Annotated in this window: 45 protein-coding genes and 2 pseudogenes (2 of these 47 cut by a window edge); 40 read left to right on the top strand and 7 right to left on the bottom strand. The window is 40.6% G+C overall.

Annotation, left to right across the window (positions count from 1 at the left end; translation table 11 throughout):
• Positions 1-1,014, top strand: the 3' portion of a protein-coding gene (locus M3210_RS07125) for a phosphodiester glycosidase family protein (RefSeq protein WP_251512768.1). Its footprint begins 2,382 nt before the window's first position; only the last 1,014 of its 3,396 coding nucleotides appear in the window; its start codon lies off the left edge, out of view; it ends in the stop codon at positions 1,012-1,014.
• Between the two features lie 71 nt (positions 1,015-1,085).
• On the opposite strand, the gene M3210_RS07120 is transcribed toward M3210_RS07125, so the two are convergent.
• From M3210_RS07120 to M3210_RS07110, 3 genes are all read right to left on the bottom strand, one after another.
• Positions 1,086-2,102, bottom strand: a complete 1,017-nt coding sequence (locus tag M3210_RS07120) for an AI-2E family transporter (protein ID WP_251512766.1) — start codon at positions 2,100-2,102, stop codon at positions 1,086-1,088.
• A gap of 232 nt (positions 2,103-2,334) precedes the next feature.
• A complete protein-coding gene (locus M3210_RS07115) occupies positions 2,335-3,123 on the bottom strand; it encodes an enoyl-CoA hydratase/isomerase family protein (protein ID WP_251512764.1) in 789 nt (262 codons plus the stop codon).
• A gap of 193 nt (positions 3,124-3,316) precedes the next feature.
• Positions 3,317-3,871 carry a TetR/AcrR family transcriptional regulator gene (locus M3210_RS07110; protein WP_251512762.1) on the bottom strand — a complete coding sequence of 185 codons (555 nt, stop codon included), beginning with the start codon at positions 3,869-3,871 and terminating at the stop codon, positions 3,317-3,319.
• Between the two features lie 736 nt (positions 3,872-4,607).
• On the opposite strand from M3210_RS07110, the gene M3210_RS07105 reads away from it, so the two are divergent.
• The 21 genes and pseudogenes from M3210_RS07105 to M3210_RS07000 all read left to right on the top strand — a co-directional run bounded on the left by M3210_RS07105 (position 4,608) and on the right by M3210_RS07000 (position 32,775).
• The gene (locus M3210_RS07105) at positions 4,608-5,774 is read left to right on the top strand and encodes an acyl-CoA dehydrogenase family protein (RefSeq protein ID WP_251512761.1); all 1,167 of its coding nucleotides are present in this window, start codon (positions 4,608-4,610) and stop codon (positions 5,772-5,774) included.
• Between the two features lie 92 nt (positions 5,775-5,866).
• Positions 5,867-7,006: an acetyl-CoA acetyltransferase gene (locus M3210_RS07100; protein ID WP_251512760.1), complete on the top strand. Its 1,140-nt coding sequence runs from the start codon at positions 5,867-5,869 to the stop codon at positions 7,004-7,006.
• Positions 7,007-7,009: 3 nt separating this feature from the next.
• Positions 7,010-7,417 (top strand): Zn-ribbon domain-containing OB-fold protein, encoded by a 408-nt coding sequence (locus tag M3210_RS07095; RefSeq protein ID WP_251512759.1) that lies wholly within the window; start codon positions 7,010-7,012, stop codon positions 7,415-7,417.
• 124 nt (positions 7,418-7,541) lie between these two features.
• The gene (locus M3210_RS07090; RefSeq protein WP_251512758.1) at positions 7,542-8,735 is read left to right on the top strand and encodes an MFS transporter; all 1,194 of its coding nucleotides are present in this window, start codon (positions 7,542-7,544) and stop codon (positions 8,733-8,735) included.
• A gap of 118 nt (positions 8,736-8,853) precedes the next feature.
• Entirely contained in the window at positions 8,854-10,410 is a 1,557-nt protein-coding gene (locus M3210_RS07085; RefSeq protein WP_251512757.1) for a class I adenylate-forming enzyme family protein, read from the top strand.
• Positions 10,411-10,485: 75 nt separating this feature from the next.
• Complete coding sequence (locus M3210_RS20395) at positions 10,486-12,510, top strand: ABC transporter ATP-binding protein (protein ID WP_432806978.1); 2,025 nt, start codon at positions 10,486-10,488, stop codon at positions 12,508-12,510.
• Positions 12,492-13,439, top strand: coding sequence for a nickel ABC transporter permease (nikB, locus tag M3210_RS07070; protein ID WP_251512756.1), 948 nt, complete (start codon positions 12,492-12,494; stop codon positions 13,437-13,439). The genes M3210_RS20395 and nikB overlap by 19 nt, the downstream gene beginning before the upstream one ends.
• Positions 13,440-13,478: 39 nt before the next feature.
• Positions 13,479-14,384 carry an ABC transporter permease gene (locus tag M3210_RS07065; protein WP_251512755.1) on the top strand — a complete coding sequence of 302 codons (906 nt, stop codon included), beginning with the start codon at positions 13,479-13,481 and terminating at the stop codon, positions 14,382-14,384.
• Positions 14,385-14,425: 41 nt separating this feature from the next.
• Complete coding sequence (locus M3210_RS07060) at positions 14,426-16,066, top strand: ABC transporter substrate-binding protein (RefSeq protein WP_251512754.1); 1,641 nt, start codon at positions 14,426-14,428, stop codon at positions 16,064-16,066.
• A gap of 102 nt (positions 16,067-16,168) precedes the next feature.
• Positions 16,169-17,122: an MBL fold metallo-hydrolase gene (locus tag M3210_RS07055; RefSeq protein WP_251512753.1), complete on the top strand. Its 954-nt coding sequence runs from the start codon at positions 16,169-16,171 to the stop codon at positions 17,120-17,122.
• Between the two features lie 80 nt (positions 17,123-17,202).
• Complete coding sequence (locus M3210_RS07050) at positions 17,203-17,967, top strand: SDR family oxidoreductase (RefSeq protein WP_251512752.1); 765 nt, start codon at positions 17,203-17,205, stop codon at positions 17,965-17,967.
• A gap of 19 nt (positions 17,968-17,986) precedes the next feature.
• Entirely contained in the window at positions 17,987-18,436 is a 450-nt protein-coding gene (locus M3210_RS07045) for a MaoC family dehydratase N-terminal domain-containing protein (RefSeq protein ID WP_251512751.1), read from the top strand.
• Complete coding sequence (locus M3210_RS07040; RefSeq protein ID WP_251512750.1) at positions 18,433-18,834, top strand: MaoC/PaaZ C-terminal domain-containing protein; 402 nt, start codon at positions 18,433-18,435, stop codon at positions 18,832-18,834. Before M3210_RS07045 ends, M3210_RS07040 begins: the two co-directional genes overlap by 4 nt.
• Positions 18,835-18,886: 52 nt before the next feature.
• Complete coding sequence (locus tag M3210_RS07035; RefSeq protein WP_251512749.1) at positions 18,887-20,056, top strand: thiolase family protein; 1,170 nt, start codon at positions 18,887-18,889, stop codon at positions 20,054-20,056.
• A gap of 112 nt (positions 20,057-20,168) precedes the next feature.
• Positions 20,169-20,744 (top strand): TetR/AcrR family transcriptional regulator, encoded by a 576-nt coding sequence (locus tag M3210_RS07030; RefSeq protein WP_251512748.1) that lies wholly within the window; start codon positions 20,169-20,171, stop codon positions 20,742-20,744.
• A 25-nt stretch (positions 20,745-20,769) separates the two neighbouring features.
• On the top strand, positions 20,770-21,780 hold the full coding sequence (locus tag M3210_RS07025; protein WP_285853614.1) for an NADPH-dependent curcumin/dihydrocurcumin reductase: 1,011 nt from the start codon (positions 20,770-20,772) through the stop codon (positions 21,778-21,780).
• Between the two features lie 290 nt (positions 21,781-22,070).
• Positions 22,071-28,073: a lamin tail domain-containing protein gene (locus M3210_RS07020; protein ID WP_251512747.1), complete on the top strand. Its 6,003-nt coding sequence runs from the start codon at positions 22,071-22,073 to the stop codon at positions 28,071-28,073.
• A 389-nt stretch (positions 28,074-28,462) separates the two neighbouring features.
• Positions 28,463-29,746 (top strand): annotated as a pseudogene (locus M3210_RS07015) (ABC transporter substrate-binding protein).
• A gap of 89 nt (positions 29,747-29,835) precedes the next feature.
• Entirely contained in the window at positions 29,836-30,708 is an 873-nt protein-coding gene (locus tag M3210_RS07010; protein WP_251512746.1) for a carbohydrate ABC transporter permease, read from the top strand.
• Complete coding sequence (locus M3210_RS07005) at positions 30,705-31,532, top strand: carbohydrate ABC transporter permease (protein WP_251512745.1); 828 nt, start codon at positions 30,705-30,707, stop codon at positions 31,530-31,532. The genes M3210_RS07010 and M3210_RS07005 overlap by 4 nt, the downstream gene beginning before the upstream one ends.
• 79 nt (positions 31,533-31,611) lie before the next feature.
• Positions 31,612-32,775 carry an ROK family transcriptional regulator gene (locus M3210_RS07000; RefSeq protein ID WP_251512744.1) on the top strand — a complete coding sequence of 388 codons (1,164 nt, stop codon included), beginning with the start codon at positions 31,612-31,614 and terminating at the stop codon, positions 32,773-32,775.
• 51 nt (positions 32,776-32,826) lie between these two features.
• On the opposite strand, the gene M3210_RS06995 is transcribed toward M3210_RS07000, so the two are convergent.
• Genes M3210_RS06995 through M3210_RS06980 form a run of 4 tightly spaced genes read right to left on the bottom strand, consistent with a single transcriptional unit; the run spans position 32,827 to position 37,510 of the window.
• Entirely contained in the window at positions 32,827-33,846 is a 1,020-nt protein-coding gene (locus tag M3210_RS06995) for an aldose epimerase family protein (protein WP_251512743.1), read from the bottom strand.
• Positions 33,847-33,856: 10 nt separating this feature from the next.
• Positions 33,857-35,332: a UDP-glucose--hexose-1-phosphate uridylyltransferase gene (gene galT, locus M3210_RS06990; RefSeq protein WP_251512742.1), complete on the bottom strand. Its 1,476-nt coding sequence runs from the start codon at positions 35,330-35,332 to the stop codon at positions 33,857-33,859.
• Complete coding sequence (gene galE, locus M3210_RS06985) at positions 35,329-36,330, bottom strand: UDP-glucose 4-epimerase GalE (RefSeq protein WP_251512741.1); 1,002 nt, start codon at positions 36,328-36,330, stop codon at positions 35,329-35,331. The genes galT and galE overlap by 4 nt, the downstream gene beginning before the upstream one ends.
• Before the next feature lies 1 nt (position 36,331).
• Positions 36,332-37,510, bottom strand: coding sequence for a galactokinase (locus M3210_RS06980; protein WP_251512740.1), 1,179 nt, complete (start codon positions 37,508-37,510; stop codon positions 36,332-36,334).
• A 216-nt stretch (positions 37,511-37,726) separates the two neighbouring features.
• On the opposite strand from M3210_RS06980, the pseudogene M3210_RS06975 reads away from it, so the two are divergent.
• The 18 genes and pseudogenes from M3210_RS06975 to M3210_RS06890 all read left to right on the top strand — a co-directional run.
• Positions 37,727-38,301 (top strand): annotated as a pseudogene (locus M3210_RS06975) (sugar-binding domain-containing protein); the annotation flags it as partial.
• Positions 38,302-38,310: 9 nt separating this feature from the next.
• The gene (locus M3210_RS06970; RefSeq protein WP_251512738.1) at positions 38,311-40,038 is read left to right on the top strand and encodes a glycoside hydrolase family 2 TIM barrel-domain containing protein; all 1,728 of its coding nucleotides are present in this window, start codon (positions 38,311-38,313) and stop codon (positions 40,036-40,038) included.
• Positions 40,039-40,705: 667 nt separating this feature from the next.
• The gene (locus M3210_RS06965; RefSeq protein ID WP_251512737.1) at positions 40,706-41,905 is read left to right on the top strand and encodes a sensor histidine kinase; all 1,200 of its coding nucleotides are present in this window, start codon (positions 40,706-40,708) and stop codon (positions 41,903-41,905) included.
• Positions 41,841-42,473 carry a response regulator transcription factor gene (locus M3210_RS06960; protein ID WP_251512736.1) on the top strand — a complete coding sequence of 211 codons (633 nt, stop codon included), beginning with the start codon at positions 41,841-41,843 and terminating at the stop codon, positions 42,471-42,473. The genes M3210_RS06965 and M3210_RS06960 overlap by 65 nt, the downstream gene beginning before the upstream one ends.
• Before the next feature lie 150 nt (positions 42,474-42,623).
• Positions 42,624-43,556 carry an ABC transporter ATP-binding protein gene (locus tag M3210_RS06955; RefSeq protein ID WP_251512734.1) on the top strand — a complete coding sequence of 311 codons (933 nt, stop codon included), beginning with the start codon at positions 42,624-42,626 and terminating at the stop codon, positions 43,554-43,556.
• Positions 43,557-43,572: 16 nt separating this feature from the next.
• On the top strand, positions 43,573-44,835 hold the full coding sequence (locus tag M3210_RS06950; RefSeq protein ID WP_251512733.1) for an ABC transporter permease: 1,263 nt from the start codon (positions 43,573-43,575) through the stop codon (positions 44,833-44,835).
• Positions 44,832-45,923 carry an ABC transporter permease gene (locus tag M3210_RS06945; RefSeq protein ID WP_251512732.1) on the top strand — a complete coding sequence of 364 codons (1,092 nt, stop codon included), beginning with the start codon at positions 44,832-44,834 and terminating at the stop codon, positions 45,921-45,923. The genes M3210_RS06950 and M3210_RS06945 overlap by 4 nt, the downstream gene beginning before the upstream one ends.
• Positions 45,924-46,424: 501 nt before the next feature.
• Positions 46,425-47,093 carry an aspartate/glutamate racemase family protein gene (locus M3210_RS06940; protein WP_251512731.1) on the top strand — a complete coding sequence of 223 codons (669 nt, stop codon included), beginning with the start codon at positions 46,425-46,427 and terminating at the stop codon, positions 47,091-47,093.
• Positions 47,094-47,129: 36 nt separating this feature from the next.
• Complete coding sequence (locus M3210_RS06935) at positions 47,130-48,482, top strand: TRAP transporter large permease subunit (RefSeq protein WP_251512730.1); 1,353 nt, start codon at positions 47,130-47,132, stop codon at positions 48,480-48,482.
• A gap of 42 nt (positions 48,483-48,524) precedes the next feature.
• Positions 48,525-49,676 carry an NAD(P)/FAD-dependent oxidoreductase gene (locus tag M3210_RS06930; protein ID WP_251512729.1) on the top strand — a complete coding sequence of 384 codons (1,152 nt, stop codon included), beginning with the start codon at positions 48,525-48,527 and terminating at the stop codon, positions 49,674-49,676.
• A gap of 64 nt (positions 49,677-49,740) precedes the next feature.
• On the top strand, positions 49,741-49,998 hold the full coding sequence (locus M3210_RS06925; protein ID WP_251512728.1) for a (2Fe-2S)-binding protein: 258 nt from the start codon (positions 49,741-49,743) through the stop codon (positions 49,996-49,998).
• Positions 49,999-50,118: 120 nt separating this feature from the next.
• Positions 50,119-50,982, top strand: a complete 864-nt coding sequence (gene dpaA / locus M3210_RS06920) for a dipicolinic acid synthetase subunit A (protein ID WP_251512727.1) — start codon at positions 50,119-50,121, stop codon at positions 50,980-50,982.
• A 213-nt stretch (positions 50,983-51,195) separates the two neighbouring features.
• A complete protein-coding gene (gene purU / locus M3210_RS06915) occupies positions 51,196-52,095 on the top strand; it encodes a formyltetrahydrofolate deformylase (RefSeq protein ID WP_251512726.1) in 900 nt (299 codons plus the stop codon).
• 300 nt (positions 52,096-52,395) lie between these two features.
• Complete coding sequence (locus tag M3210_RS06910) at positions 52,396-53,103, top strand: L-2-amino-thiazoline-4-carboxylic acid hydrolase (RefSeq protein ID WP_251512725.1); 708 nt, start codon at positions 52,396-52,398, stop codon at positions 53,101-53,103.
• Positions 53,096-54,316: a Zn-dependent hydrolase gene (locus M3210_RS06905; protein WP_251512724.1), complete on the top strand. Its 1,221-nt coding sequence runs from the start codon at positions 53,096-53,098 to the stop codon at positions 54,314-54,316. Before M3210_RS06910 ends, M3210_RS06905 begins: the two co-directional genes overlap by 8 nt.
• Before the next feature lie 604 nt (positions 54,317-54,920).
• On the top strand, positions 54,921-56,264 hold the full coding sequence (locus M3210_RS06900) for an ABC transporter substrate-binding protein (protein ID WP_251512723.1): 1,344 nt from the start codon (positions 54,921-54,923) through the stop codon (positions 56,262-56,264).
• A gap of 65 nt (positions 56,265-56,329) precedes the next feature.
• Complete coding sequence (locus M3210_RS06895) at positions 56,330-57,307, top strand: carbohydrate ABC transporter permease (RefSeq protein WP_251512722.1); 978 nt, start codon at positions 56,330-56,332, stop codon at positions 57,305-57,307.
• A protein-coding gene (locus M3210_RS06890; RefSeq protein ID WP_251512721.1) for a carbohydrate ABC transporter permease crosses the window boundary here: on the top strand, positions 57,308-57,671 show its 5' end (the start). 476 nt of this gene lie beyond the right edge of the window; 364 of the gene's 840 nt are visible here — the first part of the coding sequence; its start codon is at positions 57,308-57,310; its stop codon lies beyond the right edge, outside the window.

Raw genomic sequence — 57,671 nt, 5'->3', positions numbered from 1 at the left:
GACCCAGAATTCCTTGTAATTAATGGAGATTTAGTCGATACAGCTTGGGAAGAAGACTTCACTTTTGCTAAGCAAATATTGGAAGAGGAAGTCGGAGATGCTTTCCCAATATATTATATTCCTGGAAACCATGAAATTACTGGCAGTGGTTCATTAGACAACTTTTTAAAGGAATTTGGAGAGAATCGATATGACTTTGACCATAACGGAACGCGATTTATTTTATTAGATTCTTCAACTGGAAGTTTCCGGACAAGTGATTTTGATCAGTTGATTGAATTGAGAGAATCATTGATTGAGGCAGCAAGCAATCCTCAAATTAATAATGTTGTCGTCGTTGGGCACCATCCGACACGAGATCCTTTACCGACGAAAAATAGTCAGTTAGCAGATGTAAAAGAAGCGGAATTGATTGAGAATTGGTTAACAGAATTCCGTGAGACTTCAAAAGGCAAAGGTGCTATGTATATTAGTGGACATGCACATACCGTTCATATGGAACGGGTAGAAGGTGTACCGTATATGGTGACTGGCTCAGCTGGGAAGGCTCCATATGGTTCGCCTCAGGATGGTGGATTCTATTCATGGACCATGTTTGGCATCGATCCAACTCCTATACCTGACCGGGCATTTGGACCGGAACGTGCAGCTGAAAATAGTAAGGTAGCAGGGAAAGAGTGGGTTCAAGCTGAAGTTAGACCAATTTTAGAATCGATTACTGTCCATGCTCCTGAAACGGTTACGATTGGTGAAACTGTCGAAGTTTCTGCCGAAGGACACCAAGCAGGAAATCTAAACTTCCCACTACGTTACCCGGCATCCGCTAAATGGGAAGGCAGTGACAATGTATTCATCGGAACCGGTGACGCATTGGAACGTGCGAAAAAATCCAATAAGTATGCAGCAGTATTCAATCCAGAGACTGGTGAATTGACAGCAATTCATAGTGGCAAGATTTCACTGAAAGTGATATCTAACTTTGAGGAGGCTGTGGCAGAAGTGGTTGTTCAATAGTGGCTTATTGCTGTAGAATATGTAAGAAGCCCTACAGGCTAAAGGTCTGCAGGGCTTTTATTTTATATGTGTTAAGATTTCGTTGCGGTCTGCTTATCCGACACACCAAGCACATCAAGCAAGAAAACAAACACCGGGATCCCGATGATCAAGCCCCAAACGCCGAAGAAATGCTGGGAAAAGATCAGGACGATGAATGTATAAAAGACTGGTAAATTTGTTTTCGATGACATCAGTTTAGGATTGAGGATGTATGCCTCCACCGCATGAATTACCATGATTCCGACAAGCAAGTAAAATACCGTCAGGAAACCGCCGATTGTAAAGGCGATCAATGATAAAGGAATCAGTGAAATAATAACCCCAGCGACTGGAATCAGTCCCAGGAAAAACACCATAAATGACAATGCGAAAATTTGCGGAAAACCGAGCAACAGCAAAATAATCGCTGTCAAGAATGTATTGATAAGTGCAATCATGAATTGTGCTTCAATAACTTTACCGAATGTGCGTGAGAACTTACTGCCAAAATATTCGATTTCATAATAAAACGGAGCAACTTTACTACTCTTGAATTGATTCGTGAATTGAATCAAGCGTGGTTTTTCGATTAGGAAAAACAAGCTTAGTATGAGAGCAATCAATACTTGCACGCTGAAGTTGCTGATATCGCTTAATGATTTAAGCAAGAAGGTAAAGCCATCTTGCAAGTAAGTCGTAACCTCGTTGCTGGTAATGATCGTTTCAATGTAACGGAAGATTGGATGATCATAAGAATCGGTGGAGAAGTTTGAAATATGCTTGATAAGCTGGCTGATCTCCATTGTTATAATTGGTAAGTATCTGACAACCCCAACCGTCAACAAGCTGACGATAAGCGTGTACAGCAGTAAGATAAGCAACGTACGATGAATTTTGACGCGTTTCAGGGTAAACTTGACGAGCCCATTCATTAAAAATGAAAAAATAAAGGTTAAGAGTATGATATTCATCATGCTCCTCATACTGAAAAGAATCAGGATGATCAAGGCAAAAATAATGACTCGTCTAACCTCTCTTTTCCTAAAAAAGTCGATAATTGATTCCATATGCAAGTTCCCCTCGTATTCCGATTAAAAGAATGATTTTTATTTTTTTATCTTATATTCTAGTATCCACTTTTATGGATGAAAATACAAGAAAGGAATCCGGGGTTTGATGCTTGGGGGATCTATTTTTTAAAAAAAATCTAACCGGATAAGTAGTAACCGACCCACATTTCTACTAGATTCCTCAGTATAATGATTTCCAGCCAATAGGAGGAATATCTTATAGACTGGCCTATTCCCCGCGGAATACAGGCTTTCTTTTCTCAGTAAAGGCCCGAACCCCTTCTTGAGCATCTTTTGTTCCAAAACATTGTTTAATAAAAGCATACTCCTGCTTTAGAATCGTGGTCAGATCCAAGTCAGGGCTTGCAGCTAGCAATCTTTTGGATAACGTTATTGCTATCGGTGGTCCTGCTGCTATTTCCTTGGCAACATTCATCACCTGTTCGAGGAACTCATGATGGGGGAATATTTCGTTGACCAATCCGACTCGTTCTGCTTCATCCGGATATATGTCCCGACCGGTTAGAATTAATTCCGCAGCCTTAGCTTGTCCAACCAATCGTGGCAAGAAATAAGTTGTCCCCGCATCAGGACTGAGACCGCGACGGATGTATCCAGTTGTTATCTTTGTATCAGCGGACATGAAGCGAAGATCACAAGCTAAGGCTAGCGCGAGGCCCGCACCGGCAGCAATGCCATTTATTGCAGCAATCACTGGCTTATCACAGTGAACGATTCCTAATGCTTGATGGCCAACCCAGCCTAAATCATCCAATTTTTGATAACGAGATGAAGTGTCTGCTTTCCTTTTCGCATAATCGTTCAAATCAAGACCCGCACAAAATCCTCGTCCGCTACCGGTAATGACAATGACACGGACTTCATCATCTGCAGAAGCCTCGGAAATGGCCTGGATAATTTCATTACTAAGTGTTTCATTTATAGCGTTTAAACGTTCAGGTCTGTTCAGTGTTAATGTACGGACGCCATCTTTTGTCTCAACCATAATATGTTCCATTCATCATTCCTCCTAATAGTTCAGAAATAGTTTGTTGTTAACCTGAAGAATATTCATTCACGTTTCTTTAAAGCTTTTTCTATGGATAAAATCTAATTTGATGTAGATTGTTCTCTCTAAGGTGGAATTTATAATAGAGGTCATTTAAGGGTGTATCGTATTCCAGGTGACTAGTAGATTTAGGTGAGAGTCATTATTCCTGTAATTTTTCAATACCTAGATATACAGAATTCAACAGTTTTAAATAATCTGTAGATAAATCTTTCGCTGGGGTTTCAAAGTCTTCATTAATCCAACTTACAATCAAGCCAAACGTGCCGTAAGCCCAAAGAATGACGGCAGAATCCGTGTAGTTCGTACATAAGTTATTAAAGAGAGGATGTTCATTCTTCTTTAATTCATTAATTATCGTATCGACAAATTTGTTCATAAAGCCTGGAATGGATTCAGGTTTATTCCAAAGTTTATACAAGTTTTTATGTCTTAAAATGTGTTCAAAGATTGTAATTTCTTGTAGTTGCAACTCTTGAGGTGGCTTTAATATAAAGGATATCGTCCGAGAAAAATCTAATAAGGTCTCCCTAATAATCTCATCTACTAATTCTTCCTTATAATTGTAGTAATTGTAAAAAGTAGTTCTGTTAAAATCTGCATGATCTACGATATCTTTTACGGTAACTTTTTCATATGGCTTTTCTTCAAGCAACTCGATAAAAGAATTCTTTAAGCTATTTTTAGTTCGTCTCACCCTTCGACTTTCAATACTGTGGACCATTACCATGGAAAATCACCTTTCTTTTTGTTTTTTTCAACAGTTTTGGGAGAACTGTTGTATCTGGCAACAAAACATAGAAAATTAATGATTGATGTATCATCCAATGGGGTCTAAGATTAGTATTTAATAAAGCCTTTCTGAGTTGACTTCATCATTTCTTTGTTTCTATTTTACATCAAACCACAAATGAAAGCGATTACATTCAATCGACAATTTTCTCGTCTAGTAAACTCAGAAATTAGAACACTAAGGTAAAAAGATCAATGATGTTTGATAGAAAGGCCTCTCAATAAATGAAAAGGAGTGAGCTGTAAGCGCGAGAAAGTATCGTTACAAACCGTTCCATCAAGGGAAATTTATTGTTTCCCTATATGAGAAGAGTTGAAAAGGAAGTTCTATAGGAGACAGCTGTGAATATACTAATTTTAACCTTTCACTAAGACATAAAGATACTGATTGGTCAGTATGTAGCTGATTCATGTAACGAAAATACTAGTTAGTCAGTATGTACGCTGGATGATGTATTGAGGATACTGATTAGTTAGTATGCAAAGAAAGATCGCGTTTAATAAATACTGATTGGTTAGTATGTACAGCGGGTTCATTTCTAAAAGATACTAATCAGTCAGTATGTATCGGGGTAGTACTAATTTTTCTAATAGGTTAGTTCAATTTATTAAAAATATATAAGTCTAAGGAGATGAGAGGTATGGATTTCAGCTTATCAGATGAGCAACGGATGGTGCAAAAAACAGTAAGGGATTTTGTTAATAAGGAATTAATTCCACTTGAACAGGAAGTATTGAAAAATGAAAGGGAAGGAAGACCCGGAATTGCAAGGGAAAAAATTAGAGAGTTACAAAATAAAGCGAAAGATATTGGTTTCTGGGGAATAAATACGCCTGAAGAATATGGTGGAGCCAATTTAGGTCCGATGATGGCTGCATTAATTGCAATGGAGATGGGACGTACTTTTGTGCCGTTCAATTTTGGCGGATCAGCAGATAACATTTTATATGAGGGCACGGAAGAGCAAAAGGAGAAATATTTACTCCCAGTGATTAATGGTGAAAAGCGGTCCTGCTTTGCAATTACTGAACCTGATGCGGGGTCGGATGCTCGAGCGATTAAAATGCCAGCTGTGAAAGATGGGGACCACTGGGTGCTTAATGGAGAAAAGGTGTTTATCACGGGTGGAAATGAAGCAGATTTTGCAATGGTCTTTGCAGTAACGGATAAAGAAAAGGGTGCGAACGGCGGTGTAACCTGTTTCTTGGTTGATCGTGATATGGGCTGGCGCTCTGAATATATCCATACGATGGGAGAATGGGGACCGGCGACATTAGTTTTTGAAAATGTACGTGTACCGGAGGAAAATGTATTAGGTGAAGTTGGACATGGATTTAGATTGGGAATGAAATGGATTGGTCAAGGAAGATATATGATTCCAGCAGGAGCAATTGGTGCAGCGGAAAGATTGCTTCAAATGGCGATTGAGTATGCCAAAACAAGACAGACTTTCGGAAAGCCTATCGCTGAAAGGCAAGCTATCCAGTGGATGATCGCAGATTCAGCGGTGGAAATAGAGGCAGCAAAATGGATTGTTTTACGTGCTGCATGGATGGCGGAAAATGGGATGGATGCTCGACACCAGTCTTCGATGGCGAAGCTGCATGGGGCAGTTATGGCGAATGAAGTAGTGGATCGTGTGTTACAAATTCATGGTGGAATGGGCTATACAAAGGAATTACCGATTGAACGTTGGTACCGGGAATTACGACTTACTCGTATTTTTGAGGGAACCGATGAGATTCAGCGTCGTACGATTGCTAGAAACCTATTAAAAGGACATGTAAAAGTAGGGGAATTACTGTAGGCTTCTTAGTCTTGAATGGTAGTGATTACTAGTTTAATAAGTTCTCATAGCTTCGGGATACTGAATACTCAGTATGAAGGTGGGGTGTTTGAATGAAAACAGAAAGAATTGCAGCAATCGTAGGAGTTGCAGAATCAGATCTCGGTAAAGTTCCTAATAAAAATGTTTTGCAGCTTCAAGCTCAAGCGGCAAAGGCTGCTTTGGATGAAGCGGGTTTAACTAAAGATGATGTCGATGCATTGTTTACTGCAGGAAATTGGGCTTGGGCTCCTAATTTAATGTTAGCAGAGTATCTCGGCATCGAGACGAAATATTCGGATTCCACGAACATAGGTGGTTCATCATTTGAAGCTCATGTAGGACATGCGATGGCAGGGATTCAAGCAGGATTATTCGAAGTTGCATTGATTACTTATGGGAGTACGAACCGCACGAATCCTACGAGAAACACATATAGTGCTCCTTTAACTGGCCAGTATGAGCAACCATATGGTTTACCGGGAACGGTTGGATCCTATGCTTTAGCAGCGATGCGTCACATGCATCAGTATGGCACGACTTCAGAACAATTGGCTGAAGTCGCGGTTGCTACTAGAAAATGGGCGACATTAAATGAGAGGGCTTACAAGAGGGAGCCTATCGATATCTCAGATGTCCTAAACTCTCGGATGATTGCTGAGCCTCTCCATTTATTGGATTGTTGTTTAGTGACTGATGGAGGTGGTGCAGTAGTTGTCGCATCAAAAGAGGTGGCAATGAGGACGAAAAAGCGTCCGGTTTGGATATTGGGACATGGAGAGGCGCACTCGCATAACACGATCACGAACATGCCTGATTTAACTGTGACGAGCGCCCGTGAATCGGGAGAACGAGCATTTCAAATGGCGGGAATTTCTCGGGATGAGATTGATGTCGCAGAAATTTATGATTCATTTACGATAACGGTCTTGTTGACTTTGGAAGCATTAGGTTTTTGTGAACCTGGTGAAGGTGGGCTGTTTGTAAGTGGTCAGCGGACAGCACCTGGAGGAGATTTTCCCATGAATACAAACGGTGGTGGATTGTCTTACTGCCATCCAGGTATGTATGGTATCTTCCTTCTCATTGAAGCGGTGCGGCAACTCAGACAGGAAAGTGAAGCACGACAAGTGAATGATGCAAAAATTGCTTTAGTACACGGTACTGGTGGAGTATTATCCTCAAGTTCCACGGTTATTTTAGGGAGGGATTAACATATGAATCTCCATATTCCCAAGCCCGTATACGATGAAGAATCGAAGCCTTTTTGGGAAGGTCTAAATAATGATGAATTACTCATACAGCAATGCCGTTCTTGCCATAAGAACATATTTTATCCGCGGTCCTTTTGCCCAAACTGCTTCTCTGAAGAAATCCAGTGGAAAAAAGCTAGTGGAAAGGGGAAAATCTATAGTTATACGGTTGTGCATCATGCATTCGGCCCATTTAAAGAAGAAACTCCATTTATCGTTGGAATAGTGGAGCTCGATGAGGGTGTAAGAATGCTGACACGGATTATTGGTGAGCGTAATCAAGTTCAGATTGATAAAGAAGTGACGGTCGTTTTCCAAAGAATAAGTGAAGACTTCACACTGCCGTATTTTATGTTAAGTAATGCAAATTGAATAATAAAATCTAATCCGATCATTCATAGATATGGTTTTGTCATTTAGATAGAACGGAGGAAGCTGTCGTTCTTTCGTTCTATCCCTCAAATTATTGGGCAGCGAAAGTAGATGAAGTGTAATGATGGATAAAAAGGTTTTTTTTTTACTAGGATTCATTATGTTTTTGACCATGACTGGTTATGGGATTGTTCTCCCTACATTACCTTTTATCGCCGATGATATAGGATTAACCTCTTTTGAAATGGGGTCCCTCATAACCGGCTGGGCAGTTTCTCAATTAATTACTGCCCCAATATGGGGGCGCTTTGCAGATAAATTGGGCAGGAAGCCTGTTTTGATTTTTGGATTGTTTGGTTTTGGGGTGGCTTTTCTTATTTTAATACTAGCCCAAAGCTATTGGCAATTGCTGGTTGCCCGGATTATTGGGGCTGCTTTAAGTTCTGGAACACACCCAGCTGTGTTTTCTATGGTAGCTGATTTTTCAACTCCGAAGAACCGAAATCTTTCCATGGCACAGATGGGCGCATTAAATGGCCTGGGGTTCCTATGTGGTCCGGCTATCGGTGGTCTATTTACGCCATTTGGGATTATGGTCCCCTTTATCGTTGCGGGCAGCTTAGCGTTAATCACGATACCTCTAGCGTGGATTTTTATTAGAGAGCCGATGGAGAAAGAAACTCAACTGGACGAAGAGGAACATCCATCGTTTTGGCGTTCGATCTCCATGGTGGCAAGAACCGGTTATTGGGATTTATATACGATTACGCTTGGTTTATCTATCGCTGCATCTAGTTTTTACGGATTACTAGGATATTTTATGATAGCACGGTACGATGCGAGTGCATTATATGTGAGTTTGGCTTTTAGTGCACAGGCAGGAACATCCGTTACCGTTCAACTATTTCTTCTAAAAAAACTGTATGCAGTCTTCGATGAAGAGAAATTAACCAAGATTGGCTTAAGCATTGTAACGATTGGATTTATCGCGATTGCTACAGCACCTGTTCCTTGGATGGTTATTTTTGGTTGTATTCTGACTGGATTCGGGCAGTCGTGTGTGAGACCAACAGTGATTTCACTCCTATCCAAGCGGGGGGAAATGGGGCAAGGAATCACCATGGGGCTGCAGCAGTCTATGGATAGTCTAGGGAGAATCATAGGTCCACTCTGGGGTGGGTGGATTTTTGTGTATCTTGTACCAGGACCGTTTATGACATCCGCTTTAATCACTTTCTTATTATTGGTCATGGTGTTGGTGAATTCAGGAAGACAAGTCCATTTACCAAGTGTGGGAAAAGAAAGATCTCGCATGTAGGGTGAGCGAGCCACTTAGATAATTACCAACTAAATAGACGGAAAATATAAATTATTCAATGTGTTGATTGTTGAAGAATTAGAAGTCGTTCGGTAATAAAGTTTTGTGGAGGGATACCATGCTTCTTACACAGTTATTAGAAGAGAATATTAAATCTTTCGGTGAGTACTCACTTCTCTATTATGGGGATAAATCGTATACGAATATCGAAACGAGGAATATCTCAAAAAAATTTTCGGCTTTAATTAGTGGGTTGGGGATAGCTGAAGGGGATCGAGTACTCGTTTGTATGCCAAACTGTCCAGAAGTAATCTTTTCCTATCAAGGTATTTTACGATCTGGATCAGTAGTTGTACCTGTCATGTATCTATTACATGAAAAGGAAATCAATTTTATTCTAGAAAACTCAGAAGCAAAAGCAGTAATCACTTCCTCACATCATCTTAGCAAAATACTAAGGGCCACGGATGGATTAAAAGAAAAGCCAAAAGTGATTTGCGTAGATAGTCCGAAAGTAGAAGATTTGATTCACAACCATGATGTAGAAATTATTGAATGTGAAAAAGTCCTTTCAAAAATAGATGTAACGAAAGAGCGGAGTCCTTTATTGGAAGAAGAGGATATGGCAGTTATTTTATATACTTCTGGGACGACTGGACAACCAAAAGGAGTAATCCTCACACACAAAAACTTATACTCGAACACTTCCAACGGTTTATCGCTCAGAGATAAGGATGAAGAACGAGGAACCACATTAGGTGTTTTGCCGTTGGCCCATATCTACGGATTCGGGGTCATGAATGGTATCTTGATGCAAGGTAACTCTGTCGTTATTTTTTCTAAATTTGATGCGGAGGAAGTATTTCAGGCGATTGAGAAATACAAGGTTAAATCTTTTGCGGGTGTACCGGCTATGGTCTATGCGATGGTGTATGACCCGAACGCTGATAAATATGATTTATCTTCTCTAGAGACGGTCGGTTCTGGCTCAGCGGCACTGCCGGTAAGTTTACGGAAGAAATTCATTGAAAAGTTTAATGCTGAAGTGCGTGATGCCTATGGTTTATCAGAAGCATCACCAGGGGTTGCCACACAACGGAATGATATGCCGATCAAGGAAGGGTCTGTAGGTCTTCCGATGCCAGGTGTCAAGATTAAAATAGCTGACGAAAATGGCGACGAGTTACCTGTAGGAGAAGTTGGAGAGTTATTAATCCAAGGTGACAATGTTACTCAAGGTTATTTTCGTAATGAAGAAGCTACAAGGGAAGCGTTTAAAGATGGCTGGCTATGTACTGGAGATATGGCCAGGGTGGATGAAGATGGATATTTATACATCGTCGACCGCAAAAAGGATTTAATCATTCGTGGGGGGTTCAATATCTATCCTCGAGACTTGGAAGAACTGCTTGCAAAACATGAAGCGGTCCTAGAAGTGGCTGTCATTGGCGTTCCATCTGAGAGAATGGGCGAGGAAATCCTAGCTTGCGTCGTTAAGAAGGAAGATGTCGAAGTAACGGAACAAGAATTATTAGAGTATTGTCAAATACACGTGGCTAAATACAAATCTCCAAGACAAATTGTCTTCATCAAAGAACTGCCAAGGAATGGTGTTGGGAAGATACTAAAGATGCGACTAAAGGATATGTACCGGGATCATCAATTTCAAAATTGACAAAAGCAACGGTTCTATTTGAAGGAGGAAGAGAATTTGGTAAACACTAAAACTCCATTGTTGCAGGTTGAAAAAATGACGACAGTCTTTCAAACAAGAAAAGGGACTGTTGAGGCAGTGAATGATATTTCCTTCAGTATAACTAAAGGGGAAACAGTTGCTATTGTTGGCGAATCTGGTTCTGGAAAAAGTGTTTCTGCCTTATCCATACTAAAATTATTGGAAAGTAACGGAAAGGTTTCATCAGGAGCAATCCTGTTTAATGATTTGAACCTTGCTGAGTTAAGTAATGAGGAAATAAGAAAAATCCGTGGGAAGGACATTGCAATGGTCTTCCAAGATCCAATGTCCTGTTTGGACCCGGTATATACCATAGGAGATCAAATTATCGAGACCATTAAGATTCATGAAGATTTATCGAAAAAAGAATATGTGGAGCGAGCAATAGAGCTTTTACGACTTGTGGGTCTGCCAGATCCTGAAAACAGAATACACACATACCCTCATCAATTATCAGGAGGGCAGAGACAAAGGGTAATGATTGCCATTGCACTCGCTTGTAGACCCTCATTAATTATCGCGGATGAACCGACGACGGCTTTAGATGTAACGGTTCAAGCGCAAATCATGGAACTATTAAAAGATCTACAATCAAAATTTGAAACTTCCATTCTGTTGGTGACACATGACTTAGGCGTCGTCGCTGAAATGGCAGATAGGGTTGTTGTTGTTTATGCTGGCCAGGTTGTAGAACAATCGAGTGTGATTGAATTATTTGAGAATCCGCAGCATCCTTATACGGAAGCTCTCATGAGGAGTATTCCGAGGATCGAAACTGACCGTAATCAGCGACTGCAGACAATCAAAGGTAATGTCCCAAGTTTAGATGATACTCCGACCGGATGCAGATTCCATCCCCGTTGCCAGTTCGCGACAGAAAAGTGTCGTGTGGAGGAACCTCCATTATTTCAGGTTGCTGATAATCGGATCAGTAAGTGTTGGCTTGTCGACCCTGATTCTGACATAGAAATATCATACCCTAGCGCTACCAAGGAAAAAATAGATGAAGATGTTTATATCGATGTATCTAATCGATTAGAAGAAAAGGAATTATTATTGGATGTCAAAGGACTCAAAAAGCACTTCCCGATTACAAAGGGCATATTATCCAGAACGGTTGGCCATGTCCAAGCTGTGGACGGTGTCTCCTTTCATATCCGTCAGGGTGAAACGTTAGGGCTAGTAGGAGAATCTGGATGTGGGAAATCTACGGTCGGAAGATTAATTACAGGTCTGATTGATTCCACCGACGGAGAAGTCAGCTTTGATGGCAATGATTTAATAAGCAGTAATCGTAAAACCATGAAAGATTTAAGGAAACGAATGCAATTTGTATTCCAAGACCCTTATAGTTCATTAAATCCTCGCATGACTGTACTTGATATTATCGGAGAGCCCTTAGAAGTGCATGGACTGGCCAAGGGATTAGATAAGCAAGAAAGAGTAGGGGAATTATTGGAAACGGTTGGATTATCCAAAAATGATATGAATAAATTTCCACACCAATTCTCAGGTGGACAGCTACAACGGATCGGAATAGCTCGTGCCTTAGCTACAGAACCAGATCTGCTTATCTGTGATGAAGCGGTTTCCGCATTAGATGTGTCGGTGCAGGCGCAGATTCTAAATCTGCTGAAAGATTTACAGAAGAAAATGGGGCTTTCCTATTTGTTTATTTCTCACGACTTAAATGTAGTGAAATATATTTCTGACCGGATAGCGGTTATGTATATGGGAGAAATAGTGGAAGTCACAGATTCCGAGACGCTTTTTGAGAATCCAATGCACCCTTATTCCAAAGCTCTGATTTCTGCAGTGCCGATACCAAATCCTACGATAGTGCCTGAAAGAATTATATTGGAAGGTGAAGTACCGAGCCCATCCAATCCGCCTAGTGGCTGCAAATTCCATACACGTTGCCCAATGGCGACGGAATTTTGTAAGCAACAGAAACCTGTACTTAGAGAACTATCATCAGGTCATATCGTATCATGCCATCTGTTCGGAGAGGGGGAAGAGAAGTGGGGGAATATATTGTAAGGAGATTAATATACGGTGTTCTCGTTCTATTCATCATGGTAACCTTTGTTTTTGTTGTGATGCGAGCAGTTCCAGGTGATGTAGTCACACTCCAATTGGCAGATTCAGGTGCAACAGAGGAACAAATCCAAGCTTTAGAGACTGAGTTAGGTCTGGATAAAAGTATGATAGCCCAGCTGGGTGACTGGTTGACAGGAGCATTTCAGGGAGACCTGGGAAATTCCTTATGGTCGGGGTTGCCAGTAACAGAAATCATTGGTGATAGACTCCCTGTTACTTTACAGTTATCGCTCATGTCAATCGTACTAGCGATTTTAATCGGGATACCTGTTGGTGTTATCTCTGCTGTGAAGCATAATACGTTTATTGACCATCTGTTACGCATTACTTCCGTTGGTGGTTTATCGATTCCAAACTTTTGGTTAGGGTTGATCTTGCTGACTGGCTTTGCTTTGGTCTTCAATTGGATTCCTCCTTTGGGTTATCAATCATTTATTGAGAATCCGGTTGTGAATGTACAACAAATGATACTACCAGCGATTTGTCTAGCGATCACGCTGAGTGCCAGTATTGTTCGAATGACCCGCTCTGCAGTACTGGAAGTTTTACATTCTGATTTTATCAGAACCATCCGCTCAAAAGGCGCAAAAGAGCGGGTCGTGATTTATAAGCATGCACTTAGAAATTCCCTAGTCTCTGTCATTACATTAATTGGCCTTCAGGTAGGTTATCTACTTGGAGGAACAGTTGTATTAGAGTCGATATTTTCCCTTCCAGGTTTAGGCAGTCTTATCTTTGAAACGGTCTCCGCAAGAGACTATCCTGTTGTTCAGGCTTCTGTACTCATCTTTGGAGCGATGTTCTTGCTAGTTAACTTGTTTGTGGATGTGATGTATGGCTGGGTGGACCCGAGAATAAGAAACAGTTGACGGAGGTTGATTGACCAACCATAGAAAGGAAGTGATTCAATGTCCCAAGTACAAATAGAATCTGAGATTCCGATAAAAAAGCATCTTGCAACAAGAACAAGACTTTTAAGAGTTAAAAATCAATGTATCCGATTTATTTCCATGCAAAAGATAGGAGTGATCTCCGCTTTATTTATATTGCTCGTTATTGCTGTTGCTATTTTAGCTCCTGTCATTGCGCCTTATGATCCGGTTGCTCAAAATAGAGAAGCTTTTTTGTCAGCTCCTACGATGCAGCACTTGATGGGAACGGATGATTTAGGGAGAGATGTATTTAGTCGAATTATCTATGGAGCTAGAATTTCTTTACTGGTTGGTTTTGCTACGGTTATCATTTCCATCATCTTAGGAACAATCATTGGGATGATTTCCGGTTTCTTTGGTGGAATTGTAGATATGGTTATTCAAAGGATTATGGATTCCATCATGGCAATTCCAGCATTAATATTAGCTCTGTTTATTGCAGCTTTACTTGGGCCGGCAGTTCAGAATGTGATTATTGCTCTAGTTATTATTGAGATCCCGCGTTTTGCTCGGATTGTCCGTGGGGAAATGATGCGGATTAGGGAAACGAATTATGTAGAGGCTTCACGCTCGGTAGGTGCAAATTCATTACGAATTATCATGAAGCATGGTTTACCAAATATGATGGCGCCAATTATCGTTATGGCAAGTTTGGCATTTGGGCAAACAATCATTGCGGAAGCATCCCTTAGCTTTCTTGGGATAGGGACGCCACCACCAAATTCATCTTGGGGATTGATGCTTAGCAACGCTAGTAGATATATGGAAAGTGCCCCTTGGCTTGTATTTTTTCCTGGTTTAGCTCTAAGTCTATTAGTATTAGCGTTTAATTTGTTGGGCGATGCATTGCGAGACTTCTTAGATCCAAAACTATCCTCATAGTCTTCGAATAAAAAAAATTAAAAATAAGGGGAGGGTATTGCATGTTTAAAATCAGAAATTTATCCGCTGTGGTTTTATTTGGATTTCTGTTGTTCTTCGTAAGTGCTTGTTCTTCTTCTGATTCTAGTACCGATAGTAATGCCAATTCTGAAGCAGAGTCAGCGAATGGGGAAGCAAACACTTCAGAGCCAAAATACGGCGGGACGTTTACAATGGTTACTCCAGCTGATCCCGATACATTGGATCCCCATCGTCAATCGTCCATTTATACACATCAAATGGCTGGATTTGTTTATAACAAATTAGTGACGTATGAAACAGGGCCTGACGTTGATTTCACGGATTATAATGTCGTTCCAGACCTTGCAGAAGACTGGGAGATATCTGAGGATGGAACAGTATATACCTTTTATCTGCGAGAAGCATATTGGCATGATAAGGAACCTGTAAACGGCCGCCAAGTGAATGCAGAAGATGTCGTTGCCACGATGGAGAGGATTATTGAACTGCCTGGGCATCAAGCCGCTCTTTTATCAGAGGTAGAGAGTATTGAAGCAGCAGATGACACTACCGTAGTTTTTACATTAAAACAGCCATTTGCTCCATTTCTAAATTTTATGGCCAATCATTTTATGTGGATTTTACCTAAAGAGGCGATAGATGGCGAAGTAGACTTGACAACAGATGCGATTGGGACGGGGCCATTTGTTTTGGAGAAGTGGGATGACAATGTTCAAGCGACGTATTCACGTAATCCGAATTTCTTTGAAGAAGGAAAACCTTATCTGGATGAATTGATATATAAAGTTGTACCTGACCAGGGTGCACGTATTGCAGCATTCCGGACGGAGCAAGCGGAAGTAATAGGTGGAATATCACCAGAAGAACTAGATACCTTGGTTAAAAGTAACCCAGACATAACCGTAAGAGAAGTATTGTTTCCTACGCAAGAACAAGTATATGTAAATATGGAAAGAGAGCCGTTCAATGATTTGCGGGTTCGTAAGGCGATTAGTATGGCAATTGATCGTCAATCGATGGTAGATAGCATCTATGGTGGTGGAGAAGTGAGTGGACCAGTAAATCCATCTTTAGGCAGCTGGGCATTACCATTAGAAGAAAGGGAAGCACTTCTACCATATGATCCAGAAGGGGCGAAAGAATTACTGGCAGAGGCTGGATTCCCTAATGGATTTGATACGACCTTAATTGTAACAGATGGATATGGTGAACAACTGGTTCGTGTTGCCCAATGGATTACCGAGGATTTGAGAAATGTCGGCATTAACGCAGAAATGGAAGTTGTCGAATATGCTACTTACTTTTCTGAGAGATGGCCAAAGGTTGATTATGATATCGGTGTAGGCTATCAAACGTATTTCCAAGAGCCTGATGAATGGTTGCGTACTCAAATGCATTCTCAAGGTGCACGTAATTGGTATAATACGAAAGATTCAGATCTAGATGAAATGCTGGATGACCAACGGATGATCTTAGATGAGAACGAGAGACTGGAAAAAGTACACGAGATTCAACGATATATACTAGAGAATGTCCTGAATCCAATTCCGGTATCGACTTACTATGTGATGACTCCGCACCAGCAGTATGTGAAAAATTACGAGCCTCATGCATCTTATGGTCATATTCATATGAAAAATGTATGGCTGGATAAGGAATAGTAGGTGATGTTTATCATTAATTTTCCATCTATTCAGTTTTCTTATGGTGACAGTTGGTTTTCTAACCTATAAAATAACTTCAAAAAAGGATTTGAATGAAACATGGTGCAGAGAATAGAGAAAATAGAGCTATCCACCAATTTTCCGATAGGTCCTGTAAATGTATATCTAGTATTTGGGGAAAAATTGACACTTATAGACGCAGGGATCCAAACAGAACAGGCATGGAATGAATTAATAGCTGGCCTTCGTTTGTTTGGCCTAACCGTACAAGATATTGAGCAGATTGTACTGACCCATCATCATAATGATCATATGGGACTTTTACAATGGATTTTAGAGAAGAATCCAGTTCCGGTTTATGCGCACAAAGATACGGAGACATACCTGGCAGACGAAGCCTATATGAAATGGAGTGGAGAGTTCTTTGACCGACTTTTTGTTGAGTTTGGTCTGACTGAAGAAGTGGCAGAGAAATGGGCTTATCGTAAACGCGACCGGGATGTATTGGCAGGTTTGAAGATAGAAAAGGGACTTCAAGAAGGGGATGGCATACCCGGTTTACCTGGCTGGGAAGTAATTGAAACAAAAGGCCATTCCCAAGACCATATCTCTTTGTACCATGCTGGAGAACAAATTTTCATATGCGGAGATCATGTCATTGATGATATCCATGTTGGAATTTTTCTAGATGCACCACTTCCTGGAGAACAGCGTGCTAAACCACTGATACAGTATATAGCGAATTTGAAAAAATGCCTTAAGCTTCCTATCAAGATAACCTACTCTGGTCATGGTCCTGACATTTATGACATCAGTCGCTTTATCCATGCTCAGTTTGAACGGACGGAACATCGTGTACAACGAGTGAAAAACGTATTGGAAAAAGGGAATGCAACCGGGCTCGATATTGTGAAGAAGATGTACCCAGAACGTTATAAAAAAGGATTGATTACATTTGTTTTTGAAATCATCAGTGTTCTGGACTTATTAATGGAACGTAATGAAATTTTTGCAGAGAAGCAGAACGGGGTATACGTATACAGTCTAATTTGATAGGTACAAATGTTTTCTCAAAACAATAAATCTATGAAGGGCTATAAGGTTATAGCGCATTCATTGAAGGAGGAAGTAGGATGGCGGATCGATTTAATGGAAGGGTAGCTTTTATTACAGGAGGAAGTCGTGGTATAGGAAAAGCAATTACTGAACAATTTGCAGAAGAGGGTGCGAAAGTAGCAATCATCGATATTAATGAAGAGGCATTGCAGGAAACGGAAAGGGAATTCAAGGAAAAGGGCTATGACATTCTCGCTTTAAAGGCAAATGTGGTAGAAGCGGAAGAAGTGGAATCTGCAATCAGTGAGGTCGTGAATCAATTTGGTTCATTGGATATTTTGGTGAATAATGCTGGGATTATCCGAGACAATCTTCTATTTAAGATGACGGACAGTGACTGGCAACAAGTAATAGATGTGCACTTGAAGGGTGCATTTAATGCTAGTCGAGCAGCACAAAAATATATGGTGAAGAATAACTATGGAAGAATTATCAATATATCCTCGACGTCAGCTCTAGGTAATCGAGGGCAGGCTAATTATTCTACAGTGAAAGCAGGACTACAAGGCTTTACGAAAACACTGTCTATTGAACTTGGAAAATATGGGATTACAGCAAATGCCGTTGCCCCAGGCTTTATAGAGACGGAAATGACGAGGGCTACGGCAGAAAGGATTGGTGTCCCTTTTGATGACTTTGTAAAGGCCGGTGCAAGCAAAATCCCTGTTGGTCGGAGTGGAAAGCCAGCCGATATTGCGAATGCCGTTGCCTTTTTTGCCGATGAAAAATCATCCTTTGTCAGCGGGCAAGTGATTTTTGTAGCTGGAGGACCTAAAACATAAGGAAGGGAGAAGGAATTAGATGTACAAAGATTTAATTGGTAAAAGATCGGAAAGAGTGAAAAGTACGGTTGAAAGAGGGATGGTCAGACGTTTTGCTGAAGCTGTCGGCGATTTGAATCCTATTTATATAGATGAAGAGGTTGGTAGAAGGTCAAGATACGGAAGGAATATTGCGCCACCGACTTTCCCGCGTGTCCTAAGTTCCGGTGTTGTGGAAGGGTTGAACCTTCCTAAAAAAGGACTGATACATGGAGAGCAAAATTATCATTATAAACGTCCACTGTTCGTAGGGGAAGATATCTATTCCTATTCTGTAATTGAAGATTATTACGAAAAACAAGGAAGTAGTGGGTTAATGGGTTTCTTATCAACAAAACGATATGGTGAAAATGACAAGGGAGAAGTTATATTTACGGAAGAATCCGTCATTATCATCACGGAAACTGTGAGAAAGGCGATGAAAGTATGAGTCATATTTTAGAATTAAAGAAGAATGATACGCTTGCTGTCACGCTTGATCCTGTCTCCAGAATGGACTTAATTAAGTATGCCGGGGCTTCCGGTGATTTCAATCCGATTCATACGATTGATGAAGAGGCAAAAAAAGCAGGTTTACCAGGTATCATTGCACATGGAATGTGGACAATGGGCAATTTAGCAAAATTGTTTACACCGTATTACGAGGAAGGGTTTATTCAAGATTACCAAATTCGCTTTTCAGGGATGGTCTTCCTGCATGATGTTGTTACGCTTCAAGCAGAATTGAAAGACAAAGCAGCAGACTATATGGACTTTGATGTGAAAGCAATGAATCAAAAAGGCAGAGAGATCATTAAAGGGAAAGTTCGTTTTGCGACATATCAATAGAACTGGTCCGTTGGGAAAGGCATAAGTAAAAAACGATTAGGAGTTGTAAAATATGAATAGAGATGCCGTAATTGTATCGGCGGTACGAACTGCTATCGCTAAACAGGGAGGAGCCCTGGCTAGTCTCCCCGCTCATGTTTATGGGGGAGAAGTGCTGAAAGAGGCGGTAAGACGAGCGAAAGTTGATCCAGAAACAATTGATGATGTTATTATGGGAAATGTACTGAGTGGTGGAGGAAACATTGCTAGATTAACAGCATTACAAGCAGGATTACCGATCAGTACTCCAGGACTCACGATCGACAGACAGTGTGGGTCTGGGATTAACGCAGTTGTCCTGGCTGCTCAAGCCATCCGGTCAGGAGCAGGGGATATCTATGTAGCGGGTGGAGTGGAGAGTATGACACGTGCCCCGTATTTAATGGAACGACCTGAGCGGCCTTATAGCTCTGCACCACCAAAATGGCATCGGATGCAACATGCACCAAAAGAAATTGGAAGCCCTCCAATGGGAGTCACCGCAGAGAATCTAGCAAATCAATATCAAATCTCCCGAGAGGAACAAGATGCTTTTGCTTATAGTAGTCAGCAAAAGATGGCAACAGCAATGGAAAAAGGATTATTTGATGAACAAATTGTCCCGATAAAGGTTCCGGTGAGAAAGGGAGAACCGATTGTGTTTGACAAAGATGAACACCCACGACCAAACACGAATTTGGAGGCGCTCTCAAAGTTGCCGCCGGTATTTGCTAAAGAGGGAACAGTAACAGCGGGGAGCAGCTCGGGTTTGAATGATGCAGCATCTGCCCTAGTCGTAATGTCAAGAGAAAAAGCAGAAGAACTGGGTCTTACCCCGCTAGCCGTCGTTCGGGAGTCTGCTGTTGCAGGGGTCGATCCAAACATTATGGGAATTGGACCGGTCCCAGCCACGAAAAAAGTAATGGAGAAATCAGGACTCACTCTCGACGATATGGATCTGATTGAACTTAATGAAGCTTTCGCTGCTCAAGCCCTAGCTTGTGTCAAGGAATTATCTATCAATCTTGAAAAACTGAATGTAAATGGTGGGGCGATTTCACATGGGCACCCATTAGGTGCTACTGGTGGTATACTTGTTGGTAAAGCAGTGTACGAATTAAATCGTTCAGGTGGAAGGTATGGTCTTGTAACAGCATGTATCGGTGGGGGGCAGGGTATTGCAGTTATTTTAGAGAGAGAGTGATTATTAATTGTCCTCCCTTGTATGGATAAAACTGGAAATATATTGTTTCGATGTAATATTAGTGTGCTAATATTATATTATAGAAGTAACAGTTGGGGAAAGGGCGTCTGTGATGAAGGACAAATTAATACAAGCAGCTATTGACCTATTTGATGAAAAAGGATTCAAGGGGACCTCGATTGAAGATATTACCGATAGTATTGGTGCGACTAAAGGAACATTCTATTATTATTTCAAAAGCAAACAAGAAATGCTGAAAGATATTCATCTAACCTATATTTTAGATTTACTGGAGAAACAAAAAGCAATTATTCAAGACCCGAACAAAAGCAACTATCAAAAGCTGTATGACATCATCTATTTAATCATAAGTAATATTAGAACAAAAGGAAAAAATGCTAGAATCATCTTCAGGGAAATGAGACATCTCGAAGGAGTGTATTTAGAACAAATTAAAGGGAAGAGAAAAGATTTTAGATTGAATGTCCAAGCATTATTAGAAGATGGCATTGCAAAGAACGAATTTAATCAAAATGTAAGGGCTGACATTTCTGCGTTCAGCATACTCGATATGGTCAATCGAACCTATTATTGGTACAACCCTGATGGAGAATTGACAGAGGAAGAATTGGCTGATTATTATTTAGGGTTCATCCTAAATGGAATAAAATCTAAGGAGCCTTTGTAACACATAAATTAATGGGGGTATCCATTTGTCTACTTTAAATCGGAGTATTAAATTAGTAAGCAGGCCACAAGGAATGCCAACGAATGAAAATTTTGAGCTAGTTACCAATTCATTACCTACTATAAATGAAGGCGAATTATTGATTCGGACGATTTATTTATCAGTAGACCCATATATGCGCGGAAGGATGAATGGAGTAAAAACGTATGTTGATCCATTTCAATTAAATGAAGTACTTATTGGTGGCGTAGTTGGGGAAGTTGTAGAATCAAAGAATAATGATTTCAAAACTGGTGAGATTGTGGAAGGTCGCCTGGGATGGTCAGATTTTTCTGTATCAAATGGCAGTAATATTAGGAAAATAGATCCAACTCTCGCACCGATTTCAACCTCATTAGGAGTAGTTGGAATGCCAGGGCTCACCGCATATTTCGGATTACTTGATATAGGAAAAGCAAAAGAAGGGGAAACCGTCGTCATCTCTGGAGCGGCAGGTGCCGTTGGCATGGTCGCAGGACAAATCGCAAAAATCAAAGGTTGTCGCGTAATCGGTATCGCAGGTTCTGAGGAAAAGGTGAATTATTTAAGTAATCAACTCGGTTTTGATCAAACGATAAATTATAAAACAGAAAATGTATTAGACGCTCTAAAAGCAGCATGTCCTTCTGGAGTAGATATATATTTTGATAATGTTGGTGGAGAAATCTCTGATGCGGTTATAAAATTGATCAATTACAAGGCGCGTATCATTGTCTGTGGGCAAATATCTCAATATAACAATGAACAAATTGAGACAGGGCCTCGTATTCAAGGTCAATTAATCCAACGAAGTGCACTCATGCAAGGTTTCATCGTTTCCGATTATGCTGATCGTTTTGGAGAGGGGTACCGACAGTTAGGAAAGTGGGTAAAAGAAGGTAGATTACAGTATCGAGAAAATGTCGTCGACGGCTTAGAAAATGCCCCGGATGCATTCATTGGATTATTCCGGGGAGATAATATAGGGAAACAACTAGTTAGGGTATCGGAAGAGTAACCTATAGGTTTGGATAAAATTCAAATGTAATTGAATTTTGATGAATGAAAAGTTCACAGAACATGGTAAATGAGCTACCAATATGCGCTTCATAGCCAAATTGGTAGCTTTTATGTTTTTTACAAGTCTCCTATAAATAAGGTTATACCGCTATAATTAGGGTCCAATAAAATTCTATTAGATGGTAGCCTTGACTTTAATTAACATAATATTTACTCCCTTTTAATATCTTATTAACATCTACTTTCTATACTATAAGTTGACATAATAGGAGAGATGGAGGGAGTATATTGAAACGAAGGAGAAAGGCACTTCAGAAACTCTTTACTGCATACCTAGCTTTGCTGGTACTAGTAAGTCCGATGTTGCCGATAGCACAGCAGCAGGTGTATGCGGAAAGTGTTTCTGGAAGTGAAGTAGAAAAAGAAGGGGAAGCTTCGATTCAACATGAGCAACCCCAAGCAGTAAATGCTAATGAAGATTTACAGCTGTCTGTCCAAGCTGAAGGTGCTATTGCGGTGGATGTGAACTACATGGTACATAATGAAACAAAAACAATCGCAATGACTGAAAATGAAAATGGTCAATTTACTGCAGTGATTCCAGCTGGTGATTTAGAACAAGAGAAATTCGAATATTGGTTTCTAGGAAAATATGAAAATGATGTACAACAAGCAACGAAGCCTTACATCATACCTTTAAATGAAGAAAATGAAACATCTACAAAGGACGAACCTCAACAAACTGATTCAGAACCACAGCAAGAAGAACATCAAGAAGAATCCTTTCAATTACAACATGATCCAATTACACAAATAAACGGGAGCAATGATTTGAAGGTAACCGCTCATGCACCTGGTGCAGAGCGTGTGAAAATGATCTTTAAATCTGCGAAAGAGTTAGAGGCGGAAGAACTGCTTTTAACAAAGGAAAACGATCAATTCAACCTTTCCATTCCGAACGAGAAACTTTGGTCGACTGTATTCCAGTATGAACTGATTGCCGAAGATGCGGAAGGTAATACGAAATCCACAGATGTGATTGAAGCGTCTGTAACGAAAGATGAGCATACAAAAGACATTCCGGAGCTGCTTATTACAGAAGTCGCACCTCAAACGGAGCAGGCTTATGGCTTTATCGAAATCTATAATAATAGTAATCAACCGGTTCATTTGAATGATTATCAGTTTGTCTATCAGTCTGAGTTGGCTGGAAAAGTAGACTGGGATATAGCGGATGATATAGAAGTAGGACCGCAAGAAACGGTTGTCATTTGGATACATAACAGTGAGAAGACCCTGACAGCCGATGATTTTAATACTTTCTATGGAACAAATGTCGCCGAAAGCAACCTCGTATTTGTTAAAAGTGAAGCAATGGCTGCTGAGAGTGGTACGATAACCATGAACGACAAGTCAGGACATACGATAGTACAAGCATCCTTTGATGGTGAGGATGTCTCCCAAAATAAAGGGATAATCTATCTCTATCCAAGCGAAGGCACTTCCATGCAAAAAGCAGGTATCAGTACGGAAGCTGACCCGGAAAACTTGATTCCTGGTCAAGTGCCGTCAACTCCAGTTGAAGTAGTAGAGACGGAGCAGGTAGAAGAGAGCTTGGAATCCGATTTACAGAATGATGGACAAGCAGAAACAGAGGAAGATTACGATCCTCAAGCTGTACCGCGTCTGCTTATCACTGAAATCACGCCAGATACAGCCAATATGAATGGCTCGGATGCGTATGAGTTTATCGAAATCTACAACAATAGTGACCAGTCCATCAATATGAAAGACTATCAACTGATTTATCGTTATCCAACGAATACAGCAGACCAAATCTGGAATATTACCGAGGATAAAGTGATTGGTCCACAAGAAACATTCATCGTTTGGATTAAAAATGCAGGAAATAAAGATGCTACATTAGAGGATTTTGAAGCTGCCTATGGTATTGAGTTGTCAGAGAGCCATGTAACAACAATAGGAAGTGGCGGAATGGCAAACGGCAGCGAACGTACAATTATCATTAGTGATATGGTTGGCAACACGATTGCTGAAGCGACTTATAATGACGGGTCCAAAGATGTTTACCCTGACAGAGGGATTATGTATCAATTCCCGACAGAAGGACATGTAATGGATAAAATCGGAGTCGATGAAACGGTCACTCCACTTCACGTTTATCCGGAACAAGTGCCGTCGATCCCGGTGAAGGTAGATACAGAAGCAAGTGCACCAACAATTGGTGAAGCAGCAATTCATCTTGAGGATGGACTCATCCAAGTCGAGGTGCAAGTGGATTCGGAACTACCTGTCACAGGTGTTCAAGTATTCTTCCGTCAAACCACGGCGATGGAATTCCAGTCTCTAACGCTGACTAGTCAAGATGGAGAGAACTTCACCGTCGCGATTCCGGTCGAAGAGATCTGGAGTGAGGGAATAGAATATTATTTCGTTGCCACTAATGACGCAAGACAGGCAACTTCCGATATCGGTGTAGTGGAACTTCCAAAAGCGGATATCGACTATCAACAGATTCCACCACTTCTCATTACAGAAATTGTACCGGACACAGCGAATGTGAACGGCGCGGATGCTTATGAGTTTATTGAGGTTTATAACAATACAACGGAAGACATTCGCTTTAATGATTATGTTTTACGTTACCGTTATCCGAATACGGGAGCGGAAGGGGATCTGTTATGGGGACCGCCGCTGGACCATGAGGATATTATTGTTCCTTCAGGAGAAACCGTCGTTTTATGGATCATTAATGGTGGGAATCCACATTTGACTGGCGAGGATTTTAATAACCATTTTGGAACGGATTTAACAGAAGGACAGAACCTCATCAAGATTTATAACAATGGAATGGCAAATGGTACGGAAAGGACATTGGTCATTGCCACGCAAACAGGGGATGAGTTATCTTACGCAGCTTACAATGATGTAACTGGGGTTGATGATACGCAGCCGGATAAAGGAATTTTTTATCGTTTCCCACAAGACGGCAGTATGCAATCTCAAAAAATCAGTGCGGGAGAGTTGGATGCAACTCCTGGTGCTGTGATGATCGAGCAAGTCCCATCGGAAAAAGTGCAGTTGCCGACTGATGTGACTCAACCGGAAATACAAGATAATACAAGAGAAACACTTACTTCAGGAGAAGATTTTCATATCACGGCGACCATCACCGATGATGTTCAAGTGAAATCTGTATTCTTGTACTACCGCACGATGGAGGACACGGATTTTATCAAAGTGAGTCTGCCGCGTGGTGACAATGATGAATTTCTATATACGGTGTACACTCCTGAATTAATCGGACAGAAGCAACTTGAATACTATTTGGTTGCGAGTGATGGAAAAAATGAAAGTCGTACGAACTTGAAAACTCTATCCATTGAACATCCACATGTTCAAACTGGTCTTCGCTTAAATGTAGCGGACGAAGAAGTGATAGCAGGAGAAAAGATCATTAAAGCAACTGCCGATGAATATACGAATGACATCGTCTTATCGGTGGATGATGAAGAAGTTCAAGATACATTCCGTGCTATGGAAAATGAAGCATATTTTGCTTTTGACGTGACGGAAACGAATATTTATTTCCAAAATGGTGTCACGATGGGTGATGAAATTTTAACCATTTTTGATGACACGTATAATGACTTTGTGACATTAACCGTGCCGATTCCGGCAGATAAATTAGAGATTGGCGACAATACGATCTCCATCCGGGCGGGTAATAAAGTCAGCCCATTTGATGAAGGATCGACAGAGAACCGTGACGACTTCACCATCAAAAATATCCGTCTTGTTTTATCAGATGGAACCGTCATTTATGACCCGGACTACAGTGATCCAAACGTCAATTACCCTGTAGGCGACAGTGCTGGGAAACAGGAAGTGTTTGATTTTACGTTTACGTTAGAAGATGAAATGTTTACTTCGCTTGCTTACGTCTTCGATACGCCGACGGTAGAAGATGGGGAATACAAGATTCAAGCGGAGTTTGAAGAAGAAACAGTTGCAGCAAATGTCATTGCGGATAATACAGCCCCGACCATCGTACCGACGATAGAAAATGGTCAGGAATATAAAGGGGAGTTCCTAATTGATGCAGAAGTTTCCGATGCAAACGGAGTACAAGATGTAACAGTTCAGTTAGGCGGAAATTATATTTCCTTGCCGCATGAAACATCATCTGCCCTACTTGAACCAGGTGAGCATGAAGCAATTTTCCGTGCAACGGACATCGTAGGGAATGTAGAGGAAAAAACAGTAACATTTACTGTCACCGAAGAACATCCTTGGCTGCCTGACTGGTTGAAGGGTACTCCTGAAGATACGAGCGCTAATTTATCGGTTCGAGTGACAGACCCGACAAATGATGCGATGGATGTAACGTTTTATGAGGCATACCAGTACACAGCAGAAGATACGGATCATCTGACGATCAAGCAGTTTGCTTCGACAACAGAACCGCCTGAATCGTTCCAGCCAGAAGGGGAAAAAACGTTAACTGAAGATGAGCTTCAGGAACTTAGCGCATTAGATGGTAATGGAGTTTCAACTGAATCGATGACAGAGTTCCCATATCATCGTTTTGATGTAACTGTCGATGAGAACGTTGATGATGACGATGAAATTGAAATCGTCTGGAATGGTTCATCGTTGGAAGGCAGAAAAGTGACGATGTATGCCTGGAACTATCATACGGAGAACTGGGACGAACTGACGTCTACAGTCGCTAGTGAAGAAGCTTTTGAACTCGTTGGTTCTGTAAAAGGTCCAGAATATCTCAATGACCAAAAGGTGAGCGTCATAGTTCAAGACCAGATTGCAGAATATGGAGAGGATTTCAGTTTTGTTTGGTTTACCGATACTCAATATTATTCTGCACGTTATCCATGGATCTATGAAGACCAGGTCAATTGGATGGTTGAAAATAGAGATGCGTTAAATATTGAATATATTTTCCATACCGGAGACTTGGTTGATGTTTATGATGACTTTGACCAGTGGAAAGTTGCAGATGACAACATGCGCGTGTTGGATGAAGCCGGAATTCCTTATGGTGTATTGGCAGGAAACCATGATGTCGACAACAAGAGCCATAACTACGAAAATTATTATCAGTATTTTGGAGCGGACCGCTTCGAGGATCGTTCATATTATGGCGGTTCCTATGAAAATAACCGTGGCCACTATGATTTGATCAGTGTGAACGGCATTGATTTCATTATGGTTTATATGGGATGGGGTGTTGACCAAGAAGGAATCGACTGGATCAACGAAGTTCTTGCTGCGCATCCAGATCGAGTCGCTATACTTAATTTCCATGAGTACTTGCTTGCTACAGGTACGAGAAGTCCAATTGGGGATGAGTTGTTTGAAAAGGTAGTTGTGCCGAATGAACAAGTTAAAGCCGTTCTCTCTGGACATTACCATAATGCACAGACATGGATTGATGAAATTGATGATGATGGAGACGGCGTTGCGGATCGTACGGTATATCAATTGCTTGCCGATTACCAAGGCGGTCCGGAAGGTGGACAAGGTTATTTAAGAATCCTTAACTTTAAAATGAACGAGAACAAAGTAGCTGTCCAAACCTATTCTCCGTATCTTGATGATTATAATTTCTATGAACCAGAGGAGTATCCGGAGAAAGACGAGTTTACCATGGAATGGGATCTGGAACCAAAACTCAAAAAAGTAGAGACGGATTATGTTGAAATCAATGTCTATAGTAATCATCAAATTGGCACGGTGGAAAACGTACCAAGTGGAGAAGCTGCACAAGTTACATGGACGGGGCTTCAACCAAACCATGAATATTCCTGGTATGTCCATATAACGGATGAATTTGGCGGATCAACGAGATCTCCAATTTGTAGTTTTGAAACAGTGGATGGAGAGGTAACATTACCTGAAGAAGAAGTGGACAATGATGAAGAAAATGCAGACAATGAATCTGGCAAAGGCGACAACATAGAAGATGATCGAGAGGGAGATGAATCAGGAACAACCGATTCAGACGGATCATCTTCTGCTGGTAAGAATGAGGAAGAAGGAAAAGAAAAACCATCTACAGGCTCTTCTGGACATACGGTTGACAAAGCAAAAGCAAATCAAACCGATAAGTCAAAAGAAACTTCTGGAAACAGCTTGCCGAAGACGGCAACAAGTATTTTCAACTACTTGTTGATTGGACTTACTTTGATTGTAGTTAGTATCGGAATTTTAGTTTCAAGAAGGTTGAAGGTGCGGATGTTGGGAGAGTAGTCTGGAAAGGAACTCGGACACTTTTACGTTACGTGAACATGTGAATAATAGATACGTGAAGTAAGGATATTTGGAGCAGCACGTTCCAGATATCCTTACTTCTTTTATAGAATAAGTCATGAAATAAATGCTAAATCTAACCACTCTACAAGAGATGAATATTATTTACTCTTCTATTGGCATACCTAAAATTACTCTGTAATATTAAACTTAATTAAATTAATTAATAAACATTTCGGGAGCATTATTTTATAGGTGATTTAGAAAGCGTTTACTCAAACACGTAAAGGCATCGCTCTTTAGCTCAAGGATTAGCGGTATCTTTTTTGTAAAAACCCATGATAGGTGTGTTACATATCTGACTGACAACAAATTAGGGGGTAGAAAAAGTGAAAAAATGGATGACAGTAATCATGGTGGTGTTGTTGATATGTATCCTTTCAGCTTGCTCATTTGGGGCTGCTAAAAATACATACGAGGAGTCCGGTGTTCTGACAGCATGGGCTTGGGATCCATTATTTAATGTGGCTGCATTAGAAATGGCAGGAGAGTACTACAAGCAGGAAGATGAGGATTTCAAGCTACAAATCATAGAAAATGGATAAAAAGATATTGTTCAACGATTAAATACTGGATTGAGCTCCGGGACGATGCATGGGATGCCGAATATTGTTCTCATTGAAGATTACCGGGCACAAAGCTTCTTACAAGCATATCCAGATGCTTTTTATGATTTATCGGATTACTTCGATATCGATGATTTTGCAGATTATAAAAAGGCGCCGACAAGTTTTGAAGGGGGCCAATATGGAGTACCCTTTGATACGGGTGTAACTGGGTTATATTTACGGACCGATTACTTAGAAGAAGCGGGATACACTCCAGAGGACCTGACGAATATCACATGGGACGAATTTCTTGAAATTGGTAAGGACATAAAAGAGAAGACAGGGAAATACATGATTTCCATTAATCCAAACGATCCGGATGATTTAAGACATATGATTCAGACCGCTGGTGTCTGGTTCACCGAAGAAGATGGAAGAACAGCAGATATCAGTGATAATGAAGCGGTGAAAGAAGCGGTGCGGATTTATAATGCATTGCAAGAAGAAGGAATCGCTCATATCAATACAGATTGGAGTTCCAGAGTTTCAGCTTTTAATAGTGGAGCAGTCGTCAGTGTGGCGGTAGGAAATTGGATGACGCCGAATATTAAAGCGGAAGAATCACAAGCTGAAAAATGGACGGTAGTGCCGATTCCAAGACTGCCGGTTGAAGGCGCGGTGAATGCATCCAACCTGGGCGGAAGTTCTTTCTATGTACTGAATATTCCTGGTAAAGAAAAGGCAGCAGAATTTTTAGCAAGTACATTTGTTTCAAATAAGGAGCTATATCAGGATCTCGTGACAGAGATTGGTGCCATCGGTACGTATTTACCGGCTTTAGACGGAGAAGCTTTCCAAATTCGTGATGATTTCTTCGGAGGACAAAAAATTATTGCCGACTTTATCACATGGATGGAAGAGATTCCAAGTGTGAATTATGGAATGCATACGTATGCGGTCATGGATATTCTCATTGGTGAGATACAGAAATATAAAAGCGGTAAGAGTCTCGAGGAAGCTCTAGAAGATGCCCAAAAGCAAGCAGAAGGGCGACTTAGTAATTAAAGGAAAGCTACCTATCTATCCTTGCTAGATTGATAGTTATAAAAATAATCATGGCTTTCTATACATCTCAACGTTTGGAGTGATCACAAATGAAGCTTGTAAGAAGTAAAGACTTATTAGGTTGGTTTTTCATCCTGATTGCAGTTATTTTCATTACTTTATTTTATTTTTATCCGATGCTGCAAGCTCTCATCCTATCTTTTCAGTCGGGGATGGGAGTGAATCTGGAATTTGCTGGATTGGATAATTATCGACGTTTACTCAATGACCCGGTGGCATTGACGGCGATCAGAAATACGTTCATTTACTTAATTATTCAGGTTCCGGTCATGATTTTACTTGCCTTGTTTTTCTCTGTACTGTTGAATAATCCTGATTTGAAGTTTAAAGGATTCTTCAGGACGGCTATCTTTTTACCGGCTGTTATATCACTTGTTGCTTATTCGGTTATCTTCAAGTACTTATTCTCAACAGATGGGATTGTAAACAAGTTTCTATTAAATCTATCCTTAATCTCTGAACCGATCGAATGGTTGATGGACCCGTTTTGGGCGAAGGTATTGATCATCATCGCTATTACGTGGCGTTGGACGGGGTACAATATGATCTTCTATTTAGCAGCTTTACAAAATGTGGATAAATCTGTTTATGAGGCAGCTAGGGTCGATGGAGCAAATTCCTTCCAACAGTTTTTCTATATTACGATTCCGATGTTAAAGCCTATCATTCTTTTTACGGCGATTACATCTACCATTGGAACACTTCAATTGTTCGATGAGCCGATGAACATCACAAGAGGTGGTCCAGGAAATGAAACATTAACCATCTCACAATATATTTATAATCTATCATTCGAGTACACGCCTGACTTTGGTTATGCGGCAGCTGTTTCCTTTGTCATCGTTATTTTGACCGTGATCTTCTCTATCATTCAATTCAGACTTCGTGGTGACAAAAAATGATTAACTGGAAGTCGATCTTTACTTACGTGATATTAAGTGTGGCGGCATTCGTTTCCCTGTTTCCATTTATTTGGATGTTAATCAGCATGACGAATAAATCGGTTGATATTACTCGGGGGAGCTTAATGCCAGGAAGCAACTTGTTTGAGAACTTAAGCAACCTCTTTGCAAACTACAATGTTGGCTCCGCGTTGTTTAATTCATTTTTTATTGCTATTATTGCTACAGTATTATGTCTCATCGTATCCGCTCTTGCGGGATATGGATTTGAAGTTTACCAGAGTAAGGGGAAAGACATTGTCTTTACGATTCTCTTGCTTTCTATGATGATACCGTTTGCTGCTTTGATGATTCCGTTATTTAGGTTCTTCGGAAATATCTCGCAAGTGTTTCCAGCAATCGGAGTGGACACGTTATATGCAGTTATTTTGCCATATGTAACTACAGCATTTTTTGTTTTCTTCTTTAGACAGAATACAAAGATGTTCACGAAAGATTTGATTGAGGCAGGTAGAATTGATGGACTTAGCGAGTTAGGGATATTTTTCAGGATTTATATGCCATCGATGAAAAATACGTTGGCTGCTGCCGGGATTATATCTTTCATGAACAATTGGAATAATTATCTATGGCCATTAGTCATTATACAATCGCCAGAAAATCAGACGATCCCATTATTGATTTCGAATTTAGGGTCGGGATATACCCCGGACTATGGCGTCATTTATACAGCGATTGTGATAGGTACGATACCGACTGCTCTCGTCTTCTTCTTCCTACAACGATTCTTTGTTGAAGGAATGACCGGATCGGTTAAAGGTTGATGAATCTTTTGTTTTTTTAGTACAAGATATTTAATATAGTAGATAGACAGTTATCACATGAAGTAAACGGGGGATACGTATGGAACGTGGTTCGTTTCAATTAATGAAATCCGTCAATAAATCGATCGTTTTAAATAAAATACGAACAGCTGAGCCAATATCCAGAGCTCAAATTGCGAAGGATACTAAACTAACGCCCCCAACGGTGAGCAGTATCGTCAGGGAACTGATGAAAGAGGGGATCGTTACAGAAAGTGACCTTGGAGAATCCAGTGGCGGGCGCAAGCCAAAGATGCTTCAAATCAATGGCGACGCTTTCTATGTCATCGGGATTGATGCAGGTCCTGGTTCTGTAGACTGTGTATTAACCGATTTGTCCGGAAACATACTAAAGCGCTCAGAATCTTATACGTTAACGAAGCCATTAACGAATGATAAATTCCTTTCCATTTTGATCGAAATGGTTGAAGCGATGATCCGATCCACTGGTGGCGATCATGGAAAAATCATTGGAATCGGGGTTGCGATGCATGGGGTCGTTGATGTCCATACGGGAATGTCTTTAGTCGCCCCAAACTTGGATTTAAGAAATATTCCGATTAAAGAAACGTTGGAAGAACACTTTGATTTAACGGTTCAAGTGGAAAACGATGCCCGTGCAATAGCGCTTGGGGAATCGTGGTTTGGCGGTAATGGCGACGTCGATAGTATGGTTGCAGTAAATATCGGTAGTGGTGTTGGAGCCGGTTTTGTGATCGATGGAAATCTATATCACGGTGCACAGGACATTGCGGGAGAGTTTGGCCATATGTCAATCGATTTGCATGGTGAAATCTGCGAATGTGGGAACCCTGGTTGTTTACAGGCCTATGTAAGTGGACATGCTATCGCAGAACGCTATAAAAAACAATTCCAGCTTGAAGATGCGTTGAACGGTGAAGAAATCTATAAGCTGGCAAAAAGCGGGGACGCGGAGGCTTTACAATTTTTACAAGAAACAGGAGAAATCATCGGGATTGGACTGACGAATCTCATTCATATCGTTAATCCTAGTCGAATTGTACTCGGTGGTGGCGTCATGAAAAGCCAGGAATTTATTGTTCCAGTGATTGCTAAAACAATCGAACAACGAGCTCTGACAACCGAGGCGAAGAAAACGGAAGTGACCGTTTCACGCTTAGGTGATGATGCAACATTGTTAGGTGCAGTTTCTCTATTGCTTGTGGAATTGTTTCAGAAATAGTATATAAATGAAAAGCAGTTAATCCTTGTGTTTGGGATTAACTGCTTTTTGTTATTCATGAATTAGAAATTCAAACAACGTATGTTGTCTATATGTTTCATCAGGGTGGAGGATGATGCTTGGAAAGCCTGCGTGATGTAATGAAGCAGGTGAGCCTTGTGTTTCAAAGCATACTCCCAGGTGTTTTTTACCTGCAGCTTCTCTTAGTTGTATATTTTCATTTAAATCATTGGCTGTATATAGGACCATTCCTGGCTGATTACTATACACTTTGAGAACGCGTCCGCTTGTCGGTTCTGTCAACGTCACTTGTTCTCCGCTATGAGTATCATCAAAGATGAAATAATGATCATAACCGTTCAGCTCTTTGGTGAAACTTTCTCCAAGAACCCGACTGTTCCGAAAATCAAACCTTGAATCTTCTACATCAATTATCTTTCCGGTTGGTATAAGTTCTTCATCCAATTCTACAAAACTGTTACTGTTCATTGTTAAGAAGTGGTGTTGCACAGTATCTCTTAGATTACCACATAAATTAAAATACGTATGGTTGGTAAGCGCAATTGGTGTTGATTTGTCAGTTACAGCTGTATAGTCAAGCTGTAACTGATTATCATTGGTTAACGTATAGGTAACGGTAATGTCCACATTACCAGGGTATCCACCGTCCCCATCACGGGATTGGTGGGTTAATGTTAACCCAATGCAATCTTTCGTTTCAAAAGGGCTCACTTTCCAAATGATTTGATGTAACCCGGCAGAACCGCCATGTAAATGATGGTTGCCGTCATTTGCTTCTAATGAAAAGGTTGTTCCGGCGATATCAAAAGAAGCGTCTTGAATTCTGCCAGCGACCCTGCCAATAATCGCTCCAAAGTAATTAGGGTTTGTTTTATAATCTTGATAATCCTTAAAACTTAGTACGATATTTTCCAGCTTACCATTTCGGTCGGGAACAAGGATCTTTGTAATGATAGCCCCGTAGTTTAATACACTAACGGACATGTTTTGATCGTTCGTTAAGGTGTATTCCTCCCAATTTCCAAAAACCGTTTCCTTTTCTATCTTCACTATGTGTCACCTACTTATTCAACGTGTCAATAAATCGTTCAAAAACTGCACGTTCTTTTAGTACACCTGCATCTTCTAGTATTCTCACAAACTTTTGTCCGAGCTCGACTTTCAATATTTCCTTTGCTTCAGCATCATGAGTAAGAGCTGGATATTTTTCGGTTAGTTGGTTTATCCATGCTTCATGGTGTTGTGCGATATTGCTGGACTTTCCTAATAGATAATCTTGAATCTCTTGTAGTTCATCTTTCAATCTTGGCGGTAATACAGCAAGCCCCATTACTTCGATGAGTCCGATATTTTCTTTTTTAATATGGTGAACATCAGCATGCGGATGGAAAATACCCATCGGATGTTCCTTTGATGTCCGGTTATTTCGTAAGACGAGATTAAGTTGAAATACATCACCTTGTTTTTGTGCAATAGGCGTAATCGTATTATGCGGTGTGTCATCTGTATAGGCGATGATATCCGCTTCAGGGTCGGAATAATTGCGCCATGTGTTTAAGATATGTTCTGCTGCACGCACGAGGTCAGCGATCTTTCTTCCTTTCAGACGGATGACTGACATCGGCCATTTCGCAACGGATGCAGATACGTCAGGGAATTGATTCAGTTCAAAATGGAAAGCATCTTCTGCTTTCATCATCGGAAATTCATATCTCCCGGCTTGGTAATGGTCATGACTTAATATCGAACCACCGACGATCGGCAAGTCCGCATTGGAACCGATGAAGTAGTGTGGAAATTGATCCGTAAAGTTGAGCAGCCGTTCGAATGTATTCCGGTCAATTTTCATATCCCGATGCTCTTCACAAAGCAAAATGCTATGTTCGTTGTAGTAAACATACGGAGAATATTGCAGATACCAGTTTTCTCCAAGCAATGGAACCTTTATGATCCGGTGATTGGCCCTTGCAGGATGTCCGGTTCTACCTACGTATCCTTCGTTTTCTACACAAAGCAGGCATTTTGGATAATTCAAGTCCCGTTTCATCGTCTTTTCCCGTTTGATCTGTTCCGGGTCCTTTTCTGGTTTGGATAGGTTGATGGTGATATCCAATTCACCATAATCCGATTCGGCCTTAAAGGAGATGTTCTTTGCTATTCGATTCATTTGGATATAGTTGCTGTTCTTACTTAAATGATAAAAGTAGTCTGTTGCTTCTTGTGGTGAGGACTCATATTTCTTATAAAACGTTTCATTGATGACGGACGGTCTTGCGATAAAACAGTTCATGATAGTAGCGGATAGGATCTCCTTATCATCGAACACATCTTCAATCACTCTATGTTCAATAGCATAAGAAATGAGATGTTCCAGGATATTCGGGATACTATCATTCGTCGGCTCTACGGCTTCCGGAAAAGTGTCCAGTCCTAATTGATGGATAACCTGATTCCGGACGTAAGGCACATCGGCTGAGTCAATCAACTCTGCCTGCAATGCTTGTTGTATCAGTCCTTCGATATGATTGTAGATCATGCTTCATCTTCCTTTCCGTATCCGGTTGGATGTGTAGAATGCCAGTTCCAAGCATCTTCCATAATTTTTGTAATATCTGTACGTGTTGGATTCCAGCCAAGGATCTCTTTTGCTTTTTCCGAGCTTGCAATTAATGTGCTAGGGTCGCCTGCACGACGTTTTCCGATTTTAGCAGGAATTTCTTTTCCAGTTACGTTACGGGCTGTATCGATCATTTCCTTCACGGAGAATCCTTGATTGCTTCCTAAGTTGAAGATATCACTTTTTCCATTATTTCTTAGATACTCTAAAGCTAGTAAATGTGCATCAATTAAATCTTCGACATGGACATAATCCCGGATACACGTGCCGTCGGGAGTATCATAGTCATCACCGAAAATGGTAATATACTCGCGTTGGTTCAAAGCCGTCTGTAAAATAATCGGGACGAGATGGGTTTCTGGTCGGTGGTCCTCACCGATTTCTGCCGTTTCCCTGGCACCAGCTACATTAAAATAACGTAGTGAAACATATTTAATGCCATGAGCTTGTTCTGTCCATTTCATCATTTTTTCCATCGTGAGTTTTGTTTCACCATACGTATTGGTCGGATTCGTTGGCATATTCTCTGTGATTGGTACGGTCTTTGGTTCTCCGTAGGTTGCAGCAGTTGAGGAGAAGACGATGTACTTCACATTTGCTTCGACCATCGCTTGCAATAATACCTGGGTTCCGTAAACGTTATTGTCAAAATACTGGAGCGGCTTTTCCATCGATTCTCCAACGAGTGAGTTTGCGGCAAAGTGAAGCACAGCGTCAATTTTTTCCCTCGCAAAGATGGAACGGATAAACTCAAGGTCCCGCAAATCACCTTCATAAAAAGTGGCTTCTGGATGAATTGCACTTCCATGCCCGGTTGTTAAGTTATCAACAACGACAACCTCTTCCCCCTGATCAATTAATTGATGGACTGCGTGGGAACCGATGTACCCGGCCCCTCCCAAAACTAGTACACTCATCTTAAACCTCCTCCGTTATTTGAATTTCTCTTGCACCTTCGCCAATCGTGGCAGTATAGAATGTAGCTTCATAACCGACTTTTTCTTTATAGACCTTATTAATCTGTTGTTTGATGCTTTCGGCTTTCTCTTTTTCAATGAGGGCGATGGCACATCCTCCAAACCCTGCACCAACCATACGAGCACCGAGTACACCATCGAGATTCCATGCTGTTTCGGAAATCGTATCAAGTTCCACTCCCGTCACTTCATAATCGTCTCGTAACGAAATATGTGACTCGTTCAATAACTCTGCAAAAGCTTCTAGATCCCCTTGTTGTAAAGCATCGAAAGCTTCCAGTGTGCGGGCGTTTTCATAGACAACATGTTTTGCCCGCTTTTGATTTACTTCATCGCTTATCAAATGCTTACTCGCTTCAAATTCTTCTATCGTTAATTCTCCTAAACTGCGAATCTTCAATTCTTGTTGCAAATCTGCCAATGCAGCTTCACACTGAGCACGTCGTTCATTATATTTTGTTCCGGAGAGCTTTCTTTCCTTGTTCGTGTTGATGATCATAATGACGTGATCCGTTAAATTAAGTGGGGCATATTTATATTCCAATGTGTCACAGTTTAATAACATCGCCTGATTTTCTTTACCCATACCAATGGCGAATTGGTCCATAATGCCACTGTTGACGCCGATATATTCGTTTTCTACTTTCTGACCGAGCTGAATCAACTTTATTCGGTCGATTGTTTTCTCATAGATTCCTTCTACTAACACTCCAGTAACGAGTTCGATGGAAGCGGAGGAAGATAGGCCAGCACCATTCGGGATATTGCCGTAATAGAGGATATCTGCACCATGGGAAAGGTGGAATCCGGCATCCATTAAATGTAGAAATACTCCCTTTGGATAATTCGCCCAGTCATGGCTATCATTAAATGTTAAATCGGCAATGTCACAAGTGATGATTCCTTTTTCGGGAAAGTTCATCGAGTAAAAGCGTAATTGTTGATCGTTTCGTTTTGCTGCTAAAGCATAGGTACCATAGGATATCGCCGCTGGGAAAACATGCCCGCCATTATAATCGGTGTGTTCGCCGATTAGATTGATTCGTCCAGGTGCGAAGAAGGTTCTTGGTGTGCTGTTTGTTTGAAAGATAGAATGAAATTGTTTAATCAATGTTTGCATGCGTTCGTTTTGACCTCCTAAAATATTTATTAATATTGATAATTAGTTCGTTTGATAGTACAATATGGTTACAACATAACTTTATTAATTAATTTAATTAAGTTAACATAAGTGTACTATTATTTTTTTAGTTACGCAATAGGGGTGGTAACAAATACATAGAAATGTTGGCGTTTTCATGATTGCGTTTAATAAATAAATTTTTAGGAGGTTATCATGTCATACTTTAATGATTTTAAACAATTATCCGTATTAGAAAAGAATCGTTTGAAAGATCGATCCTATTTTCTAGCCTATTCAAATAAAGAAGATGCTCTTACGTATCAAAGAAGCTATGCGAATGGTTTTCAATTATTAAACGGACAATGGAAATTCCATTATGCGGAAACTCCAGAGACCGCCCCTCAGGATTTTTATGAAGATGATTTTGATGTGTCACAATGGGATGATCTACAAGTTCCATCGAATTGGCAACTGAATGGTTATGGAAGGCCTCATTATACAAACGTTCCCTATCCGTTTCCTGTAGACCCGCCGCATATTCCGAGTGAAAATCCAACAGGTTCCTATCGCCGAGAGTTTTATGTTGCGAAAGAGGCGTTGCAACAATCTACTATTCTTCGTTTTGAAGGAGTAGATAGTGCATTCCATGTTTGGGTCAATGGCGAATTTGTCGGCTATAGCACAAGAAGTCGTTTAGCTTCTGAATTTGATGTGACAGCATTCCTACGTGAAGGAAAAATACCATCTCCATTCGTGTATACCAATGGTCGGTCACAAGCTATATAGAAGACCAGGATATGTGGTGGTTAAGCGGGATTTTCCGCGATGTGTATTTAATCAGAAAGCCGGACACCCATGTCTATGATTATTTTATAAAAACTGAACTAGACGAAAAATACGAGAATGCCGTATTGCAAATAGATACAGAGATTCATTCGAAATTGGAAGGACAGAAATCCTATACGGTGGAGTATGTATTATTGGATGCGGACTTCGAGTTTGTGGCTGAGGATCATGTAGAGACAGCAGTGGATAAAGAAGAGCTGCAACTATCAACGAGCATTCCAGTAACAGCACCGAAAAAATGGACCGCGGAAACACCATATCTCTATCATTTGCTTATTGCTTTAAAAGATGAGAATGGTCATGTGGTGGAAGTGATTCCAACAAAAGTAGGATTCAGACAAGTAGAGTTGAAAGATGGACTGATTCAAGTGAATGGCGTGCCGGTTATATTTAAAGGGGTCAACCGCCATGAACATCATCCTGATTTAGGAAGAGCAGTTCCAATCGATATCATGAGGAAAGATATTGAGCTGATGAAGCAGCATAATATTAATGCAGTTCGTACGGCGCATTATACAAATGATCCACGATTTTATGATCTCTGTGATGAATACGGGTTATATGTCATTGATGAGGCTGACTTGGAAACGCATGGTTTCAACTTGGTTGGGAATATCAGTCAATTAAGTGAAGACCCAGATTGGGAAGAAGCATACTTAGACCGAATGAAACGAATGGTCGAACGTGATAAAAATCATCCTTCCATCATTATTTGGTCATTAGGAAATGAATCCGGTTTCGGCCAGAATCTGATTAACATGTCAGAATGGGCTAAGCAACTAGATGAAACAAGATTGATTCATTATGAAGGTGAAACACGTGCCATCATGACAAAGTCCGATAATGAGCCGCAAGAATTAAATGTGGCAGCGGATATGTTCTCGACGATGTACAGTTCCGTGGAGCTGCTTGACAAATGGGGTAAACGGACAGACTTGGAACAGCCGCATATTTTATGTGAATTCGGCCATGCCATGGGGAACGGACCTGGTGGGTTTAAAGAGTACTTTGAAATGTTTTATAAATATGAGCGCCTGCAAGGTGGATTTGTTTGGGAGTGGATTGACCACGGTATCCGGACAGAAACACCTGAAGGGGAAGAATATTTCGCCTATGGTGGTGACTTTGGAGACCAGCCGAATGACTCCAACTTTGTCATTGACGGAATGGTCATGCCTGACCGGACACCATCTCCAGCACTGCTTGAATACAAGAAAGTGATTGAACCGGTTAAAATCGAAGCGATTGACTTGGAAAAGGGAATCATAAGAATTCGTAACCGTTATGATTTTGCTGATTTGAATCATTTAGCAGCTTCTTGGTCCATCCATGCTGAAGGTGAGCTGGAGAGTACCGGGACTATCGATCTTCCGGAAATACAACCTGGAAGTTACCAAGATGTAGAGATTTCTTTTGCAGTCCATGCGAAGAGCAAAACGGATTATTGGTTAACGGTAAATCTAATCGAGAAGAACGATACAAAATGGGCAAAAGCTGGACATGAAGTAGCATGGGAACAGTTTTTACTACCTGTTTCAGATGAGGATACAACAGTAGAAAGAGTAAATGCTAAAGCTCCATGTAATGATTTTTTCAAATACATTTGCATTCCGATTTTCGGTAAAGTGATGGAACCTTCCCCATACTCACGATTCCGGTATTCGCAATTTCGTACGTGAAAGAAGTTTCGAATCCCCAGTTTGTTCCCGGTGGTGCAATTCCCCGACCCCTTCCAGCAAATACTAAGAATCGGGCACTACAGTCAATGGCAAGCAGCAAAGCTGTGGCTGCTCTCACACTATGATTTCAAATAATATTACTACTGGTCGAAAATATGCTTTTACACAGAATTATGGACTTGACTGTGAATCGTGTCTGTTTTACGGTAAAACTTACAATAGAACAGTTCTCTAGTCACGAACAGCTTCCGTTTAGAGGTAAAACATGCAATAGAGCTCTTCTCTTGTCGTGAATCGTGTCTGTTTTACGGTAAAACTTACAATAGAACAGTTCTCTAGTCACGAACAGCCTCCATTTAGAGGTAAAACATGCAATAGAGCTCTTCTCTTGTCGTGAATCGTGTCTGTTTTACGGTAAAACTTACAATAGAACAGTTCTGTAGTCACGAACAGCTTCCGTTTAGAGGTAAAACATGCAATAGAGCTCTTCTCTTGTCATGAATAAAATACATGGAAGTATCATTCCACCTCATTTTAAACATCATGAAATTCCCATCAGATTAAGCATCCTAAGCTGCCATTAATTTTATTCGCCTTCCTCTTCAAGCCTTCTAGACTTCCAACTATTATTATGCTACGTTTTTAACAGAGTGAAGGAGCGGAGAACATGAAATTATATTGGATTTGGCTAGGTATGAATTTCCTCATTTGGCCGTTGGCAATCCTTTACACCAATGAGCCGATTGAAGAGATGATGGGGAAATTGTTAGGTACAGCCCTTTATTTTATTCTGCTTTTTATTTTCCCGTTATTCGCAAAAAGACCGAAAGCATTGCTAGTACTTCTCAGTATAAATGGTATCTTGGCGATTCTGATCTTTAACCCCGGGAATGCTTCGGAATTCAATCCATTTCTTCTATTGGTATTGACATTAAATCTGGCAGAAGGTTTTTTCCGTCTGTCGTTACGAGCGAGTTTAATTCAGTCAGGTATCGTCCTCGCAGGTTTACTTATTGCTTTATTACTATCCGGACTAAACGTAATCACACAAGGTTTTGTCATCATTTACTTTTTATTCTTAATCACAGGATTCATTTATTATAAGAAAATCCAGGAGCGCAAAGATGATCTGGAGGTCCGTTACGATGTGCTGATAAGTGAATACCGGAATGCAAGAAGGAGAAATGTAACGGAGGAAGAGATGGCGAGGCAGGAGGAACGGATGTTGATTGCGCATGAAATTCATGATTCAGTCGGACATAAGCTGACAGCCCTCCTCATGCAGCTTGAGGCTTATCGCATTCAAGTGCAAGAACAGGATAAGGAAAAAGTACAAGTTTTGAAACAGCTCGCAAGTGAAAGTTTGGAAGAAACGAGAAGGGCTGTAAAATCGCTGAAAGCTTCAGAGCCTGGAGGTGTGGCAGGCATCCTGCGATTAATCCGCAAACTGGAAACAGAGAGTTTTATGAGGTTCCACTTCTCTGTGAAACATGGGGCGTTCTCAGCACCACTATCGGGGGAGCAATCCTTCGTCATTTATCGTTCCGTCCAAGAGGCATTGACGAATATAATGAAGCACAGTGATACGAGAGTAGCGGAAATTTCATTTGAAGCACCGGGCGGCCGAATTTTCCGTTTTGAAGTGAGCAATAGTTTTACATCGGATCGGAAGTTTCAGGAAGGGTTCGGGTTGAAATCCATGCGTGAACGTCTCGAGAAGCATGGCGGTGAGTTGGAAGTGTATCAAACGGATGATCAATTCATCGTGCGCGGGACATTAGAAATAGATATGGGGGATGACAATGATTCGAATATTATTAGCGGAAGACCAGACGATGGTACGGCAAGGTTTAAAAATGATGATTGAGTCCGACCCGGAAATGAAAGTGACTGGGGAGGCGGGTAATGGAAAAGAAGCGATCTTTCTTTGTGAGAAACATGTATTTGACATTGTTATCCTTGATATCCGCATGCCAGTGATGGATGGGATTGAAGCGGCGAAAGTCATCCATTCACGTTGGCCGAATATGAAAACATTGATTCTCACGACATTTGACGATAATCAGTATGTTTTGGAATCGTTAAAGAGTGGTGTGAACGGCTATATTTTAAAGACAGGGGACACGGAATCTCTGCATCGTTCGATACGCAGTGCACTGACTGGGGGATTGTCAATTGAAGACCAGGTCGCTGCCAAAGTAATGCCACTTCTACTGAAAAAGGATGAAACTAACGAAGCCGATCCTACCCTGACACCACGAGAACGGGCGATTCTAAAATGTATCGGGGAAGGATTGAGTAATGGAGAAATCGCGGAAAGATTAGCGATATCAGTAGGTACGGTGAAGAATAATACGAGTCAAATCTTGAGCAAATTGGATTTACGGGATAGGACACAGCTTGCGATTTATGCGATACGCCATAATTTGGTGTGATGACAGGAATAAGTAATGGAAAAATGAATTAAAATGATGATAGTAATGTTTACTTTATGCAATCGTGACTAGAGACAGTGTTTGTACTGTTTCTTTTTTTATACAGTAAAGAAGGTAAGACATTTAGTTCATATGAAGGAGTGTTTCGTTATGCTTGAAACAGTGGGTTTGAGCAAAACATTTAAAGAAAAGAAAGCCGTAGATGGCATTGATATGTATCTTGATGTAGGGGAATCTGTTGGTTTGCTTGGGCCGAACGGAGCGGGGAAATCAACGACGATCTCCATGATTGCTTCCTTGATGAAGCCGACTTCTGGTGATGTGCTTTTGAATGGGAAAAGTACGATTAAAAATCCGGCAGATATCCGTAAAGTGCTTGGGGTAGTTCCTCAGGAAATTGCTTTATATGAGGAATTATCGGCATATGAGAATCTGAAGTTTTTTGGCAAGATTTATCAGGTGAAGAAAGCAGAGCTGGAATCCCGTATTCAAGAAGTCTTGGATCTCGTTGGATTGGCAGAACGGCAGAAGGATTTGGTGAAGACTTTCTCCGGAGGGATGAAGCGGAGAGTCAATATCGCTGCCGCATTATTGCATCATCCAAAAATCATTATCCTCGATGAACCGACGGTCGGTATTGATCCGCAATCAAGAAATCATATTCTGGAGACCGTGCGCAGATTAAATGTAGAGCAAGGAACGACGGTGCTTTATACGAGTCACTATATGGAAGAAGTCGAGCAATTATGTGATCGCGTGTACATTATGGACCACGGTAAAATCGTAGCTTCCGGTACCCAATCCGAGCTGTTCAGTATTTTATCCAGTGAAGATACGTTACAAGTCCAATTCAGCAAAATCAGTGAAAACTTCCTGGAAGCAATCCGCGCGATTGAACATGTACGCCGTGTAGAAGAAACGGGAGATGGTGTCCGCATCATTTCGAAAAAAGGCAGCAATATGTTAAGTGAGTTAGTGCATGCTGCTGAAAGACATCATATCCAAGTGATTCACTTCCAACAAGAAGTACCAAGTCTCGAGGATGTGTTTTTACATTTAACTGGAAAAACATTGAGAGATTAGTGGGGAGGGAAAAGATATGGATTCATTTTTTATAAAAGATGTACTTGTGTTTTGGCGTGACAGAAAAGAGGTCTTATTAGCTCTGTTGCTGCCGATTGTACTGATCGTCGTTTTGAATTTTGCATTCTCCAGTATATTTGGAGTAGATGATCATTCGACGAACTTAGAAGTAGCGCTAATCCAAGAGGATGATACTGCAGCGGGAATAGAGCAGTTTGAAGTGTTGCTTACAGGTATGGAACTATCAGAGGAAGAAAAGCAAAGCTTCATGCAGCAGGCAGCACTATTTGCACCTGGTGATATCATCGTATCCTTTCTTCAAAACGATGATATGAAAGAGTGGATTCACTTACACGATATCAGTGAATCGGAAGCGATGACTCGAGTGGAAAATGGACACCTTGATGCAATTATTCGTATACCAGAAGGATTTACGTATGATGTATTAACCTCACTCGCATTGGGGGAGACATCCAATGCATCACTTGTTATTATGACAGAAAAAAGATCCTCCGAAGTAACGACATTACAAAATATAATGGATCAATTCCTCCGCACGATGAATTATCAGTTTGCGCTTGGAAGTATCACAGAGGGTGCGTGGACCGAACCTGATTTACCGACAGGTGGCAGGGAAGTGATGGAGAATGTGGAACCATACACGATGCTGCAATATTTGACGGTTGCAATGACTGCACTATTTGCTTTATTCCTATCTCAAACAGTAGCGATTAAAACATACACCGAAAAACGGGAGCATGTCTTTGATCGTATCATCCTTTCAAACAGCAACCCGATTCATTTTCTGTTAGGGAAGATGTTTGCCACCTTTTGTTTAGTTTGGCTGCAAATGCTGCTTACAATCGGTGTCGCACAAATAGCACTAGGTGTGTTTGAAGGAAAATCGATGGAGTTCTGGATTGGATTCTTTGTGATGATGACGATATATTCCTTAACGATAGCTGGACTTGCCGCATTATTCACGAGCTTAGCTTTAAATATAAAAGATATGAACATGGCAAACGGAATCATGTCACTCGTTGTCTTAACCTTTGGATTAATCGGTGGAGGATTCTTCCCGATCCAAGGACTTCCAGAGATGCTTCAAAACATGGGGGCTTGGGTACCAAACGGCATTACACAAATTGCGATGATCGAGTGGATCCAATTGAGCCAAGTAGAGAACTTGATTCCAAGTGCTCTCCTCTTGCTTGGTAGCTTTGTTGTCTTTTTTGCAATTGGGTATGTCACTTTTCCTAAAAGGGGGCGAAGCGTATGAAAGCAGTCATGTTGGCTCAATTTTGGAAAGATAAACGAGCACCATTCATCATTTTACTTTTCATGGCAATAAGTATCCTGTTAACGGTCATATTTGGCGATGCCGAGCGGATTGACCAGACGACTGTCGCCATATTCAGTTCAGAATCAGAAGAAATAGAGGAATTCTGGGAGCAACGGTTAAATGAAAGCAGTGATATTGAATTCGTCATAAAAGATGAAGAAGAAGCCCGTGAAGGTGTAATTCATGGAACGAGTGATGCAGCGGTACACGTCATGGAAGATGATTTTCTTTTGATTGCGAGTTCCAATAAACCGAGTATTCAAATGATAGAGCAGGAAGTTCATCAAGTGTTTCTTGAGGAAGCACAGCTGCAGGCGGTTGCAGGAAGTGGAAACATGGATGAACTGAGAACCGAAGTACAGGAATATATGAAAAATCCTCCGATCGAAGTGGAGACCAAGTCATTGGAGGGTGGGGCCATTGCAGATTATGATATGGGCATCCAATTACTATTTGGATTTACACTGTTTGCGTCGATGTTTACGATCGGATTTAAAGTTAATGGCATTACCATCGATAAGGCGAGTGGGGTATGGAACCGGATGATTCTATCACCTGTCAGCAAGACGAGCATGTACATGGGGCATCTCATTTATAGCTTTCTTGTAGGCTTTTTCCAAATATTGATGGTTCTCCTCATCTATGAATTTTTAATGGGATATGACTTAGGGAACTTCCTCATGATCGTAACCATTGCTGCCGTATTTGCACTCAGTATGGTAAGTGTTGCAATGCTGATTGCCGGTTTTGTCAAATCGCCAGAACAATTTTATATGATTTTACCTTCCATTCTGCCGATTATTCCTGTTGTCAGTGGCGTCTATATGATGCCGGGTACGATCACCAACCCTGTCTTACAATTTATCGGCGACATTTTTCCACTGTCCCATGCAGTGGAAGCGATGGTTGATGTGACGTTATTCCAGGCAAATTGGAATGATATTCTTCTGCCGATTGTGTTCATGTTATTGATTGGTGTCGTCGCTATGGGGATTGGAATTAACATGGTGGAGCGGAGAAGGTAGAAACATGGTTGAAGCCATATGAAGTAGATAAATGGGGACAAGTAAGCAAATAAGGATTTCTGGGGGGACATTCCAGAAATCCTTATTAGTTTTTCTATAACAAGATGTAGATGAAATATATGAAGAGAAACTATAGTACAGACAGAAATGTTGAGGAAATAACAAAGGCTACATGAAATCAGGATCTAAGAACGGTAATTATATGTTGAACGTCTATTATTAAATCGTCCATTTTTTAAAGTTATTGTGGAATAACAGGGTTTAAATATCATATTTATAATTATATTTATGTAAGCGTTATCCATAGTTTGTAATCAAACTTTCCCTCAATGATAGTTGTAGTTTTATCGTTTATAGAGTCGAAAACATGTTAAAAAAATTGAAAAGAAGAGAGGTGAAAATAACTGCCCAAGTAAATTGTCGGAAGTGCTGTTACCGGATGAATCTAGTTCATATTTTCTGTTTCAAGCTTCCGCTAATTAAAGGTGCAGGGATGTCCAGATGACACAAGCAAAAATTGGCGTTCTCATGTTGGATACCAAGTTCCATCGACCAGTAGGCGACATTGGGAATCACGATACCTTTTCTTTTCCAGTCGTTTATAAAAAAGTGAAAGGGGCGAGTGTTGCACGGGTAGTAAAACAAGGCGACCCCAAGTTAATTATATCCTTCGTTAAAGCGGCAAGAGAACTAGAAAATGAAGGGGTAAAAGCAATTACAACGAGCTGTGGATTTCTTGCTTTATTTCAAAAAGAGATACAAAACCAATTATCCGTTCCTTTTTTCTCATCCAGTTTATTGCAAATACCGCTCGTGAGTATGATTGCCGGCGAACCGATTGGTGTCCTGACAGCTTCAAAATTGAGTTTGACAGCAGCACATTTTAAGGGAGTCAACGTCAGAAACGAATCGATCGTTGTAGAAGGATTGGAAGATATGCCGGCTTTTGCAGGTGCGATTATTGAAGAGGAAATCGAGTTGGATGAAAGAGCTGTTGCAGAAGAAATGCAACAGGTGACGACGGAATGGATTGCAAAAAATCCAGACTTAAAAGCAATTATTTTGGAATGTACCAATATGCCGCCATATAAACAGGCGTTAAGAGAAGTAACGGATTTGCCGATTTTTGATATTACAACCTTGGTAAATTATATCCATCAAGCCCTTTAGAAAGGGAAAATCATAATAAATCAAGGGGGTCAGGTGATGCTTGAAATCCTTATCCCGCTACTCTTGTTATTTAGTATTGCTTTGATTAAGCAAATACCGAAGATAGGCGGGAATATAAAGGTAGCTTTGTTGGTTGCTTCTATTTCTTCGGCGATTATTTCCGGACTTGGGCCGCTTGAAACGTTACTGGCGTTCGTTGATGGAATTGACCGGTTGTCCTGGGTCATCGCGCTATCGATTTTCGGGTCATTATATGCGGAGTCTCAAGTGAAGCTTGGGGCGATGGATACGACTTTAAATAGTCTCCGGTCTTTGTTTGGCGACTCGCCAAGAGGGCTGATTGCAGCAATATTCATTACACTAATTATCGCCGGTTCTTTTTTAGGGGATGCGATAGCGGCTGCGACAGTCATTGGATTCCTCGTTATTAACTCACTTCATGAATTAAAAGTGAAACCAGAACAAATCGGGATGATCATTCTTGTCGGGGCGTCAATTGGTTCTATTATGCCTCCGATTTCACAAGGAGTATTTCTTTCTTCTGCATTAGTCGGTATTGATCCGAGTCCTGTTATTAAACTTTCCTATCTTACGGTCGCGATTATCGGAGTTGTCGCTATACTAGAATCTTTCCGTTTTGTTCGTGGAAGAAAGATGCCGGACCATTTAAAAACTAGTAAATCGATTTCTCAAATTTTACGTGAACGCTGGAAGACCTTAATTCCGCTTGCTGTGTTAGTTGCCATCGTTATCGCTAATACCGGGTTTAGTTATAATATTTTTGAGGAATGGGCATTTTTTGCAGCAATTTTGAATCCACTGAAGGAGATTCCAATTTTACAAGGGATGACATTTCATGTGGTAACAGCAATTATCGTTGCGATTGTTGTCAGTTTTATTTTCCCATCGGTACGGAATCAGACAAAGGGTGTGTTGAAAGGCGGATTGTCAAAAGTTAATCAAACCGTGCAAATCCAACTTTGCGCTGGAATCATGGTAGGGGTCTTTTATGCATCTGGTCTCATTGATAAGGTAGCTATGATGACAGAAGGGCTAACGGCTTCGATGGTGAAGATTGGGGGCGCCTCTTCCATGGTGATTATTGGGATGCTCACCGGTTCCCAGACAACCGCCCAATCGGTCACCGTTCCCTTTTTGGGGCCAATAATGGAAAGTATGAATGTTGATCCGACTTTAATCTCACTCGGTGCTTCTCATATTGCAGCAGCCGGCCAGAATATGCCACCTGTTGGACTGACTGCATTTGTTGTTTGCGGATTAATCGGTGGAATTCTCAACAGACAAGTGGATCCACTTAAAGTGATGGTCCTAGCTTTACCAAACTCTTTGTTATTTTTAGCGATTGGACTACTCGTCTGGTTTATTTAAGAAGCGATGCGAGACTTAAAATATGAGTGGTAGGGGGTGCCTATGCGTCAGAAAGTAATCGTAATAGGAGGTGGACTGATTGGTACATCTACCGCCTATTACCTTGCGAAATACGGGGTGGAAGTCACACTAGTGGAAGCAAAAGATATCGCGTCGGGAACTTCAGGAGCTTGTGATCGTGCGATTATGCTCCAATCAAAAAATCCTGGACCAACATTAGAGCTTGCCATTAAAAGTGCTAACATTTATGAAAAACTGGAAGACGAACTGGAAGTGGATCTTGAATATAGAAAAAGTGGTGGAATGATCATCATTGAAACGCTGGAAGAAATGCAGGCAATGGAGCATATGGTGGAGCGCCAGCAAAAAGCCGGAATTGACGTTAAGCTCATTTCGGGTGAGGAAGCAAGGAAATGGCAACCGGGATTATCAAACGATATCATTGGTTCCACTTGGTGGGAAGGGGATGCAGAAGTCAACCCGTTGAACGTTTCCTTTGCATTTGCCAATGCTGCCCGAAAACTTGGAGCGGAAATCAGACTGAATTCACCGGTGAAACGTCTGATTACAGATAATAACCGGGTGATTGGAGTGGAAGTTTCTGGGGAGCGGATCTATGCGGATGCAGTTGTAGTGGCAATGGGGGTATGGACTCCAATGATGCTAAAGCCGTTAGGGGTGGAAGTGCCGATTATTCCAAGGCAAGGACAAATCCTTGTGTCTGAGAAACTTCCATCCTTTCTTCAAGTTGGTATTCTCAGTGCTTCCTATATTTCGAATAAATTAAAGAAAAACCATGAGGATGATAAGAAAGATCCGTTTGGAGTAGGTTTGGCAATTGGACAAACACATAGTGGCACCCTATTAATTGGTGGTTCCCGACAATTTATCGGATATGATAAAACGGAAACCAATCCAGAGATTACGAGAAAGATAGGTGAGGCAGCTATTCGGGCATTTCCTTGCTTGAAAAAAGTCCGAATGATTCGGTCCTTCACTGGTCTACGTCCCTATACACCGGATGGAAAGCCAATTTTGAGTCCAGTTTCCGGAATCGATAGCTTGTATATCGCAGCTGGGCATGAAGGAGATGGAGTGGCACTTTCCCCTATATCAGGAAAAATCATGGCGCAAGTTGTATGCGGGGAAAAGCCTGAAATGGATATCCGTTCCTTTTCTTTAAGTCGATTTTAAGCAAGAGGAGTGAATATGGTTTGTTCAGAAAAAATGAATGAATTTGGGGGAAGAGGTTTTTTAAATGGATGACACGATTATTTGCCGTTGTGAAGATGTTTACCTTTCAGAAATACTAGGTGCTATAGAGGAAGGGGGCAACAGTTTCCCGGGAATTAAAAAAAGGGTTCGAGTTGGGATGGGATACTGCCAAGGAAGAGTTTGCCAACCGATGGTGAGCAATATTCTCTTAGCAACTTGTCAACGTAATACAAGACCGGTTCTCCAGCGTGCGCAACCCCCGATACGGCCGGTCCTATTAGGCGACATCATAAAAAAATAGGTGGTTGAATTTTATTCGTACTCCCTTGAAGCTGCGATCATTTGTTAAGATTGAAATACCAATCCATTTTAATAAATCATTACATCTAATAATAGACTGAAGAATGAAGGAGGTGTTCCTTTGGCCAAGCGATCAAAACTTTTCATCATAGGTGGGGACCAAAGGTATCTAGAAGTAATCAATCAATTGGCTGCAAAAGATATTGTAATTTATTTAGATGGGTATGACCAACTGACATTTTCCGATTCCAATATCCATAACGAAGTTCCCGGTGATTTCAGCCAAATTGATGCGATTTTAATCCCGTTAAACGGAACAGATAAAGCAGGTAAAGTGGAAGCGGTGTATTCGGATCAATCTGTGGAACTATCACTGGATATGTTAAAACAGACGCCGGAGCATTGTGTCGTATACACCGGTATTTCAACGGACTATTTAGATGAGGTCTGTGGATTAGCGGACAGAGAGCTGGTATGTTTGACCGACCGGGATGACATTGCCATTATGAATTCTATTCCTACAGCTGAAGCGACGTTACATCTTGCCATTCAAGAGACAGATTTTACGATACATGGGTCAGATGTAATGGTGCTAGGCTTCGGCAGAGTTGGTATGACGGTAGCCAGACTGTTTGCGAATGTAGGGGCCAAGACCCGCGTAGCTGTCAGGAAAGATACCGACTTTGCAAGAATAACTGAAATGGGAATGCAGCCGGTTCAGATTGGTGAGATAGCTGAACATATGGCTGGGGTTGATATCTGTATCAATACCATTCCTCATATGATTTTGGATGAGCATGTTCTTTCACAAGTGGAAATATCTACTCTCCTTCTTGATCTTGCAAGCAAACCTGGAGGTATAGATTTCAAGTTTGCTCATGAAAAGGGATTGAAAGCAATTCATGCTCTTGGACTGCCGGGTAAAACCGCACCAAAAACAGCTGGAAAAATAATAAGCGACGTTTTGTACAGATTGTTAACTTGAAGAAGGAATGCGATGTTGTTGGATCTGACAAGTTATGTCTATTATCAATCACATTGAAATGATGTTCTGAAAAGAGGAGCAAGGAAATCTAAATAGTTCTTCCTCCATCGACGATTTCCGAGATGGTGAAGATTTGCGCTCATTTGCTTGACGCTTTTGATAGAATTACATAAAGTGTCTAGTGAGTAAATAAATTATAGGCGAGGGAAGAACATGCATACCTATTCAGAGAATAAAATAAAAGCATATCAACAAGAAAATGAGAACCGGGCACGGTTATTAATACGATGCCCAGATCAACCTGGCATAGTTGCGACAGTATCCCAATTTCTCCATGAGCACGGGGCCAATATCGTGACGTCCGACCAATATACCCTAGATCCAGAGGGCGGGCAATTTTTCATGCGTATCGAGTATGAGTGTCCCGACTTATTGAAAAAGAAAAGCAACATGGAGAAAGATTTTTCTCTGATTGCAGATAAATTTGAAATGAATTACGACTTCATGTATGTGCATGATATAAAAAATGTGGCAATTTTTGCATCGAAAGAGCCGCATTGCTTGCTTGAGCTCCTATGGGAGTGGGAAAGTGGAGATCTGATGGCTAATATTGCAGTTGTCATCAGTAACCACGAAACGGTAAGAGAAATGGTAGAATCACGCGGTATTCCATTTTACTACATTCCAGCAAACCCTGAAATTCGCAAGCAAGTAGAAGAGGAACAAAAGAAGATACTAGAGCAATATGATATTGATCTTGTCGTCCTTGCGCGTTATATGCAGATTTTGACACCAGATTTTGTAAAAGAATACAAGAATCGGTTAATCAATATCCATCACTCTTTCCTACCTGCATTCATTGGTGCGAAGCCGTATGAGCGCGCATTCCAACGAGGAGTGAAGATGATTGGTGCCACGTCACATTATGTGACGGATGATTTGGATGAAGGTCCGATTATCGAGCAGGATATCGGTCGAGTGGATCATCGGGATGATGTGGCTGCAATGAAGAAAATAGGACAAGAGATTGAGCGCAGCGTTCTGTCCCGTGCAGTAAAATGGCATTTGGAAGACCGCATTATTGTTCATGGGAATAAGACAATCGTATTTTAATTGTTGTGCTCGTAAATGCAAGTCAATTTAAATTTTCATAGGTAACAAAAAACAGAAGCTGCCGAATGAGGACAGCTTCTGTTTTTCATCCGGGGACATTAAATTGAATACAGTAGGATATAGATGAAAAACGTACTTGCTTTTACTGTTTATTTTATTTACAAGGAATCATGTTCTTTAACTTCTATTAATCAGATGCATTTAATTTAGATCTAGTTTTCTATATAATAGAAGATGTTAGTTTAATTATCAGACGACTGTTACTATTTTAATTTGTAAATGAATGGAGGGGTGCTAAGAATGAGTGAAGCGAAAATAAATATCCCACCGCTTTCTATGCATGCAATCACAGCAAGATTATTTACACATGTTGAAAAAGCTGTGGTAGCAAAATTTGGTGAAGAAGCAAAAGAATTGATTGGAAAAGGTCTAGAAATCTTCGGTTACAAAGATGCAGAAGAGATTGCTAAAGATGCCACGTTGAAAAATGAAAATCATATTCTATTTGACTATATTCCAGCAGACCACCAGACGGAAAGAAAATATGAAAACCTGACAATCTATGCTTTAATGGCCAAGCTCTTTGCTCAGATTGCGAAACAAGTTGTTGATACGTACGGCCCGGATGGAAAAGATGCTGTGAGGGAAGGTGTCCGGACATTCGGTGAAGAACGTGGCAGAGGAATCGCACAGCGAGCACGCACGAATGGTGAGAATAATACTATTGAAAACTACTTAACGAACTACGATATGGAACGAAGCGATTTATTCGAATATACGACGGAATATCGACCAGAAGTCATTGAACAAAACTTCACTGCTTGTCCTTTTGGCCAACAATGGGCAGATGATAATATGCATGAATACGGCATTTTGTATTGCCAAATGATCGACCCAGCGGTTGCGAGAGGATATAACCCGAAATTCGAAGTAGAGCATGACAAATATATTTTAAGAGAAGGCAACTGCCACTTCTTATTCAAATTAAAGGATGAATCAAATGATTAATGGTAATCGGTTAAATAAACATATCGAAGAACTTGCAACAATCGGTGGCACGGAAAATGGTGGCGTCACCCGCTTTTCGTATTCAGAAACGGAAAGAGAGGCAAATGAGCTTGTCAAACAGTATATGGAAGCAGCTGGTTTAACCGTGGAGGAAGATGCAGTCGGAAACGTGATTGGAAGCCTGGATGGCGACAAGAATCTTCCGGTTATCATCATTGGTTCCCATATCGACACCGTACCAGATGGTGGGAAGTATGACGGAGCTTTAGGTGTACTGACGGCAATTGAAGTCATTCATTCTCTAACCGAAAAGGGAGAGCGGCTGAACCATCCGGTAAAAGTCATTTCATTTAAAGATGAGGAAGGCAGTCGCTTTGGATTCGGGATGATTGGAAGCAGAGCAGCAGCTGGTATACTAACCGAAGCCGATTTGGAATATACAGACGATAATGGGATTACAATCAAACAGGCGATGGAAGATGCAGGATTGAAGCATACTAATTTCCAACAAGCTATCATCGACAATATTAAACTTTATTTAGAAGTCCATATTGAACAAGGGAAGATACTCGAAAGCAATGAAATGCCTGTTGGAAATGTGACAGGAATTGCCGGCCCGCTTTGGCTTGAATTCACGCTGAAGGGGCTCGCTGAACATGCGGGGACAACCCCAATGAACCAACGGCAAGACGCCCTTGTCGGAGCGAGTATCATCATCTCTGAAATTGAGAAAATCGCATCACGCACAGACACGACTGTAGCTACTGTCGGTAAACTGAACGTCAAACCTAACGGGACAAATGTCATTCCTGGAGAAGTCCAATGGAACGTCGATATCCGGGATATTGATGAAGCGAAGAGAGATGTGGTTGAAGAGCAAATTAGAACGTTTGCTAATCAAGTAGCCGATGAACGTGGTTTAGAATTAACAATTAACGAACTGCAACGTGTGGAGCCCGTTCTCTGTGATTCTCGTATCCAGGAAGCGATTAAGAAAGGTATTCAAGAGGAAGTGGATGGGGAAGCTATTTCCCTTCCAAGCGGTGCCGGCCATGACGGCATGCAATTTAAACATGTCGCGCCTATCGGAATGATTTTTGTAAGATCCAAAGATGGCATCAGTCATAACCCTAAAGAATTCACGTCAGAAGAAGATATTGAAAAAGCGGGGAATGTACTGTATAGAACGTTGTTGGAGTTGGATCGGGAGTAGTTGGTCCTGTTGAGGAATGCTGATGTTTCTTGTGAATATGCTGAAGTTCACAATTACCAAGTCACTCCTTTTATAGTGCATCCTGGATAATTATTACACGAAAAAGGAAGATGCCCTTCATGACATCTTCCTTTTTTTGTTTTTAAAAAATATTTTACTAGAGTCACTCTCTGACGTTTCCAAACTGTGGTAGAAGTAATATTCCGGATCAATGTAGAGAAACGTTTTGAAGTTGTATTATAGTGAATTTTATGCGAATTGAATATTTTATATTGACACCGCTTTCAAATGATTATACACTTAATTTACCGATTGTACAAAGTTGTTTCTTTTTAATACTGATTTTATATGGTCTCCATAGAAAGATATTTTAATTTGAAGGGAGTTGGAAAGCTTTCTTAGTGCACTGGAGGGACAAAGTTCCGGTTGGCAATCGATAAGAGAAGGTTTCTAGTAATTCTGTTAAATAGTCATAAAAAGGAGATTATCCGATGAAAGAATTAGTAAGTCTAACATTAGACGGAGCTACCAGTACAGCGAGGTTGAGTCTGAAAGAAAAGGTAAATATAAAAATCTATTAAACTATTACTAAGGAGGAAAAATAATGAGAAAGTTTTTCTTGGTGTTGCTAGTATTCATGCTATTTATTTTAGGTGCATGTTCTGATGGTGAGTCTGAAACTAGTACTTCAAGTGACGCAGACGAGACTGTAGTGGCCGGGGAAGATATAGAAGATGCAACTGAATTATCATTTTGGACCTTTGCTGGTACACATGCAGACTACTTTGCAAATGCTGCGGAGAGATGGAATGAGGATAATCCTGACAGGCCAATAAAATTGTCTGCAGAAACATATCCGTTCGATCAGATGCACAATAATTTATTGCTTGCATTGCAATCTGGAAGTGGTGCACCGGACTTGGCAGATATTGAAATTGCTAAATTCTCGAACTTTTTAAAAGGCGATATACAATTAGAACCCTTGAATGAATTAATTGAACCAGAATTAGATAGTTTTGTAGAGGAAAGACTAGGGATATATACGAAGGATGGTAATTACTACGGTGCTCCAACACACTTAGGTGCAACAGTAGTTTATTACAATCAAGAAATAATGGATGAGGCTGGAGTTGATATCGACTCCATTGAAACTTGGGATGATTATGTTGAAGCTGGTAAACAAGTTGTCAGCGCAACTGGTAAACCAATGACAACGATTCCAACAAATTGGTACGGTATTTGGCCGTTCGTTACTCAAAAAGGAGCAGACTTCTTTAATGAAGAAGGTGAACTAACACTTGATAGTCCAGAGGTTGTTGAAGCACTAGAATTTGTTGATTCTTTAATTAATGAACATGAAATTGCTGAGATCACACCTGGTGGCGGTTACCATTCAGAGGAATTCTACGGTTTTATGAATAATGGTGGACAGGCTTCTATTGTCATACCTATGTTTTACATGAAAGACTTTGTGGAGTATATGCCTGATCTAGAAGGAAAGATGCAAATTCGACCAATGCCGTTAGCACCTGGCTCAGATACCCAGTCTGTTGCAATGGGTGGGACGGGTACTGCAGTAATCAGTCAATCAGAGCATGCTGATTTAGCGAAAGATTTCCTTTATTACGCCAAACTATCAAAAGAAGGAAACATTCATTTATGGACTGAACTTGGATTCGACCCACCACGTTGGGACGTATGGGAAGCACCAGAAGTAAGGGAAGATAATGTGTTCTATGAGTATTTCCATGAAGATATCTTTGATATTTTATTATCAGTTAAAGATGACGTTGCAGGTATAAATCTATCAGAGTATACACCCGATGTTTTATCAGAGATTGATTCCAATATTATGCACAGCGTCTTAAGAGAAGGAAATCAAACCCCGGAAGAGGCTTTAAAACAGTCAGCTGATACAATCAGTCAAAAAATGAAGAGTGCAAATTAATAGGTAAACTAAAAAGGACAGGAAACTGTCCTTTTTCCCAAAATATGATTGTAAGAAGGGATAAAATGATAAATAAGGTTAGACATGATGTTGAAGGCTTTGAATTTGAAAGAAGAAAAAATAGAAAAGAGCCACCACCAGTGAAAAAAAGAAAAAGGGCTAAAAGCTTTTTAAATTCAAAACAGGTCGTACCATATGTGTTTGTGTCTCCATTTATTATTTCTTTTTTAATACTTACTCTTTATCCGACAATTCAAGCCTTTGTCATGAGTTTTCAAAGGATTTTACCTGGTCAAGTTACTTTTATAGGTTTTCAAAATTATGAAAGAATATTCAACCCTGCTTTTTTCAAGGCATTAGCGAACACAACGATATATACAGTAGCAACAGTAGCTATTCTTGTATTAGTACCAATGATTTTAGCAACACTATTAGACTCCAAGTTAGTAAGGTTTAAAACGATATTTCGATCTGCTTTGTTTATTCCCTCGCTAACATCCGTAGTCGTAGCAGGTATTATTTTCAGGCTATTTTTTGCTGAATCAGGAGGTTCGATAGCTAACCAGATTGTAGGTGTATTTGGTATTGATCCGATTAGTTGGCAATATACTGGCTGGTCTGGAATGTTATTAATGGTACTAATTGCATCTTGGCGTTGGATGGGGGTTAACGTTCTTTACTTCCTGGCTGGATTACAAAATATATCAAAGGAACTTTATGAATCAGCAGATATAGATGGTGCAAATGTATTCCAAAAATTCCGGTATATCACACTGCCTTCTTTAAAACCTATTATAATTTTTGTGACTACCATTAGTATCATTGGTGGTTTTAGGGTATTTGAAGAAAGTTATGTATTGTGGCAAGGTAATTCGCCGGGTAACATTGGGTTGACTTTAGTAGGGTACTTATACGAACAAGGTATTCAGCAAAACGACATGGGATTTGGAGCAGCAATTGGAGTAATTGTCTTATTAATCATTTTCATCGTAAGTATACTCTACTTATTAATAACAGGTGGATTTAAACGAGGTGACGAATAAATGAAAAAGAAAAGTAATAAGGTGGCTACATGGCTACTCACTATCATTATCGGTATCATCGCCCTCATTGCATTGTTTCCGTTGATTAGTTTAATTATCTCTTCATTTCGTCCCTCTACGGAACTAATGAGAGATGGGATAACTTTCTCCATTAACTGGAGTGAACTATCACTAGATAACTATTTATATATATTTACCCAAGCTGGTGAATACTGGAAGTGGTATGGTAATAGTTTAATTATTTCTGGTCTGATTATTATCTTTTCGTTGTTTTTCTCTTCCATGGTCGGCTATGCATTGGCATCTTATGATTTTAAAGGGAGAAACTTGATCTTCTTATTTGTTTTGATTATTATCATGATTC

The sequence above is a fragment of the Oceanobacillus luteolus genome, from assembly GCF_023715655.1.
Classification (GTDB): Bacteria; Bacillota; Bacilli; order Bacillales; family Amphibacillaceae; genus Oceanobacillus; species Oceanobacillus luteolus.
The sequence above is the reverse complement of the archived record's forward strand: the minus strand, read 5'-3'. Positions and strand labels throughout refer to the sequence as shown.

Excerpts from the sequence above, each read along its gene's own strand:
- M3210_RS07120 (WP_251512766.1), bottom strand. The coding sequence starts at position 2,102 with ATGGAATCAATTATCGACTTTTTTAGGAAAAGAGAGGTTAGACGAGTC.
- M3210_RS07115 (WP_251512764.1), bottom strand. The coding sequence starts at position 3,123 with ATGGAACATATTATGGTTGAGACAAAAGATGGCGTCCGTACATTAACA.
- M3210_RS07105 (WP_251512761.1), top strand. The coding sequence starts at position 4,608 with ATGGATTTCAGCTTATCAGATGAGCAACGGATGGTGCAAAAAACAGTA.
- M3210_RS07100 (WP_251512760.1), top strand. The coding sequence starts at position 5,867 with ATGAAAACAGAAAGAATTGCAGCAATCGTAGGAGTTGCAGAATCAGAT.
- M3210_RS07095 (WP_251512759.1), top strand. The coding sequence starts at position 7,010 with ATGAATCTCCATATTCCCAAGCCCGTATACGATGAAGAATCGAAGCCT.
- M3210_RS07090 (WP_251512758.1), top strand. The coding sequence starts at position 7,542 with ATGGATAAAAAGGTTTTTTTTTTACTAGGATTCATTATGTTTTTGACC.
- M3210_RS07085 (WP_251512757.1), top strand. The coding sequence starts at position 8,854 with ATGCTTCTTACACAGTTATTAGAAGAGAATATTAAATCTTTCGGTGAG.
- M3210_RS20395 (WP_432806978.1), top strand. The coding sequence starts at position 10,486 with ATGACGACAGTCTTTCAAACAAGAAAAGGGACTGTTGAGGCAGTGAAT.
- M3210_RS07065 (WP_251512755.1), top strand. The coding sequence starts at position 13,479 with ATGTCCCAAGTACAAATAGAATCTGAGATTCCGATAAAAAAGCATCTT.
- M3210_RS07060 (WP_251512754.1), top strand. The coding sequence starts at position 14,426 with ATGTTTAAAATCAGAAATTTATCCGCTGTGGTTTTATTTGGATTTCTG.
- M3210_RS07055 (WP_251512753.1), top strand. The coding sequence starts at position 16,169 with ATGGTGCAGAGAATAGAGAAAATAGAGCTATCCACCAATTTTCCGATA.
- M3210_RS07050 (WP_251512752.1), top strand. The coding sequence starts at position 17,203 with ATGGCGGATCGATTTAATGGAAGGGTAGCTTTTATTACAGGAGGAAGT.
- M3210_RS07045 (WP_251512751.1), top strand. The coding sequence starts at position 17,987 with ATGTACAAAGATTTAATTGGTAAAAGATCGGAAAGAGTGAAAAGTACG.
- M3210_RS07040 (WP_251512750.1), top strand. The coding sequence starts at position 18,433 with ATGAGTCATATTTTAGAATTAAAGAAGAATGATACGCTTGCTGTCACG.
- M3210_RS07035 (WP_251512749.1), top strand. The coding sequence starts at position 18,887 with ATGAATAGAGATGCCGTAATTGTATCGGCGGTACGAACTGCTATCGCT.
- M3210_RS07030 (WP_251512748.1), top strand. The coding sequence starts at position 20,169 with ATGAAGGACAAATTAATACAAGCAGCTATTGACCTATTTGATGAAAAA.
- M3210_RS07010 (WP_251512746.1), top strand. The coding sequence starts at position 29,836 with ATGAAGCTTGTAAGAAGTAAAGACTTATTAGGTTGGTTTTTCATCCTG.
- M3210_RS07005 (WP_251512745.1), top strand. The coding sequence starts at position 30,705 with ATGATTAACTGGAAGTCGATCTTTACTTACGTGATATTAAGTGTGGCG.
- M3210_RS07000 (WP_251512744.1), top strand. The coding sequence starts at position 31,612 with ATGGAACGTGGTTCGTTTCAATTAATGAAATCCGTCAATAAATCGATC.
- galT (WP_251512742.1), bottom strand. The coding sequence starts at position 35,332 with ATGATCTACAATCATATCGAAGGACTGATACAACAAGCATTGCAGGCA.
- galE (WP_251512741.1), bottom strand. The coding sequence starts at position 36,330 with ATGAGTGTACTAGTTTTGGGAGGGGCCGGGTACATCGGTTCCCACGCA.
- M3210_RS06980 (WP_251512740.1), bottom strand. The coding sequence starts at position 37,510 with ATGCAAACATTGATTAAACAATTTCATTCTATCTTTCAAACAAACAGC.
- M3210_RS06970 (WP_251512738.1), top strand. The coding sequence starts at position 38,311 with ATGTGGTGGTTAAGCGGGATTTTCCGCGATGTGTATTTAATCAGAAAG.
- M3210_RS06965 (WP_251512737.1), top strand. The coding sequence starts at position 40,706 with ATGAAATTATATTGGATTTGGCTAGGTATGAATTTCCTCATTTGGCCG.
- M3210_RS06960 (WP_251512736.1), top strand. The coding sequence starts at position 41,841 with ATGATTCGAATATTATTAGCGGAAGACCAGACGATGGTACGGCAAGGT.
- M3210_RS06955 (WP_251512734.1), top strand. The coding sequence starts at position 42,624 with ATGCTTGAAACAGTGGGTTTGAGCAAAACATTTAAAGAAAAGAAAGCC.
- M3210_RS06950 (WP_251512733.1), top strand. The coding sequence starts at position 43,573 with ATGGATTCATTTTTTATAAAAGATGTACTTGTGTTTTGGCGTGACAGA.
- M3210_RS06945 (WP_251512732.1), top strand. The coding sequence starts at position 44,832 with ATGAAAGCAGTCATGTTGGCTCAATTTTGGAAAGATAAACGAGCACCA.
- M3210_RS06940 (WP_251512731.1), top strand. The coding sequence starts at position 46,425 with ATGACACAAGCAAAAATTGGCGTTCTCATGTTGGATACCAAGTTCCAT.
- M3210_RS06935 (WP_251512730.1), top strand. The coding sequence starts at position 47,130 with ATGCTTGAAATCCTTATCCCGCTACTCTTGTTATTTAGTATTGCTTTG.
- M3210_RS06930 (WP_251512729.1), top strand. The coding sequence starts at position 48,525 with ATGCGTCAGAAAGTAATCGTAATAGGAGGTGGACTGATTGGTACATCT.
- M3210_RS06925 (WP_251512728.1), top strand. The coding sequence starts at position 49,741 with ATGGATGACACGATTATTTGCCGTTGTGAAGATGTTTACCTTTCAGAA.
- purU (WP_251512726.1), top strand. The coding sequence starts at position 51,196 with ATGCATACCTATTCAGAGAATAAAATAAAAGCATATCAACAAGAAAAT.
- M3210_RS06910 (WP_251512725.1), top strand. The coding sequence starts at position 52,396 with ATGAGTGAAGCGAAAATAAATATCCCACCGCTTTCTATGCATGCAATC.
- M3210_RS06905 (WP_251512724.1), top strand. The coding sequence starts at position 53,096 with ATGATTAATGGTAATCGGTTAAATAAACATATCGAAGAACTTGCAACA.
- M3210_RS06900 (WP_251512723.1), top strand. The coding sequence starts at position 54,921 with ATGAGAAAGTTTTTCTTGGTGTTGCTAGTATTCATGCTATTTATTTTA.
- M3210_RS06895 (WP_251512722.1), top strand. The coding sequence starts at position 56,330 with ATGATAAATAAGGTTAGACATGATGTTGAAGGCTTTGAATTTGAAAGA.